This is a genomic window from Pseudoselenomonas ruminantium (genome assembly GCF_900104055.1).
GTDB classification, from domain to species: domain Bacteria; phylum Bacillota; class Negativicutes; order Selenomonadales; family Selenomonadaceae; genus Selenomonas_A; species Selenomonas_A ruminantium_C.
Genome location: NZ_FNJQ01000020.1, coordinates 23715 through 65690 on the forward strand (window position 1 = coordinate 23715; position 41976 = coordinate 65690).

A 41976-nucleotide genomic window follows, 5' to 3' on the forward strand; every position below is an offset into this window, starting at 1 on the left:
AGAGCGTAAAAAAGAGCAGGAGACTGCACGTGTGGAAGAGGAAAAGAAAAAAGCTCAAGAATTAAAGCGTAAAAAAGAGCAGGAGACTGCACGTGCGGAAGAGGAAAAGAAAAAAGCTCAAGAATTAGAGCGTCGGAAGGAACAAGAGGGGCGTAAAAAAAGCTTAAAGGATGGGGAAACTAAGTCTACTAGTCAAGATTCTTTTCCTATGAATTTTGATTCTGTATTGCAGTACAATTATATAGAAGTACCAATTTCGCATTTTGCGAATATGCCGTCTACACAAACAAAAATTAAAAAGTTATGTAAAAATGTGCAAATAAAGCATGATGAAATGGCGAATAAAACATATTACTCTCCTAAAAGGGTTTATGTTGATCCTATAGCACTATATCCCTATATTGTCGTTAATCATGATACTAAAATAATGCAGCTTATTTATCATTCTGTATATATGGGAAGTTACTCTGCTTCATCGTTTAGAGGGATAACGGTGCAAATGGGAAAGGCCCGTTGGATAAATTATCATATGATAAGGATAAGAGCTGATAATAAGCTTTACGAAATGAGATATGACCAAAGCAGAGCAAATCGCAATATACAAACGGCCTCACCGATGATACAGGGAGGAATTTTTGGTTATAGTGCTTCTGTTTCTGCTGTTGAGAGTTATGATGAAGTTATGGATAAAAATGCTTTTGAAGTTTTTCAAGCTATCGTTGCTGCAAAGGATGTCAAAATGCGATTTATAGGTGATAACACATATGTAGATAAGAAGATGAAAAGTAAGCTAAAGGCTATTCATGAAGAAGTGTATGCGATTTTTAATTTATTAATGGGAAAAAATAATTAATTAAAGGAAAAATTATGGGAGAGGTGGGAGTATGAAAAAATATGGATTATGTGTTGGTCTGATAATGCTGGTAGTTCTTATCATAGCACCTATGAGAGTAATGGCGGAGACTTTGAAGGATACTTCTTCAATTAATAGTGACATCAAAACGGAAAGTAGTCATGTAGAAGAGGAACGGTCAGTAACCGGTGCTTTGGGTAATGATATGGAAAGCAAACAACAAAAAAATAGGAAACATACGAATAAAAAAGAGCGCTATGTCTTATTGCTTGAGGACAATGGTTTTGCTTATTATCTGGACAGACAGAATGCCAAGTGGAAAAAAATCCCGTACTCCGAATCGGAAGATATCCTCGATGTCTGGATTCGGCTGGTGAAGACGGATGACAGTGGGGAGTACAGCTACCCGCCCAAGTATTACTTGGAGCATTATTATCTGCGGCCGAAAAAACAGCAGGTGCAGTTCCTCAGTGAGCTGGAAGTGACGGGACGACCCAATAATGCCATCAAAGAGCGGGCGTATAGTGTGCGGAACTGGGAAAATCTGGTTCCGGGTTCTTTGGAGGATGAGATTTATCACAAGGTATTAAAGCAGATGAAGCAGTCTTCGGCTAAGAATTGGTTCAAGGGCAAGAGCCTGCGGGATGAAATTGAAGATAAATTGCGCATTTCTCTCTGAATTGGCAATAGAAAAAGGCTGGCGTGCTGCCAGCCTTTTTGCAGTGTGTGTATGTAAGAACGGGGTAAACGAATTAATGATGGAACAAGCGGATATGCGTCATAGCCATGGTCATATTGTACTTGTCGCAGGTGGCGATGACATTATCATCACGGATGGAGCCGCCTGCCTGGGCAATGTAGCTTACACCGCTCTTGCGGGCGCGCTCGATGTTGTCGCCGAAGGGGAAGAAGGCATCAGATCCTAAAGCCACGCCAGTCTGGGTGGCCAGCCATTCCTTCTTTTCCTCGCGCGTCAGCGGCGCTGGTTTTTCGGTGAAGAGGTGTTCCCAGTTGCCATCGGTCAGCAGATCTTCGCTTTCTTCGCCAACATATACGTCAATGGCGTTGTCGCGGTCCGGGCGGCGCACATCTTCCTTGAAGGGCAGGTTCATGACCTTCGGGCACTGGCGCAGATACCAGATATCGGCCTTATTGCCAGCTAAGCGGGTGCAATGCACACGGGACTGCTGGCCGGCACCGATGCCGATAGCCTGACCGTCTTTGGCATAGCAGACGGAGTTGGATTGGGTGTATTTCAGGGTAATCAGGGAAATCAGCAGGTCGCGTTTGGCGCTTTCCGGCAGTTCCTTGTTAGCCGTGGGAATTTCCGTCAGGCAATCTTCTGTGAGTTTGATATCATTGCGCTGCTGTTCAAAGGTGATGCCGAAGACCTGTTTCTGTTCCAGCGGTTCCGGCTGGTAGTTGGTATCCATCTGAATGACGAGATAGGTGCCCTTGCGTTTGGATTTGAGGATTTCCAAAGCTTCAGCGGAGTAGGAGGGAGCGATGATACCATCGGAAACTTCGCGCTTGAGGAAGCTGGCCGTCTGGGCGTCGCATTCGTCAGACAGGGCGACGAAGTCACCATAGGAAGACATGCGGTCAGCACCACGGGCACGGATATAGGCCGTGGCGATAGGGCTGAGTTCTACGCCTTCGACAAAATATGCTTTCTGCAAGGTTTCGGAAAGTGGTACGGCTACGGCGGCACCAGCCGGGCTGACATGTTTGAAGGAAGCGGCGGCGGGCAGGCCCGTGGCTTCTTTGAGTTCGCGTACCAGCTGCCAGCTGTTCAGGGCATCCAGCAGGTTGATATAACCCGGTTTGCCATTGAGCACCGTGAAGGGCAGGCCTTTTTCGCAGAAAACCTTGGCCGGTTTCTGATTGGGGTTGCAGCCGTATTTCAGTTCCATTTCCGTCATTGCAATTTCTCCTTTTCCTATACGAAAAAAGCCGACACGAATCCGGGTATCACCCAGACGGTCGGCTTTCCTTCCCTGTGCTCCCTGTGGTTATCCACTTCCGTCAGTCGCACAGCATCAACTACAACGAATTTAACATGAAACGCGTCTGCTTGTCAAGGACATTTTAAAGATAGTGTCGTTAGGGCGCGGGGATATATTTTGCGGGTTGCGCTAAATGACCGGCTCGGAAAGCCGCGCTTTCCAGCGAAATGCTCCGGTCACCACGTCGCGGCTTTCAGCGTTGTGTCCAGCTTTTTTCTATTACCGGCCAGCCTGACGGCAGTCGCTCCACCCGCAAAATATATCCCCGCGCCCCTCGCTGTGCTTGTGGCTTTGGGTGAGGGGCTTGATTGCGATGTACTTGCAACTCTGTGGCTTGGCAGAAGGGGACTGTTTTTTGTATGGAGCGCACTGCCGGAGGCTGGCTCGCAAGAGAACGATGCGGGAAGATGCGCTGAAAGAAGCGACGTGGTGACCGGAGCGGGCGGCTAAGAAAACGGAATTATCATGCGAGACATTTGCGCGAATACAAAAAACAGTCCCCTTCTGCCGAGTAGCAGTATCTTTGAAGGATGCCCCTTCTCCCTGACGGATATAGGCTGAGAAGCAACGCTCCAACTTTGGACGGTGATGAAAAAATTTCTGTTAGATTTCCTCTTTTTATGGTATGATAGGGATTAGTGAGTTTTGTTTTTTCCTGCGGTCAGCAAATTGACCGCAGATTGCTTATAATTTCAAGGGGGAACTTCGATTATGCTTAAAAGTATTGCAGTCATGACCAGCGGCGGCGACAGCCCCGGAATGAACGCAGCAGCTCGTGCCGTTGTGCGCACGGCGCTCTATGAAGGGGTAAAGGTTTGGGGTATCCGTGACGGTTATCATGGTCTGCTTGAAGAGAATATGTTTGAGATGAAGTCCAAAGACGTGGGCGACATCATCCAGCGCGGTGGTACGTTCCTGGGCACGGCCCGCTGCAAACGCTGGAAGACGCCGGAAGGCCGTATGCTCGGCTATCAGCATCTGGTGGACCGTGGCATTCAGGGCCTTTGCGTTATCGGCGGTGACGGCTCCCTGCGCGGAGCGTCCCTGCTGTCTCAGGAAACCGGTATTCCTATCGTAGGCCTGCCGGGCACTATCGACAACGACGTTTGGGGTTCTGACTACACCATCGGCTGCGATACGGCTGCCAACACGATCATCGATGCCATCAACAAGCTTCGCGATACGGCATCTGCTCATCGCCGCGTTATCGTCATGGAAGTCATGGGCCGCAGCTCGGGCTGGCTGGCACTGGTTTCCGGTATCTCCGGTGGTGCTGAGTACATCCTCGTACCGGAAGAACCGTTTGACCTCGATAAACTTTGCGATGATATGAAGAACGCTTATGCCGAAGGCAAGCGCTATATCCTCGTTGTTGTGGCTGAAGGTGCCGGCAATGCGCAGGAAATCGGTGACTTCATCGCCAAGAAGACGGAACTCGATACCCGCGTGACGGTTCTCGGTCATATCCAGCGTGGCGGTTCCCCGACGGTTATCGACCGCGTACGCGCCAGCCAGCTGGGCGAGCAGGCAGCGCTGGCTCTGATTTCCGGCCTGTCTGATGTGGTCTTTGGCTTCAGCAAAGGTCGTGTCGTATCCATCGACCTGCACGATTCCGTAAACAACAAGAAGCAGCTTGATCCGGAATATCTGCACCTGGCTAAGGTCCTGTTCTAAAAAAATGAAAAAAAAATGAAAAAAATAGCGTTTCCTGCTTAAGGAAATGCTATTTTTTTCGATATAATAAGTACAGGTAGGATTGTATCAAGCTGAAAGTAAAAGAGTATTGTCAGAAAATAAACAATGCTTGCAATTTTTAGGGCGGTACGCTATAATGTACCTACCATGAGTTTAGGATGATTGATAACTCAAGAGTCGCACAATGTCAACATTACCTAGGAAGGGGATGAACATGATGCAAAAGCTTTGGAAGAAACTGGCTATGGCAGCCGTTGTATGCGGAGCGATGGGGCTTTGGTCCGGAACGACGGAAGCAGCCGTAGCGCAGGCAGGCAATCCGTTTGCTGTAGCGATTACTGGTCAGGTGCAGCAGTATGATCTGAGTGTGGGCATTGATGGGCTTCCAACGGAAGATCTGCTGACACCAGCACAGCGCAGACGTATTGAAATGGAACGCCGTCGTCGTGAGATGGAGAGACGCCGTCGTTACCATCGTCCGCCTCCGCCGCCACCACGTCGCCATGGGCCTCCGCCACCGCACATGCGTCGGCATTATCCACCCCCACCGCCACCGCGCCGGCACTATCCGCCACCACCGCGTCGGCATTGGTCAGTGGATACGAACATCACCAATAGTGTGTTCCAGCTGCCAAGTGGAGCAACGGCATCCGTGATGGATTAATTTTATGGTAGAAGAGGAGAGGCGTTTTACCTCTCCTTATTATGCACTTTTGCAATCGTGAACACTTTAATTTTGGAAAATAAAAATGATTACATTTTTGCAGAAAATAGTATAAGAAATGAACAAGGAATTATCAACAGGAGTGCAATGTCAACATTACCTAGGAAGGAGATGAACATGATGCAAAAGCTTTGGAAGAAACTGGCTATGGCAGCCGTTGTATGCGGAGCGATGGGGCTTACAAAGAAAAAGAAGCAGCCGTAGCGCAGGCAGGCAATCCGTTTGCTGTAGCGATTCCTGGTCAGGTGCAGACGTTTGATCTGAGTGTGGGCATTGATGGGCTTCCAACGGAAGATCTGCTGACACCAGCACAGCGCAGACGTATTGAAATGGAACGCCGTCGTCGTGAGATGGAGAGACGCCGCCGTTACCATCGTCCGCCCCCACCACCGCCACGCCGCCACTATCCACCTCCACCGCGCAGAAGACATTGGTCGGCAGATACGACTGCCATCAACAATGCATTCCAGCTGCCGGATGGCTCCGTGGCTAAAGTAACGGAATAAGTTTTTGCAAGACAAGCAGGAGAGGCCTTCGGGCCTCTCCTTTTGTGTGGCTGTTTAATTCTTTTTCACTAATGTCTTGGCCAGTTCGACGGCTTTCACGCCATCCGCTGCATAGGCATCGGCGCCGGCGCTGTCGGCGTAGTCCTGGGTGACGGCAGCACCGCCGACCATTACCTTGGCGTTGCAGCCGGCTTCTTTGAGGTCTGCGATGACCTTGTCTATCTGTACCATGGTGGTGGTCATCAGGGCGCAGAGGCCGACGATATCGGCATTGTTCTCGATGGCGGCCTTGACGATCTCCGTGCTGTCCACGTCTTTGCCGAGGTCGATCAGCTTGAAGCCGCTGTTGGCCAGCAGGGCGCCTGTGATATTCTTACCCAGATCATGCACGTCGCCCTTGACGGTGGCAATCACCACTGTACCCTGTTCCGGAGCGGTGCTGGCTGGTGTCAGTTCCTTGAGTTTGTTGAATGCGGCCCGCATGGTTTCCGCCGAAAGCAGGACTTGCGGCAGGAACATGCGGCCGGCGCCAAAATCGACGCCGATATCCGTCATGGCAGCAGTCAGAGCCTGCTCCGTGATCGTGTTGGCTTCAATTCCTGCCTTGAGTGCATTTTCCACCAAAGCGGGGATTTCGTCTTTTTCCCCGTCAATCACGGCCTGTTTGATGGCTTCGAGCGGGGAAAGTTCTGTGACCTTTGCGGTGGCAGCCGCTTTGGGTACAGCCAGATTGGCTTCGTTCTTGCTGTAGGCAAGGCCATTGGGATCGTCGCCCAAGAGGGCTGCACTGGCCATCAGGGCTTTCTGCATGGACTCATCATAGGGATTCATGATGGGCGCATCAAGGCCTGCCGCCAGGCACATGGCAAAGAAGGTGCTGTTGATCAGCGGGCGGTTGGGCAGGCCAAAGGAGATATTGGACAGGCCCATGGTGGTGGGATAACCGAAGCGTTCGCGGTACATCTGCAGGGTGATCAGTACCTCATAGCAGGCGTTCTTATCGGCAGATACGGTCATGACCAGCGCATCGAGCAGGAAGTCGCCGTCATCGAGGCCCTGTTCCTTGGCGGCAGCAATGATCTTCCGCATGACATCGATGCGTTCTTCGGCGGTCTTGGGTACGCCGTCCGGCGTGATGGGCAGGCAGAGGATGGCTGCGCCGTATTTTTTGGCCAGCGGCAGGAACTCGGCAATGCGCTCCGGTTCATAGCTGACGGAGTTTATCAGGGCACGGCCCGGATAAGCTTTGAGGCCGGCTTCCAGCGCCTTGGCATCACTGGTATCGATAGCCAGCGGCGCATCGGTGAGCTGGGCGATTTCGGTCACGGCTTTCTGCATGGCGGCGGCCTGGTCGATGCCGCCAACACCCATATTGACATCCAGCAGATGTGCCCCGGCTTTCACCTGATTGACGGCTTCTTTCTTGACACCGAGCAGGGAGCCGTCGCGGATTTCGGCGGCCAGCTTCTTGCGGCCGGTAGGATTGATGCGTTCGCCGATCAGGCGGGTGGGCAGGCTGTGGTCGATGCAGACGGCTTTGCTGCGGCTGGTGAGCCAGAGTTTCTTGGCCGGCAGTCTGCGTTCCGGCAGGGGCATATCCTTCAAGGCTTTCGCCAGTTCCCGGATGTGTTCGGGGGTGGTGCCGCAGCAGCCGCCCAGGTAGGAAGCACCGGCTTCCAAAAGCTTCAGGCCCCATTTGCCGAAGTCTTCCGGACCCATGGGGAAGACCGTCTGGCCATCCTTGAGATAGGGCATGCCGGCGTTAGGCAGGACGCTGATGGGGCAGGTGCAGTTTTCGGCCAGTGTCTTGACGATGGGCACAAGTTCTTCCGGGCCAAGGGAGCAGTTGACACCGATGATATCCGCGCCCATGGCATCGAGGAGAATCGCAGCCGACTGCGGATCTGTACCCGTTACCGTACGGCCATCTTCGCTATAGGAAAGCTGGCAAATCACGGGGATATCCGATGCTTCCTTGGCTGCCAAAAGGGCCGCACGCATCTCCTGCAGATCAATGCAGGTTTCGATGATCAGAAAGTCGGCGCCGGCTTCAGACAGGGCTTTGGCCTGGTCGTAAAAGTTCTGGAAGGCTTCGTCAAAAGACAGATCGCCCAGCGGTTCGATGAAACGCCCTGTCGGTCCCATAGAACCAGCTACTTTTGCCCGGCCTTGTGCCGCTGCTTTGGCAATGGTGACGGCGGCTTTATTGAGCTCGGCCATGCGGTCCGTAAGACCGTAGTGTGCTAATTTCAGCGCGCTGGCGCCGAAGGTATTGGTTTCGATGATTGTGGCGCCGGCTTCAATATAGGCCTTATGAATATTTTTCACGACTTCCGGATTTTCCACATTCATCAGTTCCGGACAGGCGCCGGGCTGAAGACCGCCGGCCTGTAACATGGTACCCATGGCACCATCAAATATTTCGATTCTGCTCAATACATTCATCTCCTGTTATTTCTTTCTGGACGGGCAGTTCAATTGGCTACAGGCAGCGCAGCCATTGGGGGAGTGCTTTATCTCACTGTTTTCCTGTTTGCGGTAGAGGCCGATAATGGCCGTAACGCTTTTGCGGGGCACGAGCATCATGGAGGAGGAAAGCCCCACACCGATACTTTGGGCATGGGACAGTCGGATTAGTTCCGGCTGCTGCTCCAGGGGCCAATCGCCATAGCCGGGACTGAAGCGCCATTTCATGCCGAAACCCTGAGCCGCCATCTTCGGGGCCAGAGCCTTTTCCAGCCCATCGGCTACCTGTTCCACGGCGGCGGTAGCGGCGGCGTCCAAAAGAACGGCCATGCTGTATTCGCCAGCGTTGAAACGCTGGGTGACATCCTCTTCGATATCATCACCGACCGTGGCGGCCAGCAGGATCACCTTTTCACAGCCGGCGAGGTGCTGGCCTATCTTTTCGCCCTGAATCCGGCAGGGCGGATCGGACTGGATCTCCTGCTTTTCGCAGTCATAATCGTAGATTTCCCAAACGCTGCGGGGCTGGGCCAGAAGCCTGGCATCCTGGCAGGCGGCGAGGATCTTATCCTCGGAGAAGTCCTGCGCTTTCTGCAGGCCTGCATAGCGGCGGGTTTCCTTGGCATCAATGGCCAGCAGAGGAGTATTATAGATTGGCATCCTATCACCACCTAAAATTTTTTTGCTTGTTTCACGTGAAACAATGGCATTTTTTGTCATTTCATATTATTATATAGGTATGGTTTTTTGCAGGCCGGTTTTCTAATGACAACTGTCCAAAATAAAACCTGTAATGTAACAATTATACTTATTATAAAGGACTTTTACAAGCATTACTGTAACCTAATGCACGGATTTTAAGGAAAGTGGTGAAAAATTTGGCAAAGATTATCGCAGTTGCCAATCAGAAGGGCGGCGTGGGCAAGACCACGACGTCGGTAAATCTGGCAGCTTGCCTGGCGGCCAAGAAAAAGAAGGTCCTGTTGGTGGATTGCGATCCGCAGGGCAATGCCAGCAGCGGCTTTGGTGTAGATAAATCCACGTTGCAGGGCAAGACCATCTATCAGGTGCTGATCGACAACCTGCCTGTCAGTGAAGTGATCCAGAAGACGGAGTTCAAAGTGGATATCCTGCCGGCCAATATCGATCTGGCTGGTGCTGAGGTTGAATTGGTGGCGGCTATTTCCCGCGAAACGCGGCTCAAGAAGGCTTTGGATGCCGTGCGGGAGAACTACGATTACATCATCATTGACTGCCCGCCTTCATTAGGCCTGCTCACCCTGAATTCGCTGACGGCGGCGGATTCGGTACTGGTGCCCATTCAGTGTGAATTCTATGCTTTAGAAGGTGTGGCTCAGCTCATGCGTACGATTGAACTGGTGCGCAGCAACCTGAATGCAGAATTGAAGCTGGAAGGTGTGGTCATGACCATGTATGATTCCCGCACAAAGCTGGCTGAACAGGTGGTAGCAGAGGTGCGGAACAGTTTTGATACGGTCGTTTACAAGACCATGATTCCCCGTAATGTGCGCCTGAGTGAAGCTCCCTCCTTCGGCCAGCCTATCATCTATTACGATAGGAAGTCCAAGGGTTCTGAGGAGTATATGAAACTGGCGAAAGAGGTGATTGCTTGTGGCTAAGCAAGGTGGCCTGGGCAAGGGCTTAGGGGCATTGTTAGGCGGCCCAAAACCTGTCAGTGATACGGCGAGCGTGGAAAAGGCTCATAAGATTGCCATCAGCATGATCCAGCCCAATCGCTATCAGCCACGCACGGAGTTTGATGAAAGCTCATTGGATGAGCTCAAGGATTCCGTGCGGGAATTCGGTGTCCTGCAGCCTTTACTGGTACGCAAGGTCGCTGATAACAGCTATGAACTGATTGCTGGGGAACGGCGCCTGCGGGCGGCAAAGCTGGCTGGCCTTACGGAAGTGCCGGTGGATATCCGCGAATTCAATAATGAGGAAATCGCACAGATTGCCCTGATCGAGAACATCCAGAGGGAAAACCTGAATGCCATGGAAGAAGCTCGGGCATATGACCGCCTGATGAAAGAGTTCAGTCTTACGCAGGAAACCGTGGCGAAGAAGGTCGGCCGCAGCCGTTCCCATATTGCCAACTTCCTGCGCCTGCTGAATCTGGCTGAACAGGTCCAGGCTTATGTGGCCAATGGCTCGCTTTCCATGGGACAGGCCAAGCCGCTGCTGGCTTTGGAGGATAAGAACCTGCAGTTAGAGGCAGCGGACTATATCCAGAGCAGGGAAATGTCTGCCCGGCAGTCGGAACAGCTGGTGAAGAAACTGCTGGAAAACCCGGATCTGCTGCATGAGCAGAGTGGGGAAAAAGCGCCGCAGGCCAAACCGGAACAGGATATATTTGTCAGGGATGCCGTGGATAAGCTTACGGAGATGTTTGGTACGCAGGTGCGGATCCAGACCGGCAGGAAGAAGAGCAAGCTGGAGATCGAGTTCTACTCTCCCGAGGATCTGGAGCGCATCATGAACACCATGCTGCAAAGACAGCAGGATGTGAAAGAACAGAAGATGGCGGCGCTGCGCCAGTTCTCGCAGACAGGGAAATTCACGGTTTAAAGCAATAGGGGAGTTTTGGATTTTAGAATGGATATGAAATTTTTTATGCATTTTATGGCAGATAATATGCCATTTATCGTGGTAACAATGGCAATCGTGATGATCATCATGCTTTGCATCATGATCCGTCAGGCCTGGAATCTGAGCTACATGAAGAAACGCTATCGCAAGATGATGAGCGGCGTGGACGGGGATAATCTGGAACGCCTGCTCATGGGACACATTGATGAAGTCCGTCATGTGGTGGAGGAAAATCAGCGTATTGATGCGGAAAACCGCCGGATGGATGAGCTTTTGAACCTGGCCGTTACGCGGGTAGGGATGGTGAGATTCCGCGCCTTTGAGGATATGGGCAGCGACCTGAGCTATGCGGTGGCCCTGTTGGATGCGCATAACAATGGTGTGGTGCTCTCCAGCATCTTTGGCCGGGAAGATTCCCGCAGCTATGCGAAACCCATTGAAGATGGCAAATCCACCTATCCCATGACGAAGGAAGAAGAACAGGCCCTGCATGAAGCCATGGGCAAGGCCATGTAATATTTTCGGAAAGGAAGTTCTAGATGTCAGCAGAAAAAGAAGTGAAAAAAACTGCTGCTGAGGAGTATACGATAAAATTTATCCCTCCCCAGGGTGGCGATGTGAAAACGATCCGCTTGCCCAAAAATCTCTTGAAATACGGCGTGGCCTCGCTGCTAGCTGGCGCGCTGCTCTTCGTGGGAGCGTTCAGTTACGCGGTTTATTCCACTTTCCTGAATCGTAATGGCGCTGCCGAAATCGAGGATCTGCGCCAGGTCAACAGCATCCAGCAGGAACAGCTGCTGCAGCTGGCCAAGAAGGCTAACAGCCTGCAGGAGGAAATGAATCAGCTCAAGAAGCTGGAAGAGGATATCCGCCGTTTGTCGGGGGCGCAGCCCTTGCAGGAAGACAAGGCCAAGGAGGAAAACAACAGCGGCGATAATGCGGCTGTTGATCCGGCCACCCATAATGGTCAGGGCGGGCCGTTGACTTCGCCGACGGTGGCAAATGTCAGCGATACGCTGGCCCTCGTGGAGCAAGGACTGGCTCAGCGCCGTGAGTCGCTGACGGCCCTGAAGGAAGAACTCAGCAAGCGGCAGGAAAGCCTGGGGCTGACGGCAAATATTTCCCTGCCGGGCGGCACAACGCCGGCTATCTGGCCGGCCCGTGGCGTGGTCAGCTCGCCCTATGGACTGCGCTGGAATGGTTCGGACTTCCATCCGGGCATCGATATTGCCAACGATATGGGGACGCCAATCCTGGCTACGGCAGATGGCGTTGTCCGTGTGGCCGGCTGGAATGATGGCGGCTATGGCAACATGGTGGATATCGACCATGGCAATGGCATCATGACTCGTTATGGGCATGCCATGCAGGTCGCTGTAACCGCCGGCCAGCATGTGCGCCGCGGTCAGGTCATTGCCTATATGGGCAGTACCGGTTTCTCGACAGGCCCTCATGTACATTATGAAGTACGGATTAACGGTCAGGCGGTCAACCCCTCAGCCTATCTGCATTGATGTGGCTGCCAGCGGAAGTATTATGTATACTTGAGCAAAAATGCGGGCAACAGAGACAACTTATGTATTCCTGTATACCGTAAAAAAATACATAACATAACAAAAGCAGTATATTACAGAAAGTCTTATGCATCTTGGTGCATAGGGCTTTTTTATTGCCCTGCTTGCTATAACGAATCAGTAATATTGTAAATGCTTCTTTTTATAAAAATACAAATTAACGAATAAAAATGCATACATTGTTTAGCAAAATGGTTATTTATAAGGGGTTATACCTATCATAAATGTATATTTTCTGCCTTTTTTTATATTGACAGAGGTTTACAAAGTTCTTATAATATAAATCACGATGTAACGAAAATACATTGAGTAAGGACAAAGATATATTATTTTGTATACATTCGCAAAGGAGCGACAGTTATGTGCAGAATTGGTTCGATTAAGAGCAAGGTGCCTATCCAGCCCTCCAAGGCATTGCATCTGATGCTGCCTCAGCAGGAAGGCCATGATAATTCGGGCTTTGCCATGGTTATGCAGGATCTCTATGGTATATTCTCCGATTATAAGGATAAGCCATTGCTTTCTCTGGCTTGCACCCAGCGCGGCGCACAGCTGGTAGAAGAATACATGGATGCGCATAACTTCGTGCCGCTGGCCGAATGGATTCCCGTCCCGGACAAGCGTCCAGGCCTCGACATCAAGGCCATGCCTTACTATATTTTCCGCAACTATGACTATCCAGAAGAAGCGGGCCATATGTCTAAGGAAGAAAAGGAAAATCTCCTGCTCGATACCCGTCTGGACCTGCGCAAGATTCTCACGGAGAACAATGCTGGTTTCGTTTATTCCTTCTGGCCGGATGTGCTGACCTTGAAGGAAATCGGCGATCCGCGTGACATTGCTACTTATTTCCACCTCTGGGATGACAATGGCTGCCTCGTGGCTAAGTCCATCGTGGCTCAGTGCCGCCAGAACACCAACTATGATATCGTGCGTTATGCAGCGCATCCGTTCTTCCTGCAGGGGTATACGCTCTGTGCTAATGGCGAGAATACCTTCTATACGAAGAACAAGGAATTCCAGTCCTCCCTGCACCGTGGCTATATCGGCTTCGAATCTGATTCTCAGTGCTTCCTGAACACCCTGCACTATGTACATCATGAACTCAAATGGCCTCTGACTTATTACAAGCATGTAATCACGCCGCTGCCTTTTGAAGAATGTGAACAGCGTGAGGATAAGGATGTCCTGATTGCCATCCGCCAGTCCCTGGCGAACCTGGAAATCAACGGACCAAACACGGTCATCGGGGTATTGCCGGACTGCCGCATGATCACCTGCTGTGATTCCAAGAAACTCCGCCCGGTAGTGGTGGGCCGCGATGAAAACATGGTGGCTATTTCTTCGGAAGTCTGCGGCATCAATGAAATCATGCCCAACCGTGATCAGTCCCAGGATATCTATCCAAACGAACGCGAAATCGTGGTCATTGACAATGACTTGGAGGTACAGAGATGGAAGCAGTAAAAACACAGGAAATCGGCGTCAATGACCTGCCGTGGAAAATCGAATATCATGCAGAACGCTGTACCATGTGCGGCAGCTGCGTGGCCGGATGTTCCTTCAAGGCCATCAAGGTAGAGGTGCAGAAACAGTCCCTGACGGTTTCTGAGGGCAGTCAGCCGGAACCGAAACATACCCATGTGGCTCGCCCGATCATCAAGCAGGTGGCCAGCCTCACGGATTTCTGCCGTGGCTGTGGCATGTGCGAGAAGATCTGCCCGAATAACGCCATCCGTCCAGTACGCAACCCAGATTCCCGCCGCACGCTGCTGGCTAAGGATAATGGCCCCATCAAGCGCGGTGGCCGCACCAACCTCAATGCTCAGCGCACGCTGGACAGCATCGTGGTGGGGCGTATCTCCCAGATGACTGACCCGTCGCTTGATGCTGCCCGTCATACCTTCGATATCCGTTCGCCGTTTGGCCGCGTACTGCCGGCGAAAGACCTGCCCTTTGAAATCAAGGATGGCAAGCTGGTACAGAAGACCAAGACGCCGCCGGTGGATTGGATCTACCCGTTGATTTTCTCCGATATGTCCATCGGCGCTCTGTCCACCCGTGCCTGGGAAGCTGTGGCGCTGGCTGTAGGCTATCTCAATGAGAAATGCGGCCTGCCCGTGCGCATGAGCTCCGGTGAAGGTGGTATGCCGGTTAAGCTGTTGGAATCGGACTATCTCAAATACTTCATCATCCAGATCGCTTCCGGTCATTTCGGCTGGAACCGTATCATCAAGGCTATGCCGCATATGGTCACGGACCCGGCTGGTATCCTGATCAAAATCGGTCAGGGTGCAAAACCCGGTGACGGCGGCCTGCTGCCGAGCGCCAAGGTGGCGGAACACGTGCAGGCTATCCGCGGTGTACCGAAGGCTACGCTGGCTTCACCGCCAAACCATCAGGGCCTTTACTCCATCGAAGAATCCGTACAGAAGATGCACCTTTCCATGAATGCGGCCTTTGGCTTCCGTGTACCGGTGGCCATCAAGTGTGCGGCTTCCGCCACTTCCGTATCCGTATACAACAACCTGCTGCGCGATCCCTATAAGATCTGCGGCGGCTTCTTCCTCGATGGTATCCAGGGTGGTACTGGTGCCGCTAATGAGGTATCCCTCGACCATACGGGCCATCCGGTTGTCTCCAAGATCCGCGACTGCTATCTGGCAGCCGTCAAGCAGGGCCTGCAGGGCCAGATCCCGCTTTATGGCGGCGGCGGTATTGGCATGACCGGCAATGCGGCTGCCGATGCCTTCAAGCTTATGTGCCTTGGTGCCAACGGCGTATTCGTCGGTAAGGTACTGATTCAGCTTCTGGGCTGCGTCGGCAACGAGCAGGGCCGCTGCAACTCCTGTAATACGGGCAAATGCCCCATGGGCATCTGCACCCAGGATCCGCGTCTCGTCAAGCGCCTCGATATCGACAAGGGCGCCCAGAAGATCGTGGACTATGTGCTGGCCTTCGACTCCGAGCTCAAGAAGCTCATGGCGCCTATCGGCAACAGCTCTTTGCCAATCGGCCGCAGCGATGCGCTGGTTTCCACGGACAAGGCCGTGGCCGACCAGCTCGGCATTCAGTATGTATGTTAAGTAGGGGGATAGCGTAATGTTCAAGATCGATACAATGAAGGGACATGACCGTATGTCCACCCAGGACCTGCTGCTGGCCATTGAAGAGGCTGTGCGTCAGGGCGAAACGGAATTTGAGGTAGCTGCTTCCGGTCAGCATGATATCGGCGGTCCGCTCTGGCATCCAGAAGGCAAGACTCTGCATTTCCATGTGACCAATGCCGGTCAGCGTGTCGGTTCCATGTGCTTGCCGGGCACGGAAATTGTGGTGGAGGGAGCAACCTCTGCTGACGTGGGCTGGCTTAATGCTGGCGGTATCATCACCGTCAAGGGTGATGCCGGCGATACGGCTGGCCATTGCTCCTCCGGCGGTAAGATCTTCATCGGCGGCCGCAGCGGTACTCGTACGGGTTCCCTGATGAAGCACGATCCGCTCTATGAGGAGCCGGAACTCTGGATTCTCAAGAATACGGGTTCTTTCTCCTTCGAATTCATGGGCGGCGGCAAGGCTGTCGTCTGCGGCTATGACAGTGCAGAATTCACTTCTGTGCTCGGCGAGCGTGCCTGTGTCGGCATGGTCGGCGGTGTCGTTTATGTCCGCGGTAATGTGGATGACTTCCCGGCAGATATCAAATGCCTGCCGCTCGATGATGACGATATTGCCTTCCTCAATGGCGGCATGGATGATTTCCTGGCCCATATCGGCCAGCAGGCGCTCAAAGCGGAACTCACGAACTGGAATGAATGGCAGAAGCTCACGCCGCTGACCTTTGCAGAAAAGGCAGCCAAGGGCAACAACAAGCCGTCCATGCAGGCTTTCCGCATGAATGACTGGGTGAAAGGCGGTATCTTCTCCGATGTAGCGCATGATGATTTCGCCGTGCATAACACTCTGTCCACGGGTCTTTACCGCCTGCGCGTGCCGAGTTGGGATAATGCGAAATTCGCAGCACCCTGCGAATTCAACTGCCCCACGGGCATCCCGACGCAGCGCCGCTATGACCTGATCCGTCAGGGCAAGCTCGACGAAGCTTTCCAGCTCGAACTGGAATACACGCCGTTCCCGGGTTCGGTCTGCGGTTCGGTCTGCCCGAATCCTTGTATGGATGGCTGTACCCGCGGCAGCATCGACCAGCCCATCCAGATTGGTGACCTCGGCTATCGCTCCGCCTTCCTTTCCGTGCCGAAGCCGGAAGTACAGACGGGCAAGAAGATCGCCGTTGTCGGCGGTGGTGTAGCTGGCCTGTCCGCAGCTTGGCAGCTGGCCCGTAAAGGCCACAGCGTGACGGTCTACGATGAGGCTGAGCATATCGGTGGTAAGTTGGAACAGGTTATCCCGCGCGGCCGCCTGTCCCATGAACTCCTCGAAGCAGAACTCAAACGCATTGAAAGCGTTGGTGTGAAATTCGTATCCTCCTGCAAGGTGGATAAAGATAAATTCGCCCAGCTGCGCGGCGAGAATGATGCCGTTATCGTAGCTACGGGCGGCACGAAATCCCGCTTCTTCCCCTGGGAAGGGGCAGAGCGCCTGACGATGGGGCTCGAATACCTCAAGGCCATCAACCGTGGCGAAAAGCCGAAAACTGGCAAGCATGTAGTCGTTATCGGTGCCGGCAACTCCGGTATGGATACCTGCCGTGGTGCCTACGAGATGGGCGCAGAAACGGTAGTGGCTGTCGACGTGCAGAAACCGGCGGCCTTCAAAGAGGAAATTGACTATGTAGAAGGTCTGGGCGGTAAGCTCGTATGGCCGTTCTTTACGAACAAGATTACTGCTGAAGGCGTTTACGCCAATGATGGTACCTTTATCCCTGCGGATCAGGTTATCGTCTCCATCGGTGAAGAGCCGGTGCTCGACTTCCTGCCCGAAGATGAAGGCATCGAATACTTCCGCAAGAGCTGGCTCGTGCCGAAGGCTGACCAGTCCATTGCCAAGGGCGTATTCACGGCCGGCGATACCATCAAGCCGGGCCGCCTGACCGATGCCATTGGCAGCGGCCGCAAGGCAGCCTACTATGTCGATCAGTATGTGATGGGCAAGGAAGTAAAAGCCTTCCCGCAGAAAGCACAGATTCCTGCGGAACGCCTGTCCAAGGCTTACTTCGACAAATGCCATCACTGCCTGCTCGGTGATCCCGTGGATGACCATGCGCGCTGCGTAAGCTGCGGTACCTGCCGCGACTGTAAGATGTGCCTGGAATCCTGCCCGGAAAAAGCCATCACCCGCGTTGAGAAGGAAGATGGCAGCTGGGAATACGTATCCGATCCCGATAAGTGCATCGGTTGCGGCATCTGCGCCGGTGTTTGCCCCTGCGGTGTCTGGAGCATCGAAGACAACCCGGAACCCATCAAGATGTATTCAACTGGTGCAAAAGCATAAAAATATATTGTTGCACGTGAAACAACGCCCGGCAGGCGATAAGCTTGCCGGGCGTTGTTGTTTCACGTGCAACATGTTTTAACAATGTTGACCGGAATTTTTGCGGTCGTAGAAATACCAGGTGACGATAATGGTACTGATGGTAAAGGCGATCAGGATGTAGAAAGCTGGGGTTACATCCTGATAATTGCTGTAGGCCCAGCCGAAGATCTTGGGAATCAGGAAAGCGCCATAGGCGGCAATGGCAGCGGTAAAGCCTGTAACCAAAGAGGAGTGGAAGGGATTATTGAAGATATAGGGAATCATGCGGAAGGAAGCACCGTTGACAAAACCGGTGGTCAGGAACAGCAGCAGGAAGGAACCAAAGAACATTGCGAAGTTATGCGCTTGGATGCCCAGCATGGTTACAAGGCTGGCTGCCAGCATCACGAATAGGGAGAGAAGCGTGACGCGAGAACCGCTGTCGAGTTTATCGGCCAGCCAGCCTCCCAGCGGCCGTACGCTGGCGCCGATAAAGGGGCCAAGGAAGGCCGCCATGGAGAAGGAAACCTCGGGGAATTCCTTGGATACCAGCAAGCCTAAAGCGGCAGAAAAGCCGATAAAGGAACCGAAGCCGCAGGTGTAGATCCAGCACATCAGCCAGGTGTGTTTGTTGCCGAAGATGGATAATACGCTCTTGGGGCTTTGTTTGGGCAGGGGCAGATTATCCATAAACATCCAGATAAGTACAAGTGTGATCAATGTGGGGATAGCCCAGAAATAGCAGACATTCTGCAGGTAGAGAGTCGAACCTGCGGCGGTGGGCAGGCCGGCACCGAAAAGGCCGGACAAGTTCCAGCCCAGCAGCAGGGGGGCTGTCAGGTAGATCAGGGATACGCCCAGATTGCCCACGCCTGCGTTGATGCCCAGGGCCAACCCTTTATTTGCCTTGGGGAAGAAAAAGCCGATATTGGCCATGGAGGCGGAGAAATTGGCGCCGGCTATGCCGATAAAGGATACGAGGAGCACAAAGGTCTCATAGGAGGTGCTTGTATCCTGCAGGGCATTGCCCAGGCCCATGATTGGCAGCAATAACAGGGCCGTGGTCAGCAATGTTGAGGTCTTGCCTCCGAGCAGGCCAGGCAGATAGGTGTAGAACAGGCGTCCCGTGGCACCAACAAGCCCCGGCAGGGCGGCCAGCGTGAAAATCTGCTCATCTGTGAAGTGGAATCCCACGGTGTTGAGCTTAGCGGCAATGGTGGCCCATAAGGTCCAGACCACAAAGGATAAAACTAAAGCCCAGGTGGAGACAGCCAGATTCTGGTTGGCAATCTTTTTGCCGTATGTCTCCCAAAATATCTTGTTTTCCGGCTCCCAATGCTGCAAGATTTCCCGACGGGAGGGATTTTCGCCGAGGACAGCGAAGTCTTTGCTTGTTGACATTTGTTCATCATCCATCCTTATTATCACATTGTTATTGATTTGTATTAAGTATAATTGAAATATATCAATATGTAAGTAACAAACCTCACGGAAAACGTAACAAATCTCACAGTTAGAATGGGAAATTTTTAGTATGCTTAAGGGAAGCAAGTTGAGTTTTGAGAGGGGTAAGGTCATGGAGTCTTTGGTTCGTCAATTGTATGAAGTTCCCGGCAAGGTTATTATGCTGCATGATGGGGAATATCTGTTTCACGAAGGTGATCCGGCGAAATATTTCTATATCGTGCGTACAGGGCAGATATTCATCACGAAATATGCCACCAGCGGGCGGGTGCTGTCCTTGCGGTTAGCTACCCGCAGCAGCATTATTGGAGAATTGCCGTTGTTTGAGGATAATCCTACTTACATCTTCAATGCCATCGCCCAAAGTGCCGCTGAGGTCTACGCCATTGAATTCCCCGTATTGCAGAGCTATCTGGAAAAGCGTCCCCATATGGCAGTGAATATCCTGCGCATCATCAGCGCCCATATGCGCAAGCAGCATACAAAATTCCGGGATCTGCTGCTTTATGGCAAGAAGGGGGCGCTGTATTCCACCCTGATACGGCTGGCCAACAGTTATGGCAAAGAGGTGGATGGGGGAATCCTTATCTCCGTGCCCCTGACCAATCAGGAATTGGCCAATTATTCTGCGACCGCCCGGGAGAGCCTGAACCGCATGCTGGGAGAACTAAAGAAGGCGGATATCATCGAATACCGGGGACATCTGATCTTCATCAAGGACATGGATTACCTCAAGGACGCGATCCAATGTGAGAACTGCGGCCGGGAAGTCTGCAATATCGAATAAGGCTATGAAAAAATCGCTGGCAGAGACCAGCGATTTTTGTGTAAGAACTTATTTTTTTCGGTAGATGATATGGCTGCGGAACAGGTATTCAAAGGGGAAACTCAGACAATGCACCAGCCGCGTGAAGGGGAATAGCATGGCGGTCATCATCCAGCTCAGCATATGGATCTGGAAAACAAGGGGGACGTTTTCCATCAATCCAACCTCAGGCTGCAGCATGAGTACCGAGCGGAACCAGGGGGAGATGGTTTCACGGTAGTCGAAGCCGCCGGGGATATTGCTGACCGTGCCGATGGTGCCGGATACGATGGTCAGCAGCAGCACGAGATAGAGCAGTTTGTCCATGCCGCTAGTATTTACCTGCATGCGGTCATTGCCGGCAAACCGCCGCTGGCAGAGCCACAGAAAACCGCCGAGGAAGAGCACCGCCGCCGGCAGGCCGCCTGCGAGGCTCATAAGATGATACATATGCTCATCGGTGCCCGCAGCCTCGGTCATGAATTTTGGCACAAGGATGCCGACGCAGTGACCGCCGAAGGCCATCAGCAGGCCGATATGGAAAAGGGGATTGGCCCATTTCAGGTCGCGCTTAGACAGGAACTCGCTGGACTTCGTGGTCCAGTTGCGTTCATAGATGGTATAGCGCATAATGGTGCCCCCTGCGAAGATTGTCAGGGCGATATAGGGCAGCACCCCATAGAGGAATTCATTCATGCGGTTGCTCCCTCCAGTTCATCCGTTTCGGTCAAAATCACATCCAGCAGGAATGTATGGGCAAGTTTTGCCGCCACAAAGCGCTGGCGCAGCAGTTCAATCTTAGGCTGTATTCTGGACAGCACCTTGCCTGCCTGTTCGGCAGAGAGGTGGGCCGCCAATTCCAGCAGGGCAGGCAGGAAATCCGGCAGTTCCTTGTTCAGGTCATAGCCGTTGTCCAAGAAGAGATTCTTGAATTCCAGCATTTCCCGGGCCTGCTTGCCGAAGTCCGTGCGGTCGTGCATGGTCAGGTAGAGATTGGTATTCGCAGAAAACTCGAAGGTGCGGACATAGAGTTCTTCATATTCTTTATGTCCCATGATCTCGATATAATCCAAGGTGTCCAGGATGATCTGCTTGTTCTGCGGGTTCTCAAGGCTGGCTGCTTCCTGGCGGCAGGCGGGGAGTTTTGCCCACCATTCCGCATGGGGATAGGCGAAGAGATAGGCAGCCAAAGACAGCGTTTTCTGATATTCTGTTGTTTCGGTCATCATCAGCACCCTCCCGGACAGTTATAGCCACAGGAACCCTGCAGTTCTCGTAATTTATCTTCCGCTTGTTCCTGCAAACCAGCAGGAATGTTGAAACGGTCCTTATACTTGGCAATGCCCATCAGCCGGTACATGGCTTCATAGGTTTCCAGATCGTATTCCAGCCGGCGGGGAAGTTCCTCACCGGTCTCCTTGGCACGCATGACCATGCGCATATCCAGCAGACGCTGCAATACGTTTTCCACCACTGCCACATTGCCGGCGGCAAAGAGCTCGGCAATATAGGAAAGGGGGATGCGCATATCCTTTACGTCTGGCAGGTAAACATCCGCTTCCGCCCGCCGGGTGATGGGGGACAGGGGCGGTACATACCAGACCATGGGCAGGGTGCGGTATTCTGCATGCAGGGGCAGGGCTACCTGCCATTCCTTGACCATTTTATAGACCGGGGAAGCCTGTGCTGCCTTGAGCCAGTTGTCAGGAATGCCTGCATCTTTGGCTGCCTTGATGACCTCTGGATCATGAGGATCCTGAAGGATATCCAGCATGCTGTGATAGATCTCACCTTTGTCCGGTGTCGAAGCCGCATCCTTGACCTTATCCATATCGTAGAGCAGCACGCCAATATAGCGCAGACGCCCTACGCAGGTATCGGCACAGATTGTAGGCAGGCCGTTTTCCAGGCGGGGGAAGCAGAAAATACACTTTTCTGCTTTATTTGTCTTCCAGTTGAAATAGACCTTCTTGTAGGGACAGGCAGGGATGCAGTGACGCCAGCCCCGGCAGCCGTCCTGGGACACCAGCACCACGCCGTCCTCCTCCCGCTTGTAGATGGCACCAGAAGGGCAGGCCGCCACACAGGCGGGGTTCAGACAGTGGTTGCAGGTGCGGGGCAGGTATTTCATGAAGAGGTCATGGAATTCCAGGGTGATATCTTCAGCGATATTCTTGAAGTTGTGATCCTGCCGGGCGGATTCCCCGGCGGCCAGATCGTCTTCCCAGTTCGGCCCCCATTTGATTTCCATGGGTTTCTGGGTGATCAGGGAACGGGGGCGGGCGATGGGCTGATGGTTTTTGCGCTTGGACGTGATCAGGGTTTCATAATCGTAGGTCCAGGGCTCATAGTAATCATCCATTTCCGGCTGATCGGGATGGTAGAAGAGCTTGGCCAGCCGTTCCAGCTTATTGCCGGAACGCAATTGCAGCTTGCCGCCTTTGAGCTCCCAGCCACCCTTCCATTTCTCCTGGTTTTCCCACTGTTTGGGATAGCCGATACCGGGTTTTGTCTCCACGTTGTTGAAGTACATGTATTCCGCACCCGGGCGGTTGGTCCAGACATTCTTGCAAGTGATGGAGCATGTATGACAGCCAATGCACTTGTCCAGATTCATGACCATGGAAATCTGTGCTTTAATCTTCAAGCCAATCTACCTCCTCCAGCTTGCGGGCCACCACATACATATCCCGCTGGTTGCCTGTGGGGCCATAATAATTGAATCCATAGCTTAATTGTCCATAGCCCCCGATCATATGGGTGGGCTTCATATGGATGCGTGTCGGCGTATTGTGGGTGCCGCCGCGGGTGCCGGAAATCTTGCTGCCCGGCACGTTGATATGGCGATCCTGGGCATGATGCATATAGACCACACCCCGGGGCAGGCGCGGGGATACCACGGCCCTTGAAACCACTACGCCATTATGGTTGTAGAGTTCCACCCAGTCATTGTCCCTGACGCCGATTTCAGCGGCATCCTTTTCATTGAACCAGACGGTCTGGCCGCCACGGAACAGGGTCAGCAGCTGCTGGCTGTCAAAGTACATGGAATGGGTGCTCCATTTGTTATGGGGCGTCAGATATTTCAGGGTGATTTCCCTTGTGCCGCCTAACTTGTTTTTGATGGGCAGATAGTCCAGAATGGGCTTGTAAGTAGCCATGGACTCACCCATCTCGTGCATCATCTCATGGTCTAGGAAGAAGGACTGCCGTCCCGTAATGGTACGGAAAGGGACGAGTTCCTCGATACTGGTGGTAAAGGGAGTATAGCGCCGGTTCTGATTGCTGCCCGTGAAGGTGGGAGAGGTGATGGTTTCCCTTGGCTGCACGGCTACCTGCTCAAAGGTGAAGCGTTCATCTTCCCGGTCTTTGGCCAGCTTTGTGAGGTCATTGAGGCCGGTTTTCTTTTCCAGGGATTTCCAGGCCTTGACAGCCACTTTACCGTTGGTGGTGGTGGAAAGGCCTAATACCGCATCCGCAGCCTGTTTGGCATCGGCAATAGAAGGCATCCCATAGGAGATATAATCCTTATTCTGGATGGTGCCGTTGCGCTTGCCGATTTCTGCATATTCGGGGGCAGAATCCCAGCTCATGGAGAGGCTGCCCATCTTTTCGGATACACCGGGGCCAAGGGCAATCCATTTTTCATAGACCTTGGTGAAATCCAGTTCCGTTTCCATAAGGTTTGGCATGGTCTTGCCGGGAATGGGTTCGCACTCGCCCTTGCTCCAATCGCGGATGCGGCCTGCGGGCTGGGCTGTTTCCCCTTCGCTGTCATGCTGGATGGGCATGGCAACCACATCCTTATAGGGCTGGACGTTGGCTTCTTTGGCCACTTCGGAAACCTTTTTGGCCAAAGTCTTGAAGATTTCCCAGTCGGTTTTGGCCTCCCAAAGGGGATCGACTGCGGCTTGGAAGGGGTGGACGAAGGGATGCATGTCCGTGGAGGACAAATCATCCTTTTCGTACCAGGTGGCTGTGGGCAGTACCACATCGGCATAGAGGGCAGAGCTGGCCATGCGGAAGTCGAGGTCAATCAGCAAATCCAGTTTGCCATTGGCCGCGCCATCGAGCTGATTGAGTTCTGCTGCTTCCCGCCATTTGATTTCCTTGGGGCGGTTAGGGGCTTCTTCCTCGGAGAACAGGCCGTTTTTTGTGCCTAAGAGATACTTCAGGAAGAATTCGTGGCCCTTGGCTGAGGAGCCAATGAGGTTGTTGCGCCAGATAAAGAGATTGCGGGGGAAGTTGGCGGGATTATCCGGATCTTCCACGGCAAATTGCAGGCTCTTGTCCTTGAGGCTGTTGACGATATACTTCTTCACATCTATGCCGGCGGCTTTGGCCTCGTCATGGAGCTGCTGGCCGCCCTTGTTGAAGGTGGGGTAGGAGGGCAGCCAGCCCAGACGTGCCGCCATGACATTATAGTCACCGGCATGGAGGTAGCGGGGGGTTACGCCTTCTGCAGTCAGATCGGACAGGTCAATTTCATCGCTGCGCCACTGGTCGGTGGCAAAATAATAGAAGGAGGTGCTGTTCTGCAGGCGGGGCGGCTTCTTCCAGTCAAGGCCTGTCATGATACGCTGCCAGCCCTCTGCCGGACGCAGTTTCTCCTGTCCCACATAATGAGCCCAGCCGCCGCCGTTGCGGCCTTCGGCGCCGACAAAGAGGAGCAGGTTCAGGATCGTGCGGTAGACCACATCGGCGTGGAACCAGTGATTGATGCCGCCACCCATGATGACCATGGTGCGTCCCTTGGTCTTGAGGCTGTTGTCGGCAAATTCCCTGGCCGTATGAATAACCGTTTCCATGGGCACGCCCGTGTATTTTTCCTGCCATTTCGGCGTATAGGGCACATCATCTTCATAGGAGGATGCCACTTCACCGCCAAGGCCGCGGTCAATGGCATAGTTGGCCAAGGTCAGGTCGTATACCGTGGTCACCAGAATCTCACCATCTGCCGTCTTGATGCGCTTGGCGGGGACTGATCTGGTCAGCAGTCGGTTTTCCCGCTCATTGCCGAAGTAGGGCAGCTGGATTTCCACAATTTTATCCATGGAGCCCAGGACGGAGAGCTGCGGTGTGATGGCATCGCCATTATCGCTGTTTTCCTCTTTGAGGTTCCATTTTTCCTTGCGGTCCCAGCGGTCACCCATGGTGCCATTGGGCACGACCAGGCTGCCGGTCTTCTCATCCATCACATAGTGCTTGAAATCGGCATGCTTGTCCTTGCGCCCCATATCCTGACCATTCAGGAAGCGGGTGGCCTGATATTTGCCATTTCGCTCTTCCAGACGAACGAGGAAGGGGAAGTCCGTATACTTGCGGGTGTATTCCACAAAGAATTCTGCCGGTTCGCCCCAATAGTATTCATTGAGGATGACATGCCCCATGGCCATAGCCATTGCCGCATCACTGCCGACTTTCAAGGGGATCCATGTATCGGCAACTGTCGTGGATTCGGCATAGTCCGGGGCGATGGAAACGACCTTCGTACCCTTGTAGCGGGCTTCCACTAAGAAATGGGCATCCGGCGTGCGCGTCAGGGGCACGTTGGAACCCCAGGTGATGATGTAGCCCGCATTGTACCAGTCGGAAGACTCGGGCACATCGGTCTGATCGCCCCAGACCTGCGGGCTGGCGGGTGGCAGATCCGCATACCAGTCGTAGAAGGAAAGGCCGGCACCGCCCATCAGCTGCATAAAGCGCAGGCCGCCGGCATAGGAAAGCATGGATTTTGCCGGGATTACGGAAAAGCCGAAATTCCGGTCCGGGCCATATTTTATGGCAGCATGGATCATGGAAGCCGCCACGATTTCGGAGGCTTCCTCCCAGGTGGAGCGAACAAAGCCGCCCAAGCCGCGGGCTTCCTTATATTGCTTCATTTTGGCCGGCTCGTTGGCGATACTCTGCCATGCTTCCAGCACGGTATGGTGATTTTTTTTCGCCTCCCGCCAAAGCTGCGCCAGTTCACTGCGCAGATAGGGATATTTGATGCGATGGGGGCTATAGAGATACCAGGAAAAGGATGCTCCGCGAGGACAGCCCCGGGGTTCGAAATCTGGCATATCCGGTGCTGTTTCCGGATAATCGTGGATCTGGTTCTCCCAGGCCACCAGACCATTCTTGACATAGATATTCCAGCTGCAGGAACCCGTGCAGTTCACCCCATGGGTGGAGTGCACGCACTTGTCAAAAGACCAGCGGTCGCGGTAGGTATTCTCCCACTCACGGCCGCCTTCGTTTAACTGCTGATGCCCGTTGGCTGATTTTTTCTTGGGAATAAGGTAGTTGAACTTTTGAAACACATTGCTCACCCTAAGCTCCTCCTAAAACACATACATCTGAATTATGCTTATTTTATCCGAATCACATGTTTTTTCATGTGATAAACATCACTTCCAGTGCAATAAAATACCCCTTGAGCAATAATGATATGCTCAAGGGGGACCTGTTATATGTTTTGTTTCACGTGCAACAATAGTGCTTTATTTGGTTCTGGTTACATTGTCACCATAGATGGTCTTGAAATCATCACGCATGGAAACCGGAATCCAGCCGTATTTTTCGCAGGAAGCCCGCATCTTGTCGGCTTTTTTCTGGTTGCCCAGTTCGCGTTCCGTGTCATCGCAGAGCAGGGAGAAGGCGAGGGCCTTGTATTTGTTGTTCGTGATGGTGTAGTTGAACATGCTGCCGTCACCGGAGCTGTTGCCGAAGGCCAGGACCGGCTGTTTGCCGATTTCGCGGGCGATATTGGATACCTTGTTCATCTTGACGTCTTTGAGGGTGAATTCGCCGCGGATGACTTCATCGTCTTTGCGATAGAGGTAGTCAAGTCCATCGGTATCGCCCTGATGGGATGCCAGATTCCAAACATCGGTACCGATGATATTGTCTTTCTCGATCGGCATGATGCCATCGGTCAGGATGCGCAGGGCCTGACGGTCAGAGCCGGATACTACGAAAATCTTGAATTTATTGGCGTTCAGATAGGAAACGACCTCGACCATCGGCAGATAGAAGGAGTCGCCGCGTTTGAGATTGTTCATGCCTTCAGCCGGCGTCTGCATGAATTTCTTCACATAGGCTTCATATTCCGGCAAGGTCATACCAGCAAATACGGAGGCCTGGGATTTTGCCTCTTTGCGTTCCATATCTTCGGGCAGGGAGCCCTTGTCAATTGCAGCTTTTACGACTTTTGCATATTCACGGTCTTCTTTTTTCGGCGTGAAAGTAGGATCGTTGAGTGCTCTTTCCAGATACATCATCCACTCGAAATAGGATGGCGTGGTTTCGCAGATCAATGTGCCGTCCAAATCAAATACGGCGATACGGTCTTCCACGGGAATGAAGTTCTTGCTCTTGGGGTTGGTTACGTCTTTTACATAATTGGTGAGAGCCTGATAGGACTTCGCATCTTTGTTCCAATACTTGAAGTTTGTGCCCTTTTGGTTTACAGAAATCTGAGCCAGCTCGGCGCGGGTAGCGGCTTCCGTGCTCGGTGCACCAGCCATGAATCCAAAACCGAGAGTTGCTGCCAATACGGCTGCACAGAGTTTCTTGCTACGCATAAAAAAATACCTCCCCATAAAAATCTGTGAACATTACACGCTTGTCTTATTCGCGATGCAGGTGCCAAAATCCTTGTGGGTGAAAAAAATTTTACTTTGTTGCACGTGAAACATTTATTTCGGGCGGGCGATGCGTTTGCCTGCTGGCCGGATTGCTTTGGCTGGGCAGATCAGGATGCAGAGGTGACAGCCCACACATTTTGCACCGTTCAGGATGGGCTGGCGTTTATCATTGAGTTGGATAGCCTGATGACCGCCATCGGCGCAGGAGATTTCACAGCGTCCGCAGCCAAGGCATTTTGCGTGGTCAAATTTGGGGAAAAGGATGGTATCTCGTTCGAGGACGTCCGTTGATTCGCTGACTGATGCCAGACCATGGCCAATGATGTCTCCGACATGCTGGACGCCTTTTTCATGGAGAAAATAGGTGAGGCCGGTTTTTAGGTCATCGATGATCCGATAGCCATATTGCATCACGGCAGTGGTTATCTGGATGGAACCGGCGCCCAGTGCCAGATATTCCAGTGCATCATGCCAGGTTTCGACGCCGCCCATGCCGGAGATATGCATCCCCTGGAGCGCCGGATTCTTGCCTAACTCTGCGATAAAGCGCAAGCCGATGGGCTTTACGGCATTGCCACTGTAGCCGCCTACGGCCGAAACACCATGGACTGCCGGGCTGGAAACAAAGGTGTGCGGATTGACGCCCATGATGCTTTTGATGGTGTTGATGGCGGCGAGCCCGTCTGCGCCGCCGCGTTTGGCTGCTTCAGCTGCAGGATTCATGGAGGCGACATTGGGGGTGAGTTTGGCCAGCACGGGAATCTTGACTTTGCGTTTGGCTGCCGCGGTAAAGCGTTCCACCAGGTCCGGGACTTGTCCGATATCGGAACCTAAGCCGCCTTCCATCATATTGGGACAGGAGAAGTTCAGCTCAATGGCATCGGCACCGTTTTCCTGACAGGTATAAGCCAGCTCCGTCCATTCATTTTCATCCTGCCCCATGATGGAAGCCAGGATCACCTTATGCGGATAGTTCTTCTTTAACTGCCGGAAGATGGCCATATTCTCCGGCACACTGTGGTCGGAGAGCTGTTCAATATTCTTGAAACCGATGATGCTGCCATCGCCGCCATCAATCGCGGAAAAGCGGGGCGAGGCTTCGTGGATGTCCATGGTACAGATGGTCTTGAAGGCCGCACCTGCCCAGCCTGCTTCGAAGGCTCGGGCGCACATGTCATAGGTGCTGGCGACAACCGAGGAGGAAAGCAGGAAGGGATTTTCCAATGGGATGCCGCAGATTTCCGTGCGCAGTACATTTTCATTTTCAGGATACTTCCCATCCAGTTGCGGGCGAACCTCTGCGACCAGCCGGGAGAGCAACTGGCGGATAGGGACTTCACGGGAACGTACGCAGGCATATTCGCAGGGGGCCGGGCAGTTAAGGCAGGGCGGTACTGCAGAAATCTTCAAGGCTGCGCAATCCTCATTGTCAAAATAAATGGAGCGCAGCAGATGGGACGGGGAGATATTTTCGGGGCAGGCACGGTCACAGGGAGCATTGTGGCAAAGGGCACATTTGAGCATGTCTTTGCGCATTAAGATGTTTTCCAGCTTCATAATGCAACTCCTTTCTGTCGAAATACCGGACGTTACGATACTTGGGGTATATCTTTTATATATTCGACATAAGTAAGGAGATTCCTATTTTGTTGCACGTGAAACATTAGACGGCGGCAAATTGTGCAACGCTCTCCCAAAAAGCTTGAATGGCTTTGGGATGATAACTGCTGCGCGGAATCGCAATGAAGATTTCCCGCTGCAATAATGGATGCTCCAGCAGATAATAGTTCAAGCTGTCATTCGGTGCGGCCATGCGGATCAGAGTGTCGGTCAGGAAGGTGGCGCCTAAGCCTGCTGCCGCCATATGATAGGCAGTCATCAGCTGGTTGAGATAGAGCCGGACATGGGGCGTAATCTCGGCCTCGCGAAAGAGTTCCATGGTCCGGCGGTACATATCATTGCCCTTGCCGAGCAACAGGAAGGGAACTTCGGCGAAATGCTGCAGGCTGGAGGCGGCTGATCCTGCCTGCAAATGTTTGCCGGCAATGATTTCCTGCTGGGAAAAAGCCCTTTCCTGTTCTATGGCAAAGGTCTTGGGCACTGCCAGCATGATCCTGTCCGTAAAGAAGGTCAGGGATTCGAATTCTTTGGTGTTGCATTCGCCGCTGTCGATGACAAGGTCAATGTTGCCCTGCTTGAGGCCGGCAAATAATTCGGCACTGCTGGATTCGATTACGGAAATATGGATGTTGGGATGCTGTTCATTGAACTGTTTGATCAGGCGGGGCAGGAAGCAGGCCGTTACGAAATTTGTGCCGCCAATCACCAGACTGCCGCTTTCGAGTTCGGCCAGGTCGTTGACAAAGCGCTGGAGGTTCTTCTGGATCTGAAAGATCTTTTCAGCAGCTTCGATGTAGGCCTGTCCGGCATCAGTAAGTCTTAGCGGGGAATGGGAGCGGTCGAAGATGGGCAGACCGAGTTCTCCTTCCACTTTCTTGACTGCTGCCGATAGGGCAGGCTGCGTCATAAAGAGTTTCTTGGCGGCGGCAGAAAAGCTTTTCTCTTCGTATACGGTATAGACGTATTCCATACCTGTCATCGCAATCACCTCATATATAAAATATTTTTATATTGTATATATAGTTATATGTATTTGCTTATATTCTACGGCAGTGTTATGCTTTAAGCAAGATGAACGTACGCAAATCTTCTTGAGAAAATACGAGGAGTGAGCAATATGAAGACAATCGGCATTATGGGTGGCATGGGGCCAATGGCAACGGTGGATCTGATGCGAAAAATCATCATGGCGACACCAGCCAGATGTGATCAGGAACATATCCCCATGCTCGTGGATAATAACTGTACGATTCCCGACCGCACCCGAGCCATTAAGGGCTTGGGCGCATCCCCGGCACCGGAGATGGTGAAGACGGCCAAGCGTTTGATGATGGCCGGTGCGGATTTCATCATCATCGCCTGCAATACAGCCCATTATTTCCTGCCGGAAATCCTGCCGCAGATCACGATTCCGGTGTTATCCATCATCGATGTGACGATTGCCAGCGCCTGGGAAAAAGGCTATCGCAGTGTCGGCCTGCTGGCAACCAGCGGAACTATCAGCACGGGGCTTTATCAGGATGGCTTGGAGGCCAAAGGCATCCAATGCATTGCGCCGTCTGCAGAAAAGCAGCATCTGATCGATGATTTGATCTATGATGGTGTCAAGTCCACAAATAAGGCTTACGATACGACAGCGGTTAGGGAGCTGCTGAAGGAAATGCAGGCGCAGGGCGCTGAGGCCTTTATTCTTGGCTGTACGGAAGTGCCTGTGGCTGTAGATATGTATGGGCTGGAGGGCACATTTATTGACTCCACTGATGAGCTGGCCAAGGCGGCTGTTAAATTTGCCAAGATGGAAGCTACGGATGGAACCATGATTGCATAATGTCGTCTATATGTTGCACGTGAAACAATCCCCTGCAAGCAGAGTCCTTGCAGGGGATTGTTCGTGTGTAAAATGTTGTAAGGGGGATTAGCGGGCAAGTTTTTCAATAAGGGGGATTGCACCTTTTGCCATACCCGTACCGTCATGGCCGACGCCAGGTACTGTAATCAGCTGCCAGTTAAACTTTAAGTCCAAACTGGTGGCTTTTTCTTGTGCATTTTTATAGAAGTTATGTCCGCGTTCCAAACGATTTTGACCTTGTGCATCTGCTTCGGGGGTTTTGCGCAGAGCTCCTGAACGAAGTGTATCATTTTCACCTAAGAGAATGACAACTGGTTTAGTAAAGGCATTACGGAAATTTTCCTTCGTCAGATTCAGTCCTTTTATGCCATAGGAGTAAGGAATGCTTTCATCGGGCATGGTGTACCAGCCTGAATTGGCCGCAATGATGAGGTCAGCAGAGGTACCTTTGTTTAAAAGCACATAACGGTGAACGAGTTGAGCACCAGCAGAGTGACCATAGATGATGACACGGCTTTTCTTAGCGTTAGCCTGTTTTTTGGTTTCTTTGATGATGTTATCGATTACTGGGAAAATCCACTGTTTTGTTGGCTGTATGTTTCCACCTGTATTGTCGTTGTCGATAACGTTACCGAAGTTGTAATAACGCACGCCGGGAAATTTACTTTCGGTGAATTCTGGACAGGCGATGAGGAAATTATGCTTTTCCGCATATTCCTTCCAGCCTTGACAGTATTCTTCCGCATTGCGCTTCAGTCCGTGAAAGACGACGACAATGGGGCGGCCGTCTTGCCAGGCGGCTGGCTTGTAGGTATATACCTTTAGTGAATCGGTAGTGGCGCCAGCCGTTTCAGCCATGGAAAAATCACTTAGACCGGTGGGGAGTGGCTGTTTTTGTGCATGAACATCGTGAGATGGCAAAAGGATGCACGTTAATAACAGCAGCAACCCCATAAGTAGAGAACGACCCTTCATTAAAAAGCACTCCTTTCAAGGGTGATATAAATAATATTCTAACGGTAAGAATCTGCTATTTATGCTTCATCCTGACCGTAGTTTGTACGGATATATTCCCAGAATTTATCGACCAACGGTGGATGTTTTTCTTCCCGCCGTCTTACCATAGCAATGTGCTTGTAAAAGGGCTCTGTTAAAGCGCGGGATACAACATCAGCATGGTGGTTGAAATAGGTCAAACCACTTTCCGAAATCAGACTGACACCTAATCCAGAGTGGACGAGGTCAATTCGCTGGCCGGGTGTATTGCAGTAAGTAACGATATTCGGGGTGAAGCCTGCTTTCTGACAGACTGCCATAAAGACGTCATAGGAAACATTTTCGGCCGTAGGGAAGATGAAATTTTCGCTCTGCAAGTCTTTTAGGTTTATTTGTGCATGATTTGCCAGCGGATGGGCTGGTGGGAGAATAACCATAAACGGTTCATGCTGCAAGGAGAGGAGTTCAAATTCCGCTGTGGATAATTCGTCGGGGACAGCCATAATGGCAATGTCTACTTCGTGATTGCCCAGCATATGGCAGAGTTTCTTACTAAGACAATTGGTTAGGGAAAATTGCATCTGTGGGGAGATTTCGGTATTGAATTTGGAAAATATGTCTGTGAGGGGGAGTTTTCCCAGACCTGTAATCACGCCAACGTGTAAAGTTCCTTGATTGTCGCGGGAATAATGCTGCATTTGCAGCTCAAGATGATTGATATCGGATATTATTTTTTGGGCGCAGCGGTAAAATTCTTCACCAGCTGGAGTTAATGTAATGGGATGTGAAATGCGGTCAAGAAGTTTAACCCCTAAATCCTCTTCGAGTTTGTTTATTTGCTGCGATAGAGCAGACTGGGAGACAAAGAGTTGTTTCGCTGCTTTGGTAAAGTGGTGTGATTCTGCTACCGCCATAAAATACTGTATTTGCCGCAAGAGCATGACGCATCACCTTTCTGCGTTTTTTCGATTTCGCCATCATTATATACTGTTTTTTCATGTTTTGTCCAATTAGATTGGCTAATAAATTTAGAAGTATTGCGAATTTTACATTTAGTCTAGCAAATATTATGATAATGATGTGGCCATGACATTTTGTTTTACCAAAGAATATTTTACAGGAGGTAGTTGGGTATGGAGCTGGAAAAACAGCGCTATCTGGACGAACTAGCCAAGCTCGTTAATATCGACAGCGTTTCCTCTGAGCCAGAAGGTGCCGGTAAGATTGCTGCTTTTATGAAGGAAAAGTATGAATCGCTCGGCTGGCTGGCCGAAGAAGTCAGGTTGTCACCGACCATTGCACCTTGTCTGCGCATTGTCAATCGAGAGGCTGACCATTATGATGTATTGGTACTTGCGCATATGGATACCGTATTTCCTTTGGGAACAGCAGCTAAACGTCCTTTTACAATCGATGGAAATCGCGCCTATGGTCCTGGGGTAATCGATTGTAAGGCGGGGATGCTGAGCGGTTTTTACGCATTGGCCAATTTACAGGCACGGGGCGTTTTGCAAGAAGCCTCTATATGTGTGTTTCTCAACAGTGACCACGAGGGCATAAGTTCAAGGTATTCGGCAGTGTATTCTACGGAACTGGCCAGAAAAAGCCGCTACGTTCTTGTCCTGGAAGCTGGCCGTGCCAATGGAAATTTGGTTCATAAACGCAAAGGGATTGCCAGATACCATATCAATATCAAAGGGGTAGCGGCACATGCAGGGGTGGATTATCAGGCCGGTAGAAATGCCGTTGAGGAATTGGCCCATTGGATTATCGCCCTGCAGTCCGCCACGGATTTTACTAAGGAGACTACGGTAAATGTAGGCAAGGTCTGGGGCGGTACTGGCATAAGCGCCGTACCAGGAGAAGCCGGTGCCGAGGTTGATGTACGCTATTATGACAAGGCCGAAATAGAGCGTGTGTCTGGGGTTATGAAAGCATTACATAATCAGCCGCATGTAGAGGGAACGGCAGCTGCCGTGGAAGGTGGCATAACAAGACCGCCGATGCTTCCTACGGAAAAAACCATGGAGCTTTGCCGGCGCATTGATGAAATTGGGCAGGAAATCGGTGTCGATTTTGGCTGGACTGCCAGCGGTGGCGGTTCTGATGGCAGCTTTGCTGCAGCTGGTGGAACGCCGACCATTGATGGCTTAGGGCCAGTGGGCGGCGGTGCCCATAGTGAGGGTGAATATCTGGAAATCGATAGCATTATTCCCCGCTATGAGCTATTATGCCGGATTATACAGCATATTATCGGTTCGCGGTAAAAGAGGAGGAGAGCTTATGTTAGCGTTGGCCTTGGCTTTCGTAACGACTGTGGTTGTGGCCTACATGATCCTAAAAAAGAAAAATGCACAAACGGTGCTCTTTGCCGGGGGCATTTTCTTGATGGCGATGACCATTCTGCTGGGATATCCATTATTGGATGCAAAGAAAACAACGGGGATGGTCTGGTTTGATATCTTTAAGTTTATCGAGGATACGTTTAGTTCCCGTGCAGCCGGTATAGGTTTGCTCATTATGGCTGTCGGTGGCTTTGCCAAATATATGGAGCATATCGGCGCCAGCCGGGTTTTGGTTCATCTGTCCGCCAAGCCGCTTAGCATGCTGAAATCTCCCTATTTGTTGCTGGCCGTAAGCTATGTGGTGGGACAGCTGTTAAATATCGTTATTCCGAGTGCCGCAGGGTTATGTGTGTTGCTGATGGCTACTTTGTATCCGGTCCTCATTAGCTTGGGCGTCAGCCGCTTATCGGCAGCGGCCGTTATTGCCACCGCACCTTGTTTGGATTTGGGGCCGGCTTCTGGTACCGCTGTGTTTGCTGCGAAAACTGCAGGTTTGGATGTCGCAGATTATTTCGTTGGTGAGCAGATTCCTATCGCCGTGGTGACGATTTTGGCTATTGCGGTAACGCATTTTGTGGTTCAGCGTTGGTTTGACCGACGGGATGGTATCGAGGCTAAGTCCATGGAATTTGTCGCTGTGGAAAAGGATGATTCCCTGCCGCCAGCGATTTATGTGATTTTGCCGTTGGTACCCATTGGGTTGGTGCTCGTATTCAGCAAGCTGTGTATCACGACAATAAAAATGCCCGTGGTAACTGCGATGATTATCAGCATTGCTTTGGCGATGCTGTTTGAGTTGCTTCGGACGCGTGATGTAAAGACGGTGTTTGACAGCATAAAGGTCTTCTTTGATGGCATGGGCAAGATTTTTGCTACGGTCATTACGTTGATTGTAGCCGGTGAGACCTTTGCTTTTGGCTTGATGAAAATCGGGGCAGTGGACATGATTATCAGCGGTGCACAAAGCTCTGGCTTCGGAGCGGCTGGGATTACTCTGGTTATGGTGATGATTGTAACGGTATCGGCGGTCATTATGGGTTCAGGTAATGCACCCTTTTATTCCTTTGGTGCTTTGGTGCCGGATATTGCCGCGAAGCTGGCAATTTTACCGGCCGCGATGATAACGCCGATGCAGATGGCTTCCAGCATTGCCCGCAGCGCTTCGCCGATTACGGCAGCAGTAGTTGCTGTGGCTGGTGTAGCAGATGTGTCGCCTGTGGATGTCGTAAAACGGACGGCCATTCCTATGCTCGTGGCTTTGGTTACGTCCTTTGTTATGTCAGTTCTGGTGTGATTCATATTTTCGATTAAAGAGGAGTGCAGGTTATGAAAAAAACAGTTTTATCCATGCTGTCCGCTGGTCTGGTAATGGGCGCAGCTACCGGTGTCAGCGCCGCTGCCAATCCTTTTTCGGATGTACCAGCAGACCACTGGGCATACGATGCCATAGCGACACTGGCTGCGGATGGGGTTATCGAAGGTTATGGTGATGGCAGCTATCAGGGAGCGCGCAACATCACTCGCTACGAAATGGCGCAGATGGTGGCTAAGGCCATGGCCAAAGATAAGGGCAGTGCAGCTGACAAAGGTCTTGTGGATAAGCTGGCAGCTGAGTTTGCTGAGGAATTAAATAATTTTGGTGTACGTGTGACCAATTTAGAGCGAAATGCGGATCTGGTAAAGTGGTCAGGGGAAGCGCGTTATACCTACACCAGCCAGCGAACAGAGGACAACAAGGGCAAGATGAGTGATTCCACTTCAGAAGCGTTTTTATTGCGTCTTGAGCCTAAGGCGCAGGTCAATAAGAATTGGAACGTACATGCACGCTTGGATTCAACCGTTGATGTGCGGGAAGACAGCACAGATAATGTGGCCTTAAAACGGCTCTGGGCGCAGGGAAATTATAAGAACTTCAATGTGAAGATAGGGCGCATTCCAGATACGACAAATTATGACAAGAATTTGATGTTTTTCACACAATTATCCGGTGTTGAGGTAAACTATGGCCAGAAGGTCAAGGTACAGGCTCGTGCAGGCCGTATAAATAAGGATAATCTGCGCTATGATGAAGCATTGAAACGGGCAACGAAACGCAAGATTAGCGAGGATGTGGCCAGCATCCAAAGCTTAGCGGTAACGGTTAGTCCGGGAAAGCTGTCTTTGACGGGAGCATATTATCATTTTAAGAGTGGGATGTTTAAGGATACGTTTTACAGCAAAGGTGCTAATGAAGAAAATGCGCATATCTGGGAAGGTGCAGCAACTTACCGCTTCGACAAGAATGTATCCTTAACGGGTGCTTATATGCAGAATACCGCCGCAGATTACTATAAGCGTTCAGGACTCGTGCATCTTGCCTATAAGGGCGCCAATAAATTGCATCAGGGTTCATGGGGGGCTTATCTCTCGTATCGTCATCAAGGCGGCAATACCTCCATGTATCCGTCCTGCGATGGTGCTTTCTATAATACCAAGGGTATAGAAGTGGGCGCCCAGTATACCATTTTGCCTAATGTTCAGGCAAAGGCAATCTATTTTAACGGCAAGCAGTTGGAAAATGACCGCAAAGCAGAAAAACTGTTCGGCCGAGTGGAATATTGGTTCTGATTATATCGTTTTATCTTTATGTTGCACGTGAAACAAGGCCCTGCAAGCGATTGGCTAGCAGGGCCTTGTTTCAGCTGATTTGCCATGTTACATGGCTGCCTTTTTCGTTTTTGCGGACGATAAGCTGGTTGTCGATTTCCTGTTTGAGCTCCGTTACATGGGAGATAATGCCGATGAGCTTGTCACCGCCGGAAAGGCGTTTGAGCACTTTGATGGCTTGGTTGCGGGAGTGGTCGTCAAGGGAACCGAAGCCTTCATCGATAAACATGATATCGAGGTTAATGGCGGCGGTGTTGGCCTGAATCTGGTCGGCAAGACCCAGGGCTAACGACAGAGCTGCCATAAAGGATTCACCGCCTGAGAGGGTTTTGATATCCCGCTCCTGACCGGTGACGGTGGAGTAAACCCGGAGGTCGAGACCGCGATTCTTGCCTTGCCCCGCATCTTCCACAGGCATCAGGCGCAATTCAAATTGTCCGGCGGACATCTCAGCAAAGCGGTAATTGGCGGCCAGAAGGATTTGCTGAAGATAATGGCGCTGGACGAAGGTTTCAATATCCATACGGCTGCCTTTCATTTTACCGGAGAGGCGGTTGTAGAGACCTTCGATGCGGGCCGCTGTGGCAATTTTGCTGTTGCGGGAACTCAGTAATTCCTGTAGTATTTGCGCAGTTTCTTCATTGCGCTGCCGCATTTGCTGAACGCGTTTGCGTTTTGCATCTAACTCCTGCCATTGCTTATTCAGTGTATCCTGCGCCGTGGCAAGTGCGGTCAGGTCTGGCCGCTTTTGGTCATTGATGTTTTTGAGTTGGGCTTCTTTTTGCCCCAGGATTCCCTGATAAACTGCCTTATACTTTTGATAGCCTTGTTGTTTTGCTTCGCCATCTTGAGCGGTGTATTCTGCAACCAGGGACTGCCATTGTGCTTCAGTCAGTTTTTTGGCGCTGCGTGTTTTTTGATATTCGGCAAAGGCCGTTTCCTTTTCGTGCGTTTGCTGGGGAAGCTTGCTCTGGCAATCCTTGATGATGGTTTCAGCTGCTTGCTGAGCTTTTTGCGCCAGGGAAACGGCGATTTCCGTTTCTTTGGCGGCTGCCTGTGCCTGTTGGAGTCGTTTTTGACCGGCCTGTAATTCTGCTTCTGCTGTGGCAAGTGATTCATAAGTTTGCTGGCCTTTGAGCGTTTCCAACTGACTGTTCAATGCCTGCCACTCGGTTTCCAGTTTTCTATGTGCCTGATCTGCTTCCAGTGCGGCGGTTTCCAGCTCTTTCAGTCTTGTCTCGCTGGTGGCGAGCTTTCCTTTGAGCGCATTGGCTTCATTGGCTTCCAGCGTATACTTTTGCAGCTTCTGTTGGATGATAGCCTGCCATTTATTCAGTTCTGCAGCAATGTCAGGCAGGCTGGTATCGGCAGATATCTTTGCTTCCTGCAGGCTGTTTATGAACTTTCCTTTGTTCGTTTGATATTGTTCTTCGAGGTTTCGGCAGGTGGCCAGTGCTTCACTAGCGCTTTGGGAGGCATTATTCCGTTGCGTGTTGAGGAGTCCAACTTTTTTTTGCCAGGTTTCTAGTTCCCCCCGTTCCAGCGGCTGTTCATCGGCGCTCAAAACATAAGGGTGAGGGTGAGTGGTAGAGCCGCATACCGGGCAGGGCGTGTCTGGTTTTAAATCAGCTGCTAGAAGACCGGCTTGGGCATTGAGGAAAATATGATGGGCATGTTCATATGATTTTTGTTCCTGCTGATATTTTGCCTCAGCCTGTTGGAAGCTTTTCTGGGCATTTGCTGCCGTTTCTTTGGCCCGGGACAGTTTTTGCTCCAAGGCTGCCAAGTCTGTTTTCTGTTGCTGCCATGCCTGTAGTTTTTCCTGCTTGGCGGACCATTCCTGCGCCTTGGCTTCGGCTGTTGATAGTTCCTGAAAGCGTTTATGCCAGAGATTTACCTCTGCTTTGAAGTCATTTAGGTCCTTTTGTGCAGTCGTGTTTTTGGCTTGTGCAGCAGCAGTTTTTGCCTTGGCTGCCGTACTGGCCTTTTCAGCAGCTGCGATGGCCGCGAATTTTTCTTTGGCTGCAGAAATTTTTGTCTGTAAGGCCGAATAGGCGGTTAATTCCTGCTTTTGTGTTTCCTGTGCGCCCTGATTTTTCTTACGTGCATCTTCTTCGGCCGTCTTTAGCTGGGGGAGGCGGGACGTTTCTTGTTCCATTTGAACGATCGTAGTTTGCAGGAGCTTTTCCTTGCCTGTGTAGATGTCATGGCTGGCTTTTATCTGGTAGGCATTCATAATGGCCTGCGCCAGCTGGGCATCTTTTTCCTGTTGGGGTTGTTGGTCCAGGAGTTCTTTTTCCTGCAGGCTGATCTTATCCAATTCCGCATAGGCGTCAGCCAGGATTTTCCCTGCCGTGTATGCGGCAATGCTTTTTTCCCGCTGGGCAGAGAGGGCGTCATTTTCTGTGTTGAGTTCTTTTTCCTGTTGGCGAAGCTCTTCACATAGTGGCGTGAGTTCTTCCAGCAGTTTTTCGATGGCGGCGATATTCGGTTTTTCGGCCTTGCGGATGGCTTTGGTAAGCTCTGCCAAGGGATGGTCAGCAGACAGGTCTTCCGGCAGCTGGATATCCTCAGCTTTTACTTTGCAGCGCAGCAGGAGTTTGTCCATTTCTGCCTGCGCGGCCTTATTGCGCTCCTTTAAATTATCTGTTATCCGCTGGAAAATATCGGTGTTGAACAATTTGCGGAAAATTTCTTTCTTGGTGGCGGAATCCGTGCGCAACAACTCCATGAATTCGCCTTGGGCGATCATGCCTACCTGCATGAACTGTTCTTTGGTCAGGCCGATGATTTCCTGCAGCTTGTTGTTGATTTCGTTATTCTTGCCATTAAAATCAGTGCCATCAGGCATGGTCAGCGAGATGCTTTCGTTGACCGGGATATCGCCACCCTTGCCGCGCTGGCGTTTGCGGAAATGGGCGGGAATGCGGTGGACGGTATAGATTTCCTCATTGCCGCCGTTCATTTCGCTGAAGGTCAGTTCGACAAAGGGTTCCACTTCTCGGCCGACAAATTGGCTTTGCAGGTCATTGCCGGTTTTTTTGTTGGTGTTGGAGCTGTTTTCACCATAAAGTGTATAGACCAGGGCATCGAAAATCGTAGTCTTGCCGGCGCCAGTATCACCTGTGACGAGAAAAAGACTTTGGCTGGGGCGGGTAAAATCAATGCTGGTTTTTTCGCCATAGGAGCCAAATGCTTGCAAAGTGAGTTTTATTGGTTTCATGCCAGGTCCTCCAATCAGCGTGCCACGTGTACTTCATTGATGATTTCGGTAAGCAGTTTTTCTTCTTCGCTGTCCATATCTTCTAAAAAATTTTTGCATAGCTCAAAGGGGGAGAGCATGTCCTGGGCGGTGACGCTGTTTTTGTAGTTAACCCGCTTCAGTCCCTCCCGCTGGATTTCCAAAAGATTAGGGAAAGCTTCCCGGAGTCTGTCCTGCATGTCGAATACATCGAGATCTTCTTTGTCGGTCAGGGTGATGCTGACATAATCATCGGAGGGCAGGGCGAGGATATTTTTCAGGGAGTCTTTTAATTTGCGTACGGCGCGTAGTGGCTTGAGTGGCAGGCGGTTAGTGATAATAGTACCCTTTTCCAAAAGTTCTACTTCAAGGATTCCCTTTTCTTGTTCCGCTTCACTAACCGAGCAGGCCAAAGGCGTACCGCAATAGCGATAACATTCCTGGCCGTTCAACCGTTGGGGCTTATGGATATGGCCCAGCGCTGCATAGTCGAACTGTTCCAGTATATCACCGTTGATGGAGTCGATATTGCCCACGGTGATGATTTCGGAATCGCTGCGGGCAATATCTTCAGCCGTGCCCCCAGTGGAGAGATAGAATTGATGACTGACGAGCACATTGCGCTGCGATGTATCGATTGTTTCACGTGCAACAAGGGCATGGAGGGTGTCATTATAGGACAGGTTATTGCCATTTTCATCCGTGCCGGTGATGGCTTTGACCATGGACGGTTTGACGAAGGGGAGCAGGTAGAAGTTGACCGGACCATATTCGTCAGTCAAAGTGACTTGCTCGATATACTCTTCAGGGGTCTGTGGCGGGAGCCCAATCATATGCAGATGATGGCGGGCGAGCAGGGAGCGGAAGACATTGACGCGCTGGGCACTGTCATGGTTGCCGGAAATCAGCATGATTTCGGCCTTTGGGACGGCATGGGCCAGACCTGTGATAAATTCATCAAACAGGGTGACAGCTTCGGCGGAAGGAATGGCCTTGTCATAGATATCTCCGGCAATCACGATGGCATCGGGCTGACGGTCCCCGGCGTATTGGATGATTTCGTTCAATATGTATTCCTGATCCTCTTTGAGGTCATGGTTGATCAGTTTCAAACCGATATGCAGATCGGAAAGATGAAAGACTTTCATTGCGGCACCTCCTGATAGTTATCCCTTACATTATACCGCAGTTTTTGCACATGAAAAAGCCAGCCCAAGGGGTGATATGCTCCCTATTAGGTAGACAGAAGAAATAATAAAACTGTCTGCTTGATAGGGAGCATTTTATGTACAAGAAGAGATTATCACCCGAAGAGAAAATCCACTTCATTGAAAAGTATAAACGTGGAGAGGGCAGTTATGCCTCCATAGCCGCGGATGCAGGCGTTGACAGCAGATCCTTCAGGCAATGGGTTCGTAACTATGATGCTTGCGGCCCGGATGTATTCTTCAAACGACATCATCAGCGCTATTCTGTTGA

General features: G+C 51.6%; 33 protein-coding genes and 1 riboswitch. Of the genes, 18 read left to right on the top strand and 15 right to left on the bottom strand.

The window, feature by feature from the left end; all coding sequences use genetic code 11:
* Together BLQ59_RS09260 and BLQ59_RS09265 are read left to right on the top strand one after the other, a co-directional pair.
* A partial coding sequence (locus tag BLQ59_RS09260) for a hypothetical protein (protein WP_218122891.1) occupies nucleotides 1-853 on the top strand: 853 nt, incomplete at its 5' end.
* Between the two features lie 91 nt (nucleotides 854-944).
* Entirely contained in the window at nucleotides 945-1532 is a 588-nt protein-coding gene (locus BLQ59_RS09265; protein ID WP_218122892.1) for a polysaccharide deacetylase family protein, read from the top strand.
* A gap of 73 nt (nucleotides 1533-1605) precedes the next feature.
* Here BLQ59_RS09265 and BLQ59_RS09270 read toward each other — a convergent pair whose 3' ends face one another.
* Nucleotides 1606-2775 (bottom strand): phosphoribosylaminoimidazolecarboxamide formyltransferase, encoded by a 1170-nt coding sequence (locus tag BLQ59_RS09270; RefSeq protein WP_074572642.1) that lies wholly within the window; start codon nucleotides 2773-2775, stop codon nucleotides 1606-1608.
* A 44-nt stretch (nucleotides 2776-2819) separates the two neighbouring features.
* Nucleotides 2820-2896, bottom strand: a riboswitch (ZMP/ZTP riboswitch).
* A 674-nt stretch (nucleotides 2897-3570) separates the two neighbouring features.
* On the opposite strand from BLQ59_RS09270, the gene pfkA reads away from it, so the two are divergent.
* From pfkA to BLQ59_RS09290, 3 genes are all read left to right on the top strand, one after another.
* Nucleotides 3571-4533 (top strand): 6-phosphofructokinase, encoded by a 963-nt coding sequence (pfkA, locus tag BLQ59_RS09280; protein WP_014425939.1) that lies wholly within the window; start codon nucleotides 3571-3573, stop codon nucleotides 4531-4533.
* 235 nt (nucleotides 4534-4768) lie between these two features.
* Nucleotides 4769-5218, top strand: a complete 450-nt coding sequence (locus BLQ59_RS15780; RefSeq protein WP_143005329.1) for a hypothetical protein — start codon at nucleotides 4769-4771, stop codon at nucleotides 5216-5218.
* A gap of 191 nt (nucleotides 5219-5409) precedes the next feature.
* Nucleotides 5410-5784, top strand: coding sequence for a hypothetical protein (locus BLQ59_RS09290; protein WP_074572648.1), 375 nt, complete (start codon nucleotides 5410-5412; stop codon nucleotides 5782-5784).
* A gap of 54 nt (nucleotides 5785-5838) precedes the next feature.
* On the opposite strand, the gene BLQ59_RS09295 is transcribed toward BLQ59_RS09290, so the two are convergent.
* Together BLQ59_RS09295 and BLQ59_RS09300 are read right to left on the bottom strand one after the other, a co-directional pair.
* Nucleotides 5839-8220, bottom strand: a complete 2382-nt coding sequence (locus BLQ59_RS09295; RefSeq protein ID WP_256324651.1) for a homocysteine S-methyltransferase family protein — start codon at nucleotides 8218-8220, stop codon at nucleotides 5839-5841.
* 15 nt (nucleotides 8221-8235) lie between these two features.
* Nucleotides 8236-8910 (bottom strand): methionine synthase, encoded by a 675-nt coding sequence (locus tag BLQ59_RS09300; protein ID WP_074572652.1) that lies wholly within the window; start codon nucleotides 8908-8910, stop codon nucleotides 8236-8238.
* A gap of 209 nt (nucleotides 8911-9119) precedes the next feature.
* Between BLQ59_RS09300 and BLQ59_RS09305 the strand changes: the two genes are divergently transcribed.
* From BLQ59_RS09305 to BLQ59_RS09335, 7 genes are all read left to right on the top strand, one after another.
* The gene (locus BLQ59_RS09305) at nucleotides 9120-9890 is read left to right on the top strand and encodes a ParA family protein (protein WP_074572696.1); all 771 of its coding nucleotides are present in this window, start codon (nucleotides 9120-9122) and stop codon (nucleotides 9888-9890) included.
* Nucleotides 9877-10839, top strand: coding sequence for a ParB/RepB/Spo0J family partition protein (locus tag BLQ59_RS09310; protein WP_371118281.1), 963 nt, complete (start codon nucleotides 9877-9879; stop codon nucleotides 10837-10839). Before BLQ59_RS09305 ends, BLQ59_RS09310 begins: the two co-directional genes overlap by 14 nt.
* 54 nt (nucleotides 10840-10893) lie before the next feature.
* Nucleotides 10894-11376: a DUF4446 family protein gene (locus BLQ59_RS09315; protein WP_256324652.1), complete on the top strand. Its 483-nt coding sequence runs from the start codon at nucleotides 10894-10896 to the stop codon at nucleotides 11374-11376.
* Between the two features lie 23 nt (nucleotides 11377-11399).
* On the top strand, nucleotides 11400-12374 hold the full coding sequence (locus tag BLQ59_RS09320) for a M23 family metallopeptidase (protein WP_074572658.1): 975 nt from the start codon (nucleotides 11400-11402) through the stop codon (nucleotides 12372-12374).
* A gap of 420 nt (nucleotides 12375-12794) precedes the next feature.
* Nucleotides 12795-13901 carry a class II glutamine amidotransferase domain-containing protein gene (locus BLQ59_RS09325; protein WP_074572659.1) on the top strand — a complete coding sequence of 369 codons (1107 nt, stop codon included), beginning with the start codon at nucleotides 12795-12797 and terminating at the stop codon, nucleotides 13899-13901.
* Nucleotides 13889-15520: a glutamate synthase-related protein gene (locus tag BLQ59_RS09330; protein ID WP_074572661.1), complete on the top strand. Its 1632-nt coding sequence runs from the start codon at nucleotides 13889-13891 to the stop codon at nucleotides 15518-15520. Before BLQ59_RS09325 ends, BLQ59_RS09330 begins: the two co-directional genes overlap by 13 nt.
* Before the next feature lie 16 nt (nucleotides 15521-15536).
* Nucleotides 15537-17879: an FAD-dependent oxidoreductase gene (locus BLQ59_RS09335; protein WP_074572663.1), complete on the top strand. Its 2343-nt coding sequence runs from the start codon at nucleotides 15537-15539 to the stop codon at nucleotides 17877-17879.
* Nucleotides 17880-17957: 78 nt separating this feature from the next.
* Here BLQ59_RS09335 and BLQ59_RS09340 read toward each other — a convergent pair whose 3' ends face one another.
* The gene (locus BLQ59_RS09340; protein ID WP_074572697.1) at nucleotides 17958-19301 is read right to left on the bottom strand and encodes an MFS transporter; all 1344 of its coding nucleotides are present in this window, start codon (nucleotides 19299-19301) and stop codon (nucleotides 17958-17960) included.
* Between the two features lie 175 nt (nucleotides 19302-19476).
* Between BLQ59_RS09340 and BLQ59_RS09345 the strand changes: the two genes are divergently transcribed.
* Nucleotides 19477-20151, top strand: coding sequence for a Crp/Fnr family transcriptional regulator (locus BLQ59_RS09345; RefSeq protein ID WP_074572665.1), 675 nt, complete (start codon nucleotides 19477-19479; stop codon nucleotides 20149-20151).
* A 48-nt stretch (nucleotides 20152-20199) separates the two neighbouring features.
* Here BLQ59_RS09345 and narI read toward each other — a convergent pair whose 3' ends face one another.
* From narI to BLQ59_RS09380, 7 genes are all read right to left on the bottom strand, one after another.
* Nucleotides 20200-20865 carry a respiratory nitrate reductase subunit gamma gene (gene narI / locus BLQ59_RS09350; RefSeq protein ID WP_074572667.1) on the bottom strand — a complete coding sequence of 222 codons (666 nt, stop codon included), beginning with the start codon at nucleotides 20863-20865 and terminating at the stop codon, nucleotides 20200-20202.
* A complete protein-coding gene (gene narJ, locus BLQ59_RS09355) occupies nucleotides 20862-21398 on the bottom strand; it encodes a nitrate reductase molybdenum cofactor assembly chaperone (RefSeq protein WP_176756778.1) in 537 nt (178 codons plus the stop codon). The genes narI and narJ overlap by 4 nt, the downstream gene beginning before the upstream one ends.
* On the bottom strand, nucleotides 21398-22816 hold the full coding sequence (gene narH, locus BLQ59_RS09360) for a nitrate reductase subunit beta (RefSeq protein ID WP_074572668.1): 1419 nt from the start codon (nucleotides 22814-22816) through the stop codon (nucleotides 21398-21400). Before narH ends, narJ begins: the two co-directional genes overlap by 1 nt.
* Entirely contained in the window at nucleotides 22806-26483 is a 3678-nt protein-coding gene (locus BLQ59_RS09365; RefSeq protein ID WP_074572670.1) for a nitrate reductase subunit alpha, read from the bottom strand. The genes narH and BLQ59_RS09365 overlap by 11 nt, the downstream gene beginning before the upstream one ends.
* Nucleotides 26484-26654: 171 nt before the next feature.
* Nucleotides 26655-27737, bottom strand: a complete 1083-nt coding sequence (locus BLQ59_RS09370) for a haloacid dehalogenase-like hydrolase (protein ID WP_074572671.1) — start codon at nucleotides 27735-27737, stop codon at nucleotides 26655-26657.
* Between the two features lie 114 nt (nucleotides 27738-27851).
* The gene (gene preA, locus BLQ59_RS09375; RefSeq protein ID WP_074572672.1) at nucleotides 27852-29357 is read right to left on the bottom strand and encodes an NAD-dependent dihydropyrimidine dehydrogenase subunit PreA; all 1506 of its coding nucleotides are present in this window, start codon (nucleotides 29355-29357) and stop codon (nucleotides 27852-27854) included.
* Between the two features lie 106 nt (nucleotides 29358-29463).
* Nucleotides 29464-30399, bottom strand: coding sequence for a LysR family transcriptional regulator (locus tag BLQ59_RS09380; protein ID WP_074572673.1), 936 nt, complete (start codon nucleotides 30397-30399; stop codon nucleotides 29464-29466).
* A gap of 138 nt (nucleotides 30400-30537) precedes the next feature.
* Between BLQ59_RS09380 and BLQ59_RS09385 the strand changes: the two genes are divergently transcribed.
* The gene (locus tag BLQ59_RS09385; RefSeq protein ID WP_074572675.1) at nucleotides 30538-31248 is read left to right on the top strand and encodes a cysteate racemase; all 711 of its coding nucleotides are present in this window, start codon (nucleotides 30538-30540) and stop codon (nucleotides 31246-31248) included.
* An 87-nt stretch (nucleotides 31249-31335) separates the two neighbouring features.
* On the opposite strand, the gene BLQ59_RS09390 is transcribed toward BLQ59_RS09385, so the two are convergent.
* Nucleotides 31336-32244 carry an alpha/beta hydrolase family protein gene (locus tag BLQ59_RS09390; RefSeq protein ID WP_014425919.1) on the bottom strand — a complete coding sequence of 303 codons (909 nt, stop codon included), beginning with the start codon at nucleotides 32242-32244 and terminating at the stop codon, nucleotides 31336-31338.
* A 59-nt stretch (nucleotides 32245-32303) separates the two neighbouring features.
* A complete protein-coding gene (locus tag BLQ59_RS09395) occupies nucleotides 32304-33206 on the bottom strand; it encodes a LysR family transcriptional regulator (RefSeq protein WP_074572676.1) in 903 nt (300 codons plus the stop codon).
* Nucleotides 33207-33398: 192 nt separating this feature from the next.
* On the opposite strand from BLQ59_RS09395, the gene BLQ59_RS09400 reads away from it, so the two are divergent.
* From BLQ59_RS09400 to BLQ59_RS09410, 3 genes are read left to right on the top strand one after another with little or no spacing between them, the layout of a single operon-like run.
* The gene (locus BLQ59_RS09400; RefSeq protein ID WP_014425917.1) at nucleotides 33399-34532 is read left to right on the top strand and encodes a M20 family metallopeptidase; all 1134 of its coding nucleotides are present in this window, start codon (nucleotides 33399-33401) and stop codon (nucleotides 34530-34532) included.
* 16 nt (nucleotides 34533-34548) lie between these two features.
* Nucleotides 34549-35904: a C4-dicarboxylate transporter DcuC gene (gene dcuC / locus BLQ59_RS09405; RefSeq protein WP_074572678.1), complete on the top strand. Its 1356-nt coding sequence runs from the start codon at nucleotides 34549-34551 to the stop codon at nucleotides 35902-35904.
* A 32-nt stretch (nucleotides 35905-35936) separates the two neighbouring features.
* Entirely contained in the window at nucleotides 35937-37217 is a 1281-nt protein-coding gene (locus tag BLQ59_RS09410) for an S-layer homology domain-containing protein (RefSeq protein WP_014425915.1), read from the top strand.
* A gap of 70 nt (nucleotides 37218-37287) precedes the next feature.
* Here BLQ59_RS09410 and BLQ59_RS09415 read toward each other — a convergent pair whose 3' ends face one another.
* Together BLQ59_RS09415 and BLQ59_RS09420 are read right to left on the bottom strand one after the other, a co-directional pair.
* On the bottom strand, nucleotides 37288-40479 hold the full coding sequence (locus BLQ59_RS09415; RefSeq protein WP_074572679.1) for an AAA family ATPase: 3192 nt from the start codon (nucleotides 40477-40479) through the stop codon (nucleotides 37288-37290).
* A 14-nt stretch (nucleotides 40480-40493) separates the two neighbouring features.
* Nucleotides 40494-41645, bottom strand: a complete 1152-nt coding sequence (locus BLQ59_RS09420; RefSeq protein WP_074572681.1) for an exonuclease SbcCD subunit D — start codon at nucleotides 41643-41645, stop codon at nucleotides 40494-40496.
* A gap of 137 nt (nucleotides 41646-41782) precedes the next feature.
* On the opposite strand from BLQ59_RS09420, the gene BLQ59_RS09425 reads away from it, so the two are divergent.
* Nucleotides 41783-41976 (top strand): helix-turn-helix domain-containing protein (locus BLQ59_RS09425; protein ID WP_143005282.1); only part of this gene is annotated, 194 nt, incomplete at its 3' end.

Bases quoted from the DNA above. Each gene is read 5' to 3' on its own strand.
- BLQ59_RS09265 (WP_218122892.1), top strand. From the start codon at position 945: ATGAGAGTAATGGCGGAGACTTTGAAGGATACTTCTTCAATTAATAGT.
- BLQ59_RS09270 (WP_074572642.1), bottom strand. From the start codon at position 2,775: ATGACGGAAATGGAACTGAAATACGGCTGCAACCCCAATCAGAAACCG.
- pfkA (WP_014425939.1), top strand. From the start codon at position 3,571: ATGCTTAAAAGTATTGCAGTCATGACCAGCGGCGGCGACAGCCCCGGA.
- BLQ59_RS15780 (WP_143005329.1), top strand. From the start codon at position 4,769: ATGATGCAAAAGCTTTGGAAGAAACTGGCTATGGCAGCCGTTGTATGC.
- BLQ59_RS09300 (WP_074572652.1), bottom strand. From the start codon at position 8,910: ATGCCAATCTATAATACTCCTCTGCTGGCCATTGATGCCAAGGAAACC.
- BLQ59_RS09315 (WP_256324652.1), top strand. From the start codon at position 10,894: ATGGCAGATAATATGCCATTTATCGTGGTAACAATGGCAATCGTGATG.
- BLQ59_RS09320 (WP_074572658.1), top strand. From the start codon at position 11,400: ATGTCAGCAGAAAAAGAAGTGAAAAAAACTGCTGCTGAGGAGTATACG.
- BLQ59_RS09325 (WP_074572659.1), top strand. From the start codon at position 12,795: ATGTGCAGAATTGGTTCGATTAAGAGCAAGGTGCCTATCCAGCCCTCC.
- BLQ59_RS09330 (WP_074572661.1), top strand. From the start codon at position 13,889: ATGGAAGCAGTAAAAACACAGGAAATCGGCGTCAATGACCTGCCGTGG.
- BLQ59_RS09335 (WP_074572663.1), top strand. From the start codon at position 15,537: ATGTTCAAGATCGATACAATGAAGGGACATGACCGTATGTCCACCCAG.
- BLQ59_RS09340 (WP_074572697.1), bottom strand. From the start codon at position 19,301: ATGTCAACAAGCAAAGACTTCGCTGTCCTCGGCGAAAATCCCTCCCGT.
- BLQ59_RS09345 (WP_074572665.1), top strand. From the start codon at position 19,477: ATGGAGTCTTTGGTTCGTCAATTGTATGAAGTTCCCGGCAAGGTTATT.
- narI (WP_074572667.1), bottom strand. From the start codon at position 20,865: ATGAATGAATTCCTCTATGGGGTGCTGCCCTATATCGCCCTGACAATC.
- narJ (WP_176756778.1), bottom strand. From the start codon at position 21,398: ATGATGACCGAAACAACAGAATATCAGAAAACGCTGTCTTTGGCTGCC.
- BLQ59_RS09370 (WP_074572671.1), bottom strand. From the start codon at position 27,737: ATGCGTAGCAAGAAACTCTGTGCAGCCGTATTGGCAGCAACTCTCGGT.
- preA (WP_074572672.1), bottom strand. From the start codon at position 29,357: ATGAAGCTGGAAAACATCTTAATGCGCAAAGACATGCTCAAATGTGCC.
- BLQ59_RS09380 (WP_074572673.1), bottom strand. From the start codon at position 30,399: ATGACAGGTATGGAATACGTCTATACCGTATACGAAGAGAAAAGCTTT.
- BLQ59_RS09385 (WP_074572675.1), top strand. From the start codon at position 30,538: ATGAAGACAATCGGCATTATGGGTGGCATGGGGCCAATGGCAACGGTG.
- BLQ59_RS09390 (WP_014425919.1), bottom strand. From the start codon at position 32,244: ATGAAGGGTCGTTCTCTACTTATGGGGTTGCTGCTGTTATTAACGTGC.
- BLQ59_RS09395 (WP_074572676.1), bottom strand. From the start codon at position 33,206: ATGCTCTTGCGGCAAATACAGTATTTTATGGCGGTAGCAGAATCACAC.
- BLQ59_RS09400 (WP_014425917.1), top strand. From the start codon at position 33,399: ATGGAGCTGGAAAAACAGCGCTATCTGGACGAACTAGCCAAGCTCGTT.
- dcuC (WP_074572678.1), top strand. From the start codon at position 34,549: ATGTTAGCGTTGGCCTTGGCTTTCGTAACGACTGTGGTTGTGGCCTAC.
- BLQ59_RS09410 (WP_014425915.1), top strand. From the start codon at position 35,937: ATGAAAAAAACAGTTTTATCCATGCTGTCCGCTGGTCTGGTAATGGGC.
- BLQ59_RS09415 (WP_074572679.1), bottom strand. From the start codon at position 40,479: ATGAAACCAATAAAACTCACTTTGCAAGCATTTGGCTCCTATGGCGAA.
- BLQ59_RS09420 (WP_074572681.1), bottom strand. From the start codon at position 41,645: ATGAAAGTCTTTCATCTTTCCGATCTGCATATCGGTTTGAAACTGATC.